42 protein-coding genes (2 of these 42 only partly in view) are annotated in these 57,671 nt (G+C 58.4%); 22 read left to right on the top strand and 20 right to left on the bottom strand.

What is annotated here, in order from left to right:
* On the top strand, positions 1-1,226 hold the 3' portion of the coding sequence (locus AC1VYI_RS13475; RefSeq protein WP_134866324.1) for an SDR family oxidoreductase. It extends 361 nt beyond the left edge of the window; only the last 1,226 of its 1,587 coding nucleotides appear in the window; its start codon lies beyond the left edge, outside the window; it ends in the stop codon at positions 1,224-1,226.
* 64 nt (positions 1,227-1,290) lie between these two features.
* A complete protein-coding gene (locus AC1VYI_RS13470) occupies positions 1,291-1,830 on the top strand; it encodes an ester cyclase (protein ID WP_063408877.1) in 540 nt (179 codons plus the stop codon).
* 39 nt (positions 1,831-1,869) lie between these two features.
* On the opposite strand, the gene AC1VYI_RS13465 is transcribed toward AC1VYI_RS13470, so the two are convergent.
* Positions 1,870-2,337 (bottom strand): nuclear transport factor 2 family protein, encoded by a 468-nt coding sequence (locus tag AC1VYI_RS13465; protein WP_134866322.1) that lies wholly within the window; start codon positions 2,335-2,337, stop codon positions 1,870-1,872.
* Between the two features lie 103 nt (positions 2,338-2,440).
* On the opposite strand from AC1VYI_RS13465, the gene AC1VYI_RS13460 reads away from it, so the two are divergent.
* The 3 genes from AC1VYI_RS13460 (at position 2,441) to AC1VYI_RS13450 (ending at position 5,062) form a co-directional block, all read left to right on the top strand.
* Positions 2,441-3,025, top strand: coding sequence for a TetR/AcrR family transcriptional regulator (locus AC1VYI_RS13460; protein ID WP_134866320.1), 585 nt, complete (start codon positions 2,441-2,443; stop codon positions 3,023-3,025).
* 82 nt (positions 3,026-3,107) lie between these two features.
* A complete protein-coding gene (locus tag AC1VYI_RS13455) occupies positions 3,108-4,115 on the top strand; it encodes an AraC family transcriptional regulator (protein ID WP_134866317.1) in 1,008 nt (335 codons plus the stop codon).
* A 116-nt stretch (positions 4,116-4,231) separates the two neighbouring features.
* Positions 4,232-5,062 (top strand): oxidoreductase, encoded by an 831-nt coding sequence (locus tag AC1VYI_RS13450; RefSeq protein WP_063439959.1) that lies wholly within the window; start codon positions 4,232-4,234, stop codon positions 5,060-5,062.
* 43 nt (positions 5,063-5,105) lie between these two features.
* On the opposite strand, the gene AC1VYI_RS13445 is transcribed toward AC1VYI_RS13450, so the two are convergent.
* Entirely contained in the window at positions 5,106-5,648 is a 543-nt protein-coding gene (locus AC1VYI_RS13445; RefSeq protein ID WP_134867378.1) for a histidine phosphatase family protein, read from the bottom strand.
* A 209-nt stretch (positions 5,649-5,857) separates the two neighbouring features.
* Here AC1VYI_RS13445 and AC1VYI_RS13440 point away from each other — a divergent pair, with 209 nt between their 5' ends.
* The gene (locus AC1VYI_RS13440) at positions 5,858-6,262 is read left to right on the top strand and encodes a VOC family protein (RefSeq protein ID WP_063408880.1); all 405 of its coding nucleotides are present in this window, start codon (positions 5,858-5,860) and stop codon (positions 6,260-6,262) included.
* Positions 6,263-6,280: 18 nt separating this feature from the next.
* Positions 6,281-6,793: a GNAT family N-acetyltransferase gene (locus tag AC1VYI_RS13435; RefSeq protein ID WP_045399086.1), complete on the top strand. Its 513-nt coding sequence runs from the start codon at positions 6,281-6,283 to the stop codon at positions 6,791-6,793.
* On the opposite strand, the gene AC1VYI_RS13430 is transcribed toward AC1VYI_RS13435, so the two are convergent.
* A complete protein-coding gene (locus AC1VYI_RS13430) occupies positions 6,774-7,562 on the bottom strand; it encodes a hypothetical protein (RefSeq protein WP_126328463.1) in 789 nt (262 codons plus the stop codon). The two genes, AC1VYI_RS13435 and AC1VYI_RS13430, sit on opposite strands and share 20 nt — an antisense overlap.
* A 1-nt stretch (position 7,563) precedes the next feature.
* On the bottom strand, positions 7,564-7,761 hold the full coding sequence (locus AC1VYI_RS13425; RefSeq protein ID WP_023311615.1) for a hypothetical protein: 198 nt from the start codon (positions 7,759-7,761) through the stop codon (positions 7,564-7,566).
* A gap of 256 nt (positions 7,762-8,017) precedes the next feature.
* Here AC1VYI_RS13425 and AC1VYI_RS13420 point away from each other — a divergent pair, with 256 nt between their 5' ends.
* Genes AC1VYI_RS13420 through AC1VYI_RS13385 form a run of 8 tightly spaced genes read left to right on the top strand, consistent with a single transcriptional unit; the run spans position 8,018 to position 13,892 of the window.
* Complete coding sequence (locus AC1VYI_RS13420; protein WP_063408882.1) at positions 8,018-8,452, top strand: nuclear transport factor 2 family protein; 435 nt, start codon at positions 8,018-8,020, stop codon at positions 8,450-8,452.
* Entirely contained in the window at positions 8,449-9,168 is a 720-nt protein-coding gene (locus AC1VYI_RS13415; protein ID WP_059445557.1) for an SDR family NAD(P)-dependent oxidoreductase, read from the top strand. Before AC1VYI_RS13420 ends, AC1VYI_RS13415 begins: the two co-directional genes overlap by 4 nt.
* Complete coding sequence (locus AC1VYI_RS13410) at positions 9,165-10,424, top strand: NAD(P)/FAD-dependent oxidoreductase (protein WP_059445556.1); 1,260 nt, start codon at positions 9,165-9,167, stop codon at positions 10,422-10,424. The genes AC1VYI_RS13415 and AC1VYI_RS13410 overlap by 4 nt, the downstream gene beginning before the upstream one ends.
* 1 nt (position 10,425) lies before the next feature.
* The gene (locus AC1VYI_RS13405) at positions 10,426-11,148 is read left to right on the top strand and encodes a DUF1365 domain-containing protein (protein ID WP_134866315.1); all 723 of its coding nucleotides are present in this window, start codon (positions 10,426-10,428) and stop codon (positions 11,146-11,148) included.
* Entirely contained in the window at positions 11,145-12,365 is a 1,221-nt protein-coding gene (locus tag AC1VYI_RS13400) for an SAM-dependent methyltransferase (RefSeq protein ID WP_134866313.1), read from the top strand. The genes AC1VYI_RS13405 and AC1VYI_RS13400 overlap by 4 nt, the downstream gene beginning before the upstream one ends.
* Positions 12,362-12,847 carry a DUF2878 domain-containing protein gene (locus AC1VYI_RS13395; protein ID WP_059445553.1) on the top strand — a complete coding sequence of 162 codons (486 nt, stop codon included), beginning with the start codon at positions 12,362-12,364 and terminating at the stop codon, positions 12,845-12,847. The genes AC1VYI_RS13400 and AC1VYI_RS13395 overlap by 4 nt, the downstream gene beginning before the upstream one ends.
* Positions 12,844-13,368 carry a hypothetical protein gene (locus AC1VYI_RS13390; RefSeq protein ID WP_134866311.1) on the top strand — a complete coding sequence of 175 codons (525 nt, stop codon included), beginning with the start codon at positions 12,844-12,846 and terminating at the stop codon, positions 13,366-13,368. Before AC1VYI_RS13395 ends, AC1VYI_RS13390 begins: the two co-directional genes overlap by 4 nt.
* A complete protein-coding gene (locus AC1VYI_RS13385) occupies positions 13,365-13,892 on the top strand; it encodes a DUF3833 domain-containing protein (RefSeq protein WP_063408889.1) in 528 nt (175 codons plus the stop codon). The genes AC1VYI_RS13390 and AC1VYI_RS13385 overlap by 4 nt, the downstream gene beginning before the upstream one ends.
* Positions 13,893-14,000: 108 nt before the next feature.
* Here AC1VYI_RS13385 and AC1VYI_RS13380 read toward each other — a convergent pair whose 3' ends face one another.
* Both AC1VYI_RS13380 and AC1VYI_RS13375 read right to left on the bottom strand, forming a co-directional pair.
* The gene (locus tag AC1VYI_RS13380; RefSeq protein WP_134866308.1) at positions 14,001-14,456 is read right to left on the bottom strand and encodes a DMT family transporter; all 456 of its coding nucleotides are present in this window, start codon (positions 14,454-14,456) and stop codon (positions 14,001-14,003) included.
* Positions 14,457-14,460: 4 nt separating this feature from the next.
* A complete protein-coding gene (locus AC1VYI_RS13375) occupies positions 14,461-14,895 on the bottom strand; it encodes a DMT family transporter (RefSeq protein ID WP_023311625.1) in 435 nt (144 codons plus the stop codon).
* 95 nt (positions 14,896-14,990) lie between these two features.
* Between AC1VYI_RS13375 and AC1VYI_RS13370 the strand changes: the two genes are divergently transcribed.
* Entirely contained in the window at positions 14,991-15,923 is a 933-nt protein-coding gene (locus AC1VYI_RS13370; RefSeq protein ID WP_134866306.1) for a LysR family transcriptional regulator, read from the top strand.
* Between the two features lie 4 nt (positions 15,924-15,927).
* Here AC1VYI_RS13370 and AC1VYI_RS13365 read toward each other — a convergent pair whose 3' ends face one another.
* The 4 genes from AC1VYI_RS13365 to AC1VYI_RS13350 form a co-directional block, all read right to left on the bottom strand.
* On the bottom strand, positions 15,928-16,956 hold the full coding sequence (locus AC1VYI_RS13365) for a methionine synthase (protein WP_023311627.1): 1,029 nt from the start codon (positions 16,954-16,956) through the stop codon (positions 15,928-15,930).
* A gap of 23 nt (positions 16,957-16,979) precedes the next feature.
* Complete coding sequence (locus tag AC1VYI_RS13360; protein ID WP_059445547.1) at positions 16,980-17,954, bottom strand: DUF1852 domain-containing protein; 975 nt, start codon at positions 17,952-17,954, stop codon at positions 16,980-16,982.
* 173 nt (positions 17,955-18,127) lie between these two features.
* Positions 18,128-18,619, bottom strand: a complete 492-nt coding sequence (locus AC1VYI_RS13355) for an Hcp family type VI secretion system effector (RefSeq protein WP_134866304.1) — start codon at positions 18,617-18,619, stop codon at positions 18,128-18,130.
* Between the two features lie 253 nt (positions 18,620-18,872).
* Entirely contained in the window at positions 18,873-19,394 is a 522-nt protein-coding gene (locus AC1VYI_RS13350) for a DUF2778 domain-containing protein (RefSeq protein ID WP_134866301.1), read from the bottom strand.
* A 268-nt stretch (positions 19,395-19,662) separates the two neighbouring features.
* On the opposite strand from AC1VYI_RS13350, the gene AC1VYI_RS13345 reads away from it, so the two are divergent.
* The gene (locus AC1VYI_RS13345) at positions 19,663-20,202 is read left to right on the top strand and encodes a DUF2058 domain-containing protein (RefSeq protein WP_023311631.1); all 540 of its coding nucleotides are present in this window, start codon (positions 19,663-19,665) and stop codon (positions 20,200-20,202) included.
* 7 nt (positions 20,203-20,209) lie between these two features.
* On the opposite strand, the gene AC1VYI_RS13340 is transcribed toward AC1VYI_RS13345, so the two are convergent.
* Together AC1VYI_RS13340 and azoR are read right to left on the bottom strand one after the other, a co-directional pair.
* A complete protein-coding gene (locus AC1VYI_RS13340) occupies positions 20,210-20,896 on the bottom strand; it encodes an RluA family pseudouridine synthase (RefSeq protein WP_023311632.1) in 687 nt (228 codons plus the stop codon).
* Positions 20,897-20,985: 89 nt separating this feature from the next.
* Positions 20,986-21,591, bottom strand: coding sequence for an FMN-dependent NADH-azoreductase (gene azoR / locus AC1VYI_RS13335; protein WP_008502313.1), 606 nt, complete (start codon positions 21,589-21,591; stop codon positions 20,986-20,988).
* Between the two features lie 205 nt (positions 21,592-21,796).
* Here azoR and hrpA point away from each other — a divergent pair, with 205 nt between their 5' ends.
* A complete protein-coding gene (hrpA, locus tag AC1VYI_RS13330) occupies positions 21,797-25,699 on the top strand; it encodes an ATP-dependent RNA helicase HrpA (RefSeq protein WP_226484502.1) in 3,903 nt (1,300 codons plus the stop codon).
* 241 nt (positions 25,700-25,940) lie between these two features.
* Here hrpA and AC1VYI_RS13325 read toward each other — a convergent pair whose 3' ends face one another.
* The 5 genes from AC1VYI_RS13325 to AC1VYI_RS13305 all read right to left on the bottom strand — a co-directional run bounded on the left by AC1VYI_RS13325 (position 25,941) and on the right by AC1VYI_RS13305 (position 32,287).
* Entirely contained in the window at positions 25,941-26,600 is a 660-nt protein-coding gene (locus tag AC1VYI_RS13325; protein ID WP_134866300.1) for an O-methyltransferase, read from the bottom strand.
* 75 nt (positions 26,601-26,675) lie between these two features.
* Positions 26,676-28,055 carry an efflux transporter outer membrane subunit gene (locus AC1VYI_RS13320; RefSeq protein ID WP_134866299.1) on the bottom strand — a complete coding sequence of 460 codons (1,380 nt, stop codon included), beginning with the start codon at positions 28,053-28,055 and terminating at the stop codon, positions 26,676-26,678.
* Positions 28,052-29,134, bottom strand: coding sequence for an HlyD family secretion protein (locus tag AC1VYI_RS13315; RefSeq protein WP_023311636.1), 1,083 nt, complete (start codon positions 29,132-29,134; stop codon positions 28,052-28,054). Before AC1VYI_RS13315 ends, AC1VYI_RS13320 begins: the two co-directional genes overlap by 4 nt.
* A gap of 22 nt (positions 29,135-29,156) precedes the next feature.
* Entirely contained in the window at positions 29,157-30,809 is a 1,653-nt protein-coding gene (locus AC1VYI_RS13310) for an MFS transporter (protein ID WP_039262556.1), read from the bottom strand.
* Positions 30,810-30,967: 158 nt separating this feature from the next.
* On the bottom strand, positions 30,968-32,287 hold the full coding sequence (locus AC1VYI_RS13305) for an MFS transporter (RefSeq protein ID WP_223604072.1): 1,320 nt from the start codon (positions 32,285-32,287) through the stop codon (positions 30,968-30,970).
* A 389-nt stretch (positions 32,288-32,676) separates the two neighbouring features.
* Here AC1VYI_RS13305 and AC1VYI_RS13300 point away from each other — a divergent pair, with 389 nt between their 5' ends.
* A complete protein-coding gene (locus tag AC1VYI_RS13300) occupies positions 32,677-33,477 on the top strand; it encodes a YdcF family protein (protein WP_134866298.1) in 801 nt (266 codons plus the stop codon).
* 409 nt (positions 33,478-33,886) lie between these two features.
* Here the strand turns inward: AC1VYI_RS13300 and gap are convergent, their stop codons facing one another.
* Entirely contained in the window at positions 33,887-34,888 is a 1,002-nt protein-coding gene (gene gap, locus AC1VYI_RS13295) for a type I glyceraldehyde-3-phosphate dehydrogenase (RefSeq protein WP_023311641.1), read from the bottom strand.
* Positions 34,889-35,077: 189 nt separating this feature from the next.
* Here gap and cybB point away from each other — a divergent pair, with 189 nt between their 5' ends.
* Positions 35,078-35,608, top strand: a complete 531-nt coding sequence (cybB, locus tag AC1VYI_RS13290; RefSeq protein ID WP_023311642.1) for a cytochrome b561 — start codon at positions 35,078-35,080, stop codon at positions 35,606-35,608.
* Between the two features lie 44 nt (positions 35,609-35,652).
* On the opposite strand, the gene AC1VYI_RS13285 is transcribed toward cybB, so the two are convergent.
* Positions 35,653-36,720: an oxidoreductase gene (locus AC1VYI_RS13285; RefSeq protein ID WP_134866297.1), complete on the bottom strand. Its 1,068-nt coding sequence runs from the start codon at positions 36,718-36,720 to the stop codon at positions 35,653-35,655.
* Between the two features lie 13 nt (positions 36,721-36,733).
* Positions 36,734-37,477, bottom strand: a complete 744-nt coding sequence (locus AC1VYI_RS13280) for a DeoR/GlpR family DNA-binding transcription regulator (RefSeq protein ID WP_134866295.1) — start codon at positions 37,475-37,477, stop codon at positions 36,734-36,736.
* A gap of 740 nt (positions 37,478-38,217) precedes the next feature.
* On the opposite strand from AC1VYI_RS13280, the gene AC1VYI_RS13275 reads away from it, so the two are divergent.
* Both AC1VYI_RS13275 and AC1VYI_RS13270 read left to right on the top strand, forming a co-directional pair.
* Positions 38,218-39,555 (top strand): TolC family outer membrane protein, encoded by a 1,338-nt coding sequence (locus AC1VYI_RS13275; protein WP_023311645.1) that lies wholly within the window; start codon positions 38,218-38,220, stop codon positions 39,553-39,555.
* A gap of 121 nt (positions 39,556-39,676) precedes the next feature.
* Positions 39,677-57,671 carry the 5' portion of an Ig-like domain-containing protein gene (locus tag AC1VYI_RS13270; protein WP_482881730.1) on the top strand. It continues 11 nt past the right edge of the window, so 17,995 of the gene's 18,006 nt are visible here — the first part of the coding sequence; the start codon lies at positions 39,677-39,679; its stop codon lies off the right edge, out of view.

The raw sequence follows: 57,671 nt of genomic DNA, 5'->3' as shown, positions 1-57,671 counted from the left end.
CCCCGTCAGCACTGGCGCCGGACGCGCAGGTGTGGGTGGTGAACGAAAAGGGCGAAGGCCAAATGGTTGACTGCCCGCAGCCGAGAACCCTCTCGCGCAAGGACATTCACAGCATCATCGCGGACTATCGTCAGGCGGCACTGAATGCCGTTCAGGCCGGGTTCGACGGCGTGGAGGTTCACGGCGGAAACGGCTATCTGATCGACCAGTTTCTGCGTCAAACCTCCAACAAACGCACGGACGAGTACGGCGGCACGCTGGCGAACCGGATCCGCTTTGCTCAGGAGGTACTAAGCGCCATTGCCGAGGCCATTGGCCGCGAGCGTACGGGCATTCGCCTTTCCCCGTTTATTACCCAGCGCGGGATGAACGATCCGCAGGTGACTGAAGCCATACTCGCTCTCGCGGCCTGGTGTGAACAAAAAGGGATTGCGTTCATCCACCTGGCGGAAGCCGACTGGGACGATGCGCCGCAGGTACCTGAGCAGTTCCGGCAATCGCTTCGCGAGACCTTTAGCGGAACCCTTATCGTCGCGGGGAACTATAACCTTGAAAAAGCGGAAAAGATCCTTGCTTCCGGCTATGCCGATTTGATTGCCTTCGGACGGCCGTTTATTGCCAACCCGGATTTACCCCACCGGCTGAGCGCCCACGCCGCGTCTGTTCATACCTTCGTGCTGGATATCAGCCGTGAGGCAGAGCTTGTCGCACTCGGTGAAACGCTGGGTGAGGTCAATAATATTGTCGTTACGGCGGGTTCACAGGCTCCGGGAGGGCTTCTTTCCGGGCTGGATCTCCGCGCGGCAAGGCTGGCCTTTGATACAAAATTCTGGGGAAGCATCAATGTCGCCCGCTATCTCGGCGGGAACATCGCCCCCCGCGGTACGCTGACGTTCACCAGCGGGTTCGTGGCGCGTCGCACCGTGGCGGGCGCCATTGTTAAAACGACGATGAATGCCGCCATTGAGGCCGCGACAAAAGTGCTGGCGAAAGAGCTTTCACCGCTGCGCGTCAACGTCGTGAGTCCGGGGCTGACCGACACGGAAGCGTACGCGGGCATGGATGCCGCCGCGCGGGAAAAAATGCTCGCTGGCGCGGCGGAAACCCTGCCGGCCAAAGCCTGGGGAAGGGCGGAGGACATCGCTCAAGGGTATCTTTTCGCCATTGATAATCCCTTTGTCACGGGGGCGGTCATTGATATTGAGGGCGGGGCGTTAATTAACTGACCCTCTCTGATTTGAACCGCAGGAAATCGACTGCGGGTAATGTAATACTCTATTGAGAGATATCATGAAATATACGACGTATTTTCATTCGGCTGTAGCGATGGTTATTTTTGCAGGTCTGTCGGGCAATGCGATTTCCTCGCAGGGGGAATGGCTGCAGCCGAAGCAGCTAATTGTGGACAACAGCCTGCCGCAGGCGAAATTAAAGGCGAATGAAGCCGTCGCCAGAGAATATGCTTCATTCTGGAACACGGGTAATGAAACCCTGGCGCGTAATGCCCTGGCGGCAGGCTTTATTGATAAAACGCCTCCGGAAGGGCGTAAGCAGGGGCCGGAAGGCGCTATTTTAGCTTCCCGTGCGTTTCGCGCAGCCGTGCCTGATTTAAGATGTGACGTTGAGCAGATGATTATTTCAGGCGATCGCGTGGTTTCGCATTTACATTTTCACGGCACCTTCACCGGAACCTTTGGCAAGCTGAAAGGACAGGGGCAGAAAATAGATTTCATCGCCACGGATATTTATGAAATTGGTGACGGTAAGATCGTAGCTAACTGGCATATTGAGGACAACCTGACGCTGATGAAACAGCTGGGCGCGCTGTAAGGTCATCACTCCGGGGCGGCCCGGAGTGATGCGAATATCCTATAAGCCAAGATCGCTCAGCGACGGATGATCGTCCGGGCGTCTGCCCAGCGGCCAGTGGAACAGCCGTTCAGAAGCTTTGATCGGCATATCGTTTACGCAGGCAAAGCGGCGCTTCATCAGTCCGTCCGGCTCAAACTCCCAGTTTTCATTGCCGTAAGAGCGGAACCAGTTGCCGGAATCATCATGCCATTCATAGGCATAGCGCACCGCGATCCGGTACTCAGTAAATGCCCAGAGCTCTTTAATCAGACGATAGTCCAGCTCTTTTTTCCATTTCCGCTCCAGAAACGCCTGGGCTTCTTCACGGTTGGTGGCGAACTCTGCGCGGTTACGCCATTGGGTATCCAGCGTATAGGCAAGCGCGACTTTCGCCGGGTCGCGGCTGTTCCAGCCATCTTCTGCCAGTCTGACTTTTTCGATGGCGCTTTCACGTGTGAAGGGCGGTAAAGGAGGACGTGTGTTCATTGCGATTACCTCAGCGTTATATTATGTAGACAGGTCTGTCTACTTGCGCTAATCTATGCCTGTAAAATAACGCTGTCAACATTCTTTTTGAGGCTACCCAAAAGTGAAAACAGAACCCGCAGGCAACGATACAAAAATCAGCGTCAGTGATAAAATATTACTCACGGCGCACGATCTGTTTTATTCCACGGGCTTCAGGGCGACGGGGGTGGATACGCTGATTAAAGCGTCTAAAGTGACCAAGGTGACTTTCTATCGCCATTTTCCGAGTAAGAGCTTGCTTATTCTCGCCTATTTGCGCTATCGGCATGAAATATGGATTAACTGGTTTGAATCCACGCTGCGTCGACATCTCGATGAAGACGAAATACCTGCTGATGCGATATCTGAAACGCTTTACGAATGGTTTATTTCGCCCGAGTTCCACGGCTGTGCGTTTATTAACGCCAGCGCAGAGGCGAAATCGGAAGATATTGAAAGCGAAATAAAAGAGATATGCCGCAGTCATAAGTCAGAAACAAAGAAAATTATTGCCTTGCTGACGAAGAGTGCAGATGAGCGCGTCGTCAATGAAATCATGCTGCTCATTGACGGCGCAATTATTCATGCACAGATGGGCATGGATACGGATGATGTCGTCACTTCGTTGAAGAGGGCATTAGCCGCAGCGTTATCAGTGGGCAAATAATGTTTACACCTGTGACGACTGACAAACGTCCACAACGCAACAACACTTAGCGTTGAATAACCTTCACACCGGGAATGAGCAAATGGCCTATAACCGTACTTTCGCCCTCGATATAAGCTGGAAAACGCTGCTGAAAGACGCGGGGCTTGAGCCAGAACGCATTCTCCGCAGGGCAGGATTACCTGACGATCTCTTTTTGCAAAAAACGCGCGGACTCGATACGGATGAATACATCCGCTTCTGGAACGCGCTGGAGGCCGAAACGAACGATCCCGCCTTTCCCGTACCACTTATTGAATCGATCTCTGCGGATATATTTGATCCGCCACTTTTTGCCGCACTCTGTAGTAGCAATATGATGCAGGCTGTCCAGCGTCTGGCCAGATATAAACAGCTTATTGCCCCCATGGTTCTGGAGACAACGGTCGACCAAAACGGCAACCTTACCGTTTCACCGCGCTGGCTTTTTGCGACGGATCTCCCGGTGTTTCTGCAGGTGGCAGAGTTGGGTTTCCTGCTCAAGCTTCTGCGGCTGGGAAGCCGCGAACGGGTTAACCCCTTACGGATCTGCGTTTCTGCGCTACCCTCAGCGGTTCAGAACAGCCACTTTTCTTGTTTCTTTGGTACTGACGTGCAATACGGAGAACAGCCCGCCATCAGCTTTTCCGCAGCTGATGCGCTTCGGCCCTTTTTAACGGTAAATGAGGGGATGTGGCAGGTATTTGAACCGGAACTGCAGCGTCGTCTCGGTCAGTTAAATGACACGGCCTCGACCGCCGAGCGCGTGCGTTCGGTACTCCTGGAACTTATTCCCGGTAACGAAGCGACAATTGAAAAAGCGGCGGAGCGCCTGGGAATGAGCAAACGCACGCTCCAGCGCAGGCTTGAGCAGGAAGGGGATAATTTTCGTAACCTCGTCAACGCCTGTCGTGAACACCTGGCCCGTCATTATCTTCTCAATACGCGCCTGTCCGGGTATGAGATCGCATTTTTGCTGGGGTTCGAAGATCCTAACTCATTCTATCGCGCATTTATGGCCTGGACGGGCCAGACCCCTGAAGCGGCCAGGATGGCCATGCGTCTTGAGTAAACACAGGCGTATTTATCGCTCTGATGGCGCAATTTGCGAGTCATGTGGCGCGATGCGCTAGTTAACGTTGGGCCGAAGGAGGGCAAACTAACGACAGTCTACTCACCGAGGTATTTATGTTTACTCAGGACAAGAAAACCGCGCTGGTCACCGGTGCATCGTCAGGTATGGGCAAAGTCATCGCCCGTCGTCTTATTCAGGATGGCTATCAGGTTTATGCCGCTGCCCGTAGCGTTGAGAAAATGAACGATCTCGCCCAGCTTGGCGCGCGCCCTCTGCGGATGGATATCTCACGTGATGAAGACATTTTGGCTGCAGTGGATACCATCGTGTCGCAGACGGGTGGGGTTGACGTACTGGTCAACAATGCGGGTTTTGGGCTTTATGGACCGATAGAAGAGATCGGTATTGATGAAGCTCGCTATCAGTTTGAGGTTAACGTGTTTGGCGCAGCCCGCCTTACGCAGCTGCTGCTCCCGGCCATGCGCGCCAGACGCAGTGGCTACATTATCAACATCACTTCGATAGGAGGGAAGATTTACACCCCTCTGGGAGCCTGGTACCACGCAACGAAACATGCGCTCGAAGGATGGTCTGACTGTCTGCGTCTTGAAGTGGCTGAATTTGGCATTAAGGTTGTGATTGTTGAACCGGGTTTAATCGAGACTGGCTTTGGTGATGTGGTCAGCGGCAATTTTGTAAAACGTTCAGCAAGTGGCCCTTACGGTCATCTGGTAGCGAACGTGGCTAACTCGGTCAAAAATGCTTATGGAAATGGCAGAGGCAGCGACCCGAAGGTGATTGCGGACGTGGTTGCCCGCGCCGTTAAAAGCCCGCATCCGCGTACGCGCTATGCAGCCGGCAAGTATGCCAGGATGCTCATCGGCATGCGCGTCTGGTTGGGTGACCGTCTGTTCGATCGCATTATTCTTAGCCAGACCCGATGACCCGAGCGCCGAGGATTAAAAACCCTCGGCTCCGCATGTGCCGCTACACAACGCTGTAAACACCCGCTCCCCAGTACCCCTTACCCGTACGAGTCTGTTCTTTCCAGCCTGATGCGATCAGTTCCTTTGCAATAAACCGGTTGATGAGCCCATGCCCCATGAGCAAGACGGGGCCATCGGAGCCCTTAGCCGCCGTCACGAGGATCTCAGCCGCCTTAGCGGCACGTTTTTTTACGACGCTTACGCACTCTGCTTCGCCAGACAGGCCGCAGAGCCAAAGAACGCGAAACAGCGCCGCCCAGTAAAAAGGTGATAACCGTAACCCTGGGATACGAAATACCGGCAGTTCCGCTTCCCGAAAAACCTCATCAATTAAGCCCGGTTCACACCCCAGCGTTCTCAACGATGAGAGGGCTCGCGGGAGAGGGCTGCTGAGAAACGTGAGCGCGCGGTACGCGAGGATTTGAGCCATTTCAAAAGGTCTATCGCTGCCCGTTGAAGAGCGGTTATAGCTCTCGATCCACTCCGCCATTTCCCTGCACGACACTTTTGGCTCACCTCTGTGCTGAGGTTCTCCATGCCGCATCAAAATAATTTCCATATGTTTTTTATCACCCATCATCCCTTCATCAGAGGCAGAGTAGCGCGATCGGATGAGGTTTTTCACCCACCCGTTTTGGTGTGTCTGAACCTGGGGCGGACTTAACAGACTTATCAGTCTGTGAAATATTTTCATGCGCGCGTATTCTGTGGGAATGCGCTGAGCATAACCATTTAGGCTAAAGGAAACGAAAAATGAGAACACAGAAGCGATGCCTTGGCTGCGTGGCTATTGTGGTTGATGACTACGATCGTGCCATTGAATACTACACGGATAAGCTGGGTTTTACCCTTGTAGAAGATACGCCTCAACCGGGTAAACGCTGGGTGGTCGTCTCACCCAACCCGGAAAGCGACTGCAATATTTTGCTGGCTCGCGCCTCTAACGAGAGGCAGGAAAGCTTTATCGGCAATCAATGCGGCGGCAGAGTTTTCCTCTTCCTTCAGACGGACGATTTTTGGCGCGATTACCGTGCCATGAAAGACAAAGGCGTTCATTTCTGCGAAGAACCTCGTGAGGAAGAGTACGGTACGGTGGTGGTGTTTGAAGATATTTATGGCAACCGCTGGGACCTCTTTCAACATGCCCAACGCGGGTGATTACCAGGGAGACTTTCCATGACTCTTCGAATTCGCCAGGCCTCCGGGGCCGATTCAACGCTTTTAAGCGAGCTGGGATACCGAATCTATCCCGCCCATTTTCAGCATCTGTGGGTGTCAGACGCAGAGATGAAGGATTTTCTCGACGGCGAATACGCGCTTTCCGTACTTGAACAGAGTCTGAAAGAGAACGCTGTTTCCTGGTATGTTGCCGAGACCGATCGGCCAGTGGGATTCATGAAAGTGACCTGGGAAGCCCTGCTCCCGGAAACGGACAAGAAGGGGGTTCTCCTCAACAAGCTCTACCTCGATCCCGCCGAGACCGGCAAGAACTATGGCCAGGTGATGTTCAACAGCATCACCGACATGGCCCGGAGCAGGGGGAAAGACTATCTCTGGCTGGAAGTGCTTGAGCAGAATGCGGGAGCGTACCGGTTCTACCAGAAGCAGGGCATGCTCTGCGTTAATAACGTCCTTTTCGAAACCGCTTCACAGCAGAGCATTCTCAGAATTATGGGGATGTCTCTTTAGGGCGAGAGCTTTCGTCGCGTTGTGCCAGCGATAGCGCGCTGGCGCTGGCGGGATCGAACAGCGAGAGGCTCTCAATCTGATTGAGTAAAATCACCTTCCGGAATGACATGGCGCTGCGGGGTTCGGAGTCGAGCGTGATGTCATGCTCCGCATACCACCTGCTGTAGTTATTCTCGATGCGAAAGTTCATCGTCTTCGCGTCTCTGTACCCGCTTAACATCGGGATCAGCACGATATTGGCCGTTTTTTCATATTCCAGCGTCGCGGTGTGGATCATGCCGACGTAAATCCTCCTCGACCGCAGCGTGACCTGCGCCAGTTCGCCTTGCTCCATACACTGATACAGCAGCTGTTCAATACCGCTCGACTGCGCCAGACGTTTGTAGAGCTTTTTCCGGCTTTCGCCGTCCAGCCTGGCGCTGCCTGCCCAGTTAGAGCGGTAGAGGCAAAACAGGATGGCAAACGCCAGCATCACGACCACCGGCGCCTGAATGCCTAAAAAGCTCCAGTTCATAAAGTCGATTTGCCAGTCGGTATATTTCGGAGAGGCAAAGTGAAAAGCGTTGTTGGCCGCAGAAAGGGCGAGCAGGAGCAACCAGAGCAGACCGGTGGCAATCACGCCCTGCAGAACAAAAATACAGCCGTACAGCGCCACAAGAAAATAGACGTCCCAGCCAAAGGAGCGCTTGATTTTAAAGCGGGTCGACAGGTCGCGGCTGGTGTACCAGTACCCGCATACCATCAGCACCATAAATATCGCCGTTCCCATATCAGGCCCTCTTCAGCATGTTGACGTGACGCAGAAAATCCTGCCGCACCTCGTTGCTTTTGTAGTTCACCGAGGCGTTCCCGTCCTGGTCGATAATGATGCGATCGCCATCTTCGACGGCTTCAATGATTTCCTGCTGGCTCATCACCTGCAGTAAGGATTCCGGGCTGGAGAAAAGGGAGAGAAAGAAACGTTTCATGCGGGCATCCTTATGAATAAAAAGGATAAGCCTGGAAGAAGACCGGCGAGTTTGCCTTAAGGATATCCTGAAAGTTAAAGCCGGGTGGCGGTTACGCCTTACCCGGTCTACAGAATTCACTCTTTTGTATGTTTTTAAATCATTGATATATATCTAAAATAAAAAATAAATCACCACAAACTTGGACAAATAACATTAATTGTGTAAGTTTTAATTATGCGATTACGCCACGTTGTTTACAGCCAGGATGTGACCCATGAGCACTTTGCCCTCTGTCGTGAGTCGGTTTGTTGAGTACTACGCCGCACTGGATAGCCAGCCGCCGTCCGCGCTGGTGGGGCTTTACCATTCGAATGCCACGCTTATCGATCCGTTTGGCGAGCATGACGGGATTTTCGCGCTTCAGCGCTATTTCACCCATCTGCTGGCCAACGTCGAGCATTGCCGTTTTACCATCGATACGCCGCTGTGCAGCGGGAACCGGTTTGCTGTGACCTGGGTAATGCACTGGTCGCATCCGCGCATTGCCGGGGGAGAGCCGCTCGAACTGCCGGGATGCTCGGTGGTGGACACGGAAAACGATCTCATCACGCGTCAGCGGGACTATTACGATGCGGGAGAGATGATCTACGAACATCTTCCTCTGCTTGGCTGGGCGGTACGCGGTGTGAAGCGGAGGGTCAAATCATGAAGACGGTGCTGATTACCGGTGCAAGCTCGGGAATTGGCGCCGGGCTGGCGAAATCCTTTGCCGCTGACGGCTACCATGTGATTGCCTGTGGTCGCGATCCGGCGCGCCTCGACGCGCTGCGCCAGATCTGCCCCAATCTCACCGTTCGCCTGTTCGATATGACCGACAGGGACGCCTGCCGCCAGGCGCTGACCGGCTGCTATGCCGATCTGATTATTCTCTGCGCCGGCACCTGCGAATATCTCGATGGGGGCGTGGTGGATGCGGCGCTGGTGGAGCGGGTTATGGCGACAAATTTCCTCGGCCCGGTGAACTGTCTTGACGCGCTGCAGCCCCAGCTGACTGCTGGCAACCGCGTGGTGCTGGTGAGTTCCATGGCCCACTGGCTGCCTTTTCCACGGGCAGAGGCATACGGCGCGTCCAAAGCGGCCCTGAGCTGGTTCGCCGAGAGTCTGCGCCTGGACTGGGAGCCCAAAGGTATTGCCGTCACGGTGGTTTCTCCCGGCTTTGTTGATACGCCGCTGACGCGCAAAAACGATTTTGCCATGCCGGGCAGGGTGAGCGTTGACGAGGCGGTCAAGGCGATCCGTACCGGACTGGCGGCAGAGAAAATGCATATCGCGTTCCCCGCCGGGTTCGGCTTTATTTTGCGTGCGCTCTCCGGGTTACCGGCATTTCTTCAGCGCGCGCTGCTGCGCAGGATGGTGCGTTCATGAACATCGCAATTATCGGCAGCGGCATCGCCGGGCTAACCTGCGCCTGGCGCCTGGCCGGGCACCATCAGGTGACCCTGTTTGAAGCGGGCGCCACGCCCGGCGGCCATACCGCAACGGTTGACGTCTCAACGCCACAGGGTACATACGCGATTGATACCGGGTTTATCGTCTACAACGATCGCACCTATCCGCGCTTTATGGGTCTGCTCAGCGAGCTGGGCATCAGCGGGCAAAAAACGCAGATGAGCTTTTCGGTGCACAACCCGGCGACGGGGCTGGAGTACAACGGTCACACCCTGACGTCGCTGTTTGCCCAGCGCCGAAACCTGGTGAATCCGGCATTCTGGCGGCTGCTGGGCGAGATCGTACGCTTTAACCGCCTGGCAAAACAGGCGCTGGACGGGGAGGTGGATCCGAACGCCACGCTGCAAACGTTTCTGGAACAGCACGGCTTCACGCCGTTTTTTGCGCGCCACTATATTCTGCCGATGGGGGCCGCCATCTGGTCCTCGTCGCTGCAGGAGATGAAACGTTTCCCGCTGCCGCTTTTCTTACGTTTCTTCCAGAACCACGGGCTGCTGGATATCACCCATCGCCCGCAGTGGTACGTGGTGCCGGGCGGTTCGCGGGAGTATATCCGCGCCATGCTCGACAAGCTGGGCGACCGTCTGAATCTGCATCTCAATTCACCGGTGCAGCGGGTGAGCCGCCACGAGCACGGGGTTACGCTTCAGCTTGAAAACGGCAGCCATACCTTCGATCGGGTGATTTTTGCCTGCCACTCCGCCAGCGCTCTGGCGATGCTTGATGACCCGACGCCCGCAGAGCGCGAGGTGCTGGGCGATATCGGCTGGCAGCGCAACGAGGTCGTTTTACACAGCGATCCGCGCTGGCTGCCGGTGCGGCAGCGCGCGTGGGCCAGCTGGAACTACCGCCTGAGCGCGGAGGAACAGGCCAGCGCCTGCGTCACCTACAACATGAACATCCTGCAGGGGCTGCCTGCGGGCAGTCCGCTGTTCTGCGTTACCCTCAACCCGGACGCGCCTGTAGATGAACGCTTCGTTGTGCAACGCTTTGTCTATGAACATCCGCTGTTTAACCCGCAAAGCTGGCGGGCGCAGGCGCGGCGCGGCGAGATCAACGGTCACAACCGGAGCTGGTACTGCGGGGCTTACTGGTACAATGGTTTTCATGAAGATGGCGTGCGCAGCGCGCTGGACGTGGTCAACGCGATAGCGGCCGGAGAGGGGAACTGAGATGAACAGCTGCCTCTACCACGGCGTGTTACGCCACCGCCGCCTTCAGCCGAAAACCCACGAATTCAGTTACAGCGTCTTTATGGCCTGGCTGGATCTCGATGAACTGCCGCAGCTCTCGTCCGTCGGCGTGCGGCGCAATCGCTTTGCCGCCGCTTCGTTTCACGATGCGGACTACCCGCTCGGTACGCCGCTCAAAGAAAACGTGCTGAGCAGGCTGGAGAGCCTGATCGGGGAACGTCCGGACGGGCGGATCATGCTCCTGACGCAGCTGCGCTATTTCGGCTTTCATTTCAATCCGGTCAACTTTTACTACTGCTACGACGGGAAGGAGACGCTGCGCTGGGTGCTGGCGGAGGTTCGCAACACGCCGTGGAATGAACGTCATTACTATGCCGTTAACGGACAGGATGCGCAGCCGACGGAAAAAGCGTTTCACGTATCCCCCTTTAACCCGATGGACATGATCTACCACTGGCGCTTTAACGACCCGGACAACACGCTACATATGCACATTGAAAATCATCAGGAAGCGAAGGTCTTTGACGCCACGCTGGCCCTGCGCCGGGAGCCTTTGACGCGCCCGGCGCTGCGTTCGCTTTTGGTTCGCGTCCCGCTTATGACCCTGAAAACTGTTTTTGCCATTTACTGGCAGGCGCTGCGCCTGTGGCTCAAGCGCGTGCCGCTGTATAACCATCCCGTCAGCAGGAGTGAACGCTCATGACCGATCCCGTCTTTGCGTTAGAACCCGATATCCCGCGCAACGTCCGCGTCGCGCGCTGGCTGCTGTTTCGTCTGCTAAGCGGCATTCGCGGCGGCTCGCTCACCCTGCGTGAAGGGGCGCAGACCTTCCATTTTGGTGAGTCATCCTCCGCGCTGCATGCGGATGTGCAAATTCTTTCTCCCGGCGTCTACTGGCGCGTGTTAACGGGCGGGAGCCTTGCTGCGGCAGAGGCCTGGATGGATGGCGAATGGGAAACCGCGAACCTGACGCCGCTTCTGGAGCTGCTCGCGCTCAACGGCGAGGTGCTTGGTCGTCTGGAAAACGGCTTCCGTCTGCTCGGCAGGCCGCTGGAGCGGATACGTCACTGGACGCGGCGTAACTCCCGCGCGCAGGCGCGCGAAAATATTGCCGCCCATTACGATCTGGGCAATACCTTTTATGCCCATTTTCTGGATCAAGAGCTGCTCTATTCCAGCGCGCTGTTTACGGCTGACGAGCAGGATCTCACGGCGGCTCAGCGGGCCAAAATGGCGCGCCTGTGTGACCAGCTGGCGCTAAACCCGGGTGACCACCTGCTGGAAATTGGCACCGGCTGGGGCGCGATGGCGGAATACGCGGCCCGTCATTACGGCTGTCGGGTGACCACCACCACGCTGTCGCAGGAGCAATATAGCTGGGCGACCGAGCGGATCGCCCGCGCCGGGTTGCAGGATCGCGTTGAGGTACTGCTCTGCGACTATCGCGACCTCACCGGACAGTACGACAAGCTGGTCTCAATAGAGATGATTGAAGCCGTCGGGCAACGCTATCTGCCCACGTTCTTCCGGACCTGTCAGGCGCGGCTGCGCCCCGGAGGGCGGATGGCGATTCAGGCCATTACCATTCAGGACCAGCGCTATCGCGACTACAGCAAAAGCGTCGATTTTATCCAGCGCTACATTTTTCCCGGCGGCTTCCTGCCGAGCATTACCGCGATGAACGAGCTGATGACGCGCCACACCGATTTCGTGGTGCGCAATCTCTTCGACATGGGGCCGGACTACGCCCGCACGCTGGCCCACTGGCGGCAGCGCTTTGTCCACGCCTGGCAGGAGATTGAAAAGCTCGGCTTCGATGAACGTTTCCGCCGCATGTGGCTGTACTATTTTGGCTACTGCGAAGCCGGGTTTAACGCCCGCACCATCAGCGTGGTGCAGCTGACCGCCGAGCGCGTATGAGACGTCATATTCAGGTCTTCCTGCTGGCCGTCGCGTTCGATCTCTACTGGGCGCTGGTGGTGCTCTTTCGCGAACAGGGCCTGATTATCTGGATCGCTCTGGCGATCCTGGCGTGCCTGCTGTTGCCGCCTGTATACCGTTTTTACGCCATTGGTCTGGCGGCGGCGGGCAGCCTGCTGGATACGCTCTGGGCGCTGACGGGGCTGATTGCCTTCACGAGCAACTCCCTGATGCCGCTCTGGATGGTGGCACTGTGGCTGATGTTCGCCACCGTCTGGACGCAGCTGACGCGCACCACCACGCTACCCGGCTGGCTGCTGACCCTGCTGGCCGCCGTGGGCGGGCCGGTGGCGTACCTGATTGGCGAGCGGCTGGGAGCCATCACATTTCTGGAGCCGACCTTTATCGTCGTGAGCTGGATGGCGCCGGGCTGGCTGGTGTTGATGCTGTTTTTCCACCTGCTGATGGGGAGACAAAAATGAGATCTATGGTTTTGCTGCTTTGGCTGACGCTGGTTGTTCCGGTTGCCCAGGCCGCCGACTGGCTTGCCTGGCGTAAGGTGGGCGACGCCACGCTCACCTGGGGTCCGTTCACGGTCTATACCTCTCAGCTGCGCACCCCGGACGGGCGTTACGGTCGGGATAATCAGGATCAGGCGCTGATTATTACCTATGCGCGGGACATCGATCGCGATGATCTGGTTGAGGCGACCCGCGACCAGTGGCAGGCGCAGGGGATTCTGCAGCGGGAACCCCGAAGCGAAGCCTGGCTGCGGATGCTCCAGTCCCTTTGGCCGGATGTCCGCCCGGGCTCACAGCTGGCGTTTGTCCTCAACGATAAGCAGGGACAGTTCTGGTATCGCGCGTCAGCGGCGCAAACATCTTTTATTCCACTCGGACCACCCCAGTCAGAAGCGTTCAGCACCCGTTTTCTGGCCATCTGGCTCGATCCCCGCACGCAATATCCTGAGCTGCGTCAGCAGTTAATCGGAGGCCAAAAATGAAACGTATCCTGATGATGGCGCTGGCATTCACGATGCTGCTGGCGGGCTGTAGCACTGAAGTGGCCGAGTATCGCCAGCAGGAGCCGCGGCTTGATATCTTCCACTACTTCCAGGGCAAAACCGAAGCGTGGGGGATGGTGCAGGATCGCAGCGGCAAGCAGATCCGCCGCTTTCACGTTGAGATTGCCGGGGACGTTATCGGCGATACGCTGACGCTCAACGAGCACTTCGTTTACGACGACGGCGAGAAGCAGCAGCGGGTCTGGCATATTCGCCGCGTGGGGAACGATCGCTACGAGGGTACGGCAGGGGATATTGAAGGGGTTGCCACGGGACAGTCCGCAGGCAACGCCTTTAACTGGCATTACAGCATGAACGTGAAGGCCAACGGCAGCACCTGGCTACTGAACTTCGACGACTGGATGTACCTGCAGGATGAGACGCATCTGTTTAATAAAACCGAGATGAAGAAGCTGGGCGTCACCGTCGCCACGGTGACGCTGTTCTTTACCCGTAAAGAGTGATGATGTTAGCAGTGAACTATCCCCTCGCCCCTATGGGGAGAGGGTTAGGGTGAGGGGAACATAGGGCGGCTGTGGTCATTCCGTACACTTTATGTTCCTCAATATTTTTTAGCTTCCGGCGCGGGATTTGCTTCCCGAATATATAAAGGCCAGAGCAATCCCCAGGCAAACAACCGCCCCCAGACGGCTCATCGAAAAGGGAATGGCCGCATTGCCCAGCCAGCCAAAGTTATCAATCAACATACTCATGGCGAGCTGGCCGAATATCACCGCCACCGTGGCGACGGCGGTACCGATGCGCTGCACCGCCAGGACCATGATCACAATGTAAGGCACGCCGAACATCGCCCCGAGGAGCTGCCATTTCGGCACGTCCAGCAGCGTGACCGCCTGCTTAGGCTCAAAGAAGAAAATGAGCAGGGCGGTCACCAGCGCGCCGACGGAAAATGTCAGAAACGCGCTTTTGAAAACGCCCACGCTGCTGCCGAGCTGCCCGTTAATCGCGGCCTGAATGCTCAGCGTTGCGCCGCCGCAGACGGCCAGAAGAATCATTATCAGCGTCATATCATCACCCCTGTGCGACCAGAACCAGTGCCGCAATAATAAAAACCAGCGCCACGATACGTTTTGCGTTTATCTTCCTGTGCGGCGTACCCAGCAGGCCAAAGTGGTCAATGATCAGGCTTTTAAAAACCTGACCAGCCAGAATGCCAATCATCGTCAGAGCGATGCCGATGGTCGGCGTGGCGATCGTCAGAATGACCACGTAAACAGGGCCAAGCACGCCGCCGAGCAGCTGCCAGCCGGGCTGGGCGAAAAACGACGGGCTGTTACGCGGGCTGAAAAACAGCATCAGCAGAAACGTCAGCGCGGCGCCGACGCCAAAAATGCTGAACGTCGCCCATAAATCGCCCACTTCTCCCCCTAATGGCCCCAGCAGCCCCGCCTCGACGGAGAGGCCCATCCCGCCGGCAATCACCAGTAAAATCAAAATAAACTGCATTACGCATCCTCCGTTTTCAGGCGAAGAAGATTACGTCGGTAGACCCGTGAGAAAAATGCCATAATGCAGGAAACACCTTTGCAGGAAATGCATTAATGTCAGATGCCGGAAGCATGAACCTTCGCTCACTGCTGCTGTTTATTGCCGTCTATGAAACGCAGAACTTTTCCGTCGTCGCGCGACGAGAAGGAATTTCTGCCTCGCAGGTGTCGCGCATTGTTCATCAGCTTGAGGACGCGCTCGGCCAGCAGCTGTTCTATCGCAATACCCGGGCGGTGATCCCCACGGAAAGCGGGCATCTGTTTATCCGCTATGCCCGGGCGATGGTCGATAACTTCGAAGAGGCGCGTCGGGAGCTGGACGAACGTTCGACCGAACCCTCCGGCACGGTTCGCATAAATGGGCCGGTATTTTTTGGACAGAGACACGTTGCGCCCGGCATGGCTGGTCTGGCCGAGCGTTATCCACGGTTAACCATAGAGCTAACGCTGACCGATGACTTTATCGACCCGCACCGGGACGCCGCCGATCTCATTTTCCGCATCGGCACGCTGACGGATTCGACGTTCCACGCCCGTGTTTTTGGGCAGCAGCGCTACCACCTCGCCGCGTCGCCCGCGTATCTGCGTCAACACGGCATTCCGGCCGACCCGACCGAACTGAGCCAGCACAAATGTCTGGTCTATCGCGGTTCGTCCGGGCCTAACCGCTGGCTCGTGCGTCGCAAAGGGGAGAATTGGGTGCATTATCCCGTCGCGCCGCTGATGACGTCCAATAATGCGGAGTCGCTGCTCATTGCCGCGCTGGGTGGGATGGGGATCGTCCTGTTTCCGGACTGGCTGATTGGCGACAGGCTGAAGCGGGGGGAGCTGGTCGCCCTTATGCCGGAAATGGCGTGCGCCATCAACACGGAGCAACTTAATATTGCGGCGATCTATCCTAACGCACGTCATCCGCCCCTGAACGTCAGGGCGGTGATAGATTATTACGTGGCGTTTTTCGGCACGCCGCTCTACTGGCAAACGTAAGGGATTACGCGCCGAGCTCCTTGCGGATAATCTCTGCGCCGGCGCTGAGTGCTTTCAGCTTGCCGTTAGCCACCTGGCGTGAAAGCGGGGCCATGCCGCAGTTGGTTGACGGGTAAAGCTTGTCGGCATCGACGAACTGCAGCGCTTTACGCAGCGTATCGGCGACTTCCTCCGGTGTTTCAACGGCGTTGGTTGCCACATCAATCGCGCCGACCATCACCTTTTTACCGCGGATCAGCTCCAGCAGATCCATCGGCACGCGGGAGTTGTGGCACTCCAGTGAGATGATGTCGATATTCGAGGTCTGCAGCTTAGGGAAGGCCTCTTCGTACTGGCGCCACTCTGAGCCGAGCGTTTTTTTCCAGTCGGTATTGGCTTTGATGCCGTAGCCGTAGCAGATATGTACCGCGGTTTCGCACTTCAGCCCTTCAATGGCGCGCTCCAGCGCGGCGATACCCCAGTCGTTCACCTCGTCAAAAAAGACGTTAAATGCCGGTTCATCAAACTGGATAATATCCACGCCTGCGGCCTCTAACTCACGCGCTTCCTGATTGAGGATTTTGGCGAATTCCCAGGCCAGCTTTTCGCGGCTTTTATAGTGGGCGTCGTAAAGGGTGTCGATCATGGTCATCGGCCCGGGCAGGGCCCATTTGATCGGCTTGTCCGTGAGCTGACGCAGGTATTTCGCATCGTCCACGAATACCGGTTTCTGACGCGCAACGGCAGAAACCACGGTCGGCACGCTGGCGTCGTAGCGGTTACGAATGCGCACCGTCTGGCGATTTTCAAAATCCACGCCGCTCAGGTGTTCAATAAAGGTGGTGACGAAGTGCTGGCGGGTCTGTTCTCCGTCGCTGACGATATCGATACCCGCGCGGATCTGCTCATCCAGGGACAGGCGCAGCGCGTCCTGTTTACCCGCCAGGAGTTCCTGATCCTGTAATTTCCAGGGTGACCACAGCGTTTCAGGTTGTGCAAGCCAGGTCGGCTTAGGCAGGCTGCCAGCCGTTGAAGTCGGGAGCAATGTTTTCATAATAAAAGACCTTTTTTGATGAATTAAAGCGTGTAGTTATCAGACCACTGCTCAAGAATGTGTTGGTAAGGCTTAATGAAGTATTCTTCGGTAAAGCGACCCTGTTCAATCGCCAGTCGGCTACGCTCTTCCCGGTCATAAACAATTTTGGTTAAGGAGTGATCCTGCTGGTTCAGATCCGGTCGGTAGCACAGTCCCGCCGCCGAGTTTGCGTTATAAATTTCCGGGCGATAGATTTTCTGGAACGTCTCCATCGTGCTGATGGTGGCAATCAGCTCCAGATCGGTGTAGTCACTCAGCAAATCCCCGGTAAAGAAGAACGCGAACGGCGCCACGCTGTTTTCCGGCATGAAATAGCGAACCTTCAGGCCCATCTTCGCGAAGTACTGTTCCGTCAGCGACTCGCCATCCGGCTGATACTCCACGCCCAGCACGGGGTGCTGATTACCGGTGCGGCGATACGTATCTTTGCTGGAGACGCTCAGGCAGATCACCGGACCCTTGCTGAAGTTCTCTTTGTATTCCGGCGAATTCACAAAGTGGCGGAAAATATTGCCGTGCAGTTCGCCAAACTTTTCCGGAATGCTGAAGTGCTGCTGGTTCTTGTTGTGTTCCAGCAGGCGCACGCTGAAATCATAATCCCGCACGTAAGAAGAGAAGTTATTTCCGACGATGCCAGGGATACGCTGGTTGTTTTTCTTGTCGACAATGGTGGTTTGCAGAATCTCAATGGCCGGGAACGGTTTTTCCGCGCCAATGTTCAAATCGACAGAGATAATTTCCAGCTCAACCGCGTAACGATCGGCGTTTGGGTTATCCCAGCGCGCCAGGGCGTTAAAGCGGTTGTTGATCATCACCAGCGTATTGCGCAGGTTTTCCTGACGCTTTTCCCCGCGCGCCAGGTTGGCAAAGTTGGTGGTCGTACGCGTATTTTCTGACGGGTTGTAATTCTCATCGAAGCAACTGCGCTTAAGGGTATATGTGAAAGCTTTGCTCATTGTGGTTATGCATCCTAAGTTCATGTTGCTAAGAAGTTACCAATGCATAATTTATGCCTGAGCCCGCGGCGCAGGGGAAGTGACTTAATTTCAATGCAACATGAGCGAAGTTCATGAACAGTGTTGCGCACATGCCAGGATAGGAAGAGTAAGGGGCATCGCGCCCCTTAGCGTTATGCTGTAGGACGTTCGTTCCAGGCGTCACTGTGCATGATGTTGCCGTCGACAATGCGCCAGGTGATTTTTTCGTACTGCAGACTTACGCTTTCAACATGGTTCATTTTATTGTTGGCAGCGATCTTCACGTTCGGCACGCTGCAGTTAACACCCGTAACCTTTACGTTCTCCATCAAGACGGTGTAATAACAGACTTCCTGTCCGGCATCATTGATATGATAGAACTTTATTTCAGCGCTTTTAAGCGCCTGACCGGTAGATGCTGCTTTATAGAGATAGGGCGTGGAGATATCAACTTCCTTTTCAATCCGCATGGATGAGTGTTGACGCGTGCCGGTGATCTTGCCGTTAGCGCTGTCTACCGGTAGGTTTAGGCCATGACTCAGCCCTATGATCTCAATGCTACCTTCACGGTCCTGAACATCAACGGAACCTTTAATATCTGCTCCACCATCGTCTTTTAGCCACATGTAGGGAGGAATTGGCATTCTTTATTTCCTTATTTTCTTGAGTAGCAGTGTTGTTAAGCGATAAATAACCGTGGCGAGGGTCAGTACAATTAAAATATCGATATTGGTATATGTGTCATATATTGTTTCAGCATTCACGTCGCCATAAATAAAATCACATATAGATGAGGCCACGTCATGATCAAGATAGCGTTCAGCGGGTCCCAATATGCGGCCTACTATAATGCTGATGCATAGAAACCAGACCGTTTTGAATAGCCTGATGCCCCATTTACGGACAAGTGTTGATGTAGCCACTTTCAATCACCTCAACCCAGCCGCGTGCCATCAGTGAACGCATACAGGGAACCTGAATAAGTTCCGTACTCATCAGAGCATTGCGGATCAATGCGTAATCAGAATCATGGGCAATCGTGATACATCCCTCAGATAGCGTACCCGGATGCAGCCGAAACAAACCCCGATAGACGTTATCAATCCAGGTGCCATCATCGATACCCCAGTCATCCTTGTATAAAGCAAACCACTCATCGCGGCCAAATTCTGCCCCGGATCTAACCTTGTTCCACCGATCCTGAACCTTCGCTTTTAACCCTGAAAAGAAACCTCCAGTCCCTCTGTCAACAATCCAGTATTTCCCAGGGGGAATTGGACCTGAGCCTTTAACAGCACCACATAATCCATTGTTTCTGTAAATTCCCTGCCCGGAATGGGCCATAAACACGCCACCGCCGTGCAGGTTAAAAGGCGCATAGTCAGCATCGTTAAGCAGCATTGTTCCTTTTAAGGCCATATTTTTTCCTTACTCTTTTAATAAGAGAAAAGCAGCCTACGCCTGAAGCGGGTACAGATATTCAACTCACATCATATTTATGAGTTGCTGATTTTTTTTAAGAAAATGACCTGACATTTTTTAATCAGTCTTGCGGCCGTAACGTTAGTAAACGCTGAATAAAGAATAAACAAAGCTCAGGCGACAAAGCGCCATGCCTACTTCTCTGGCACAGGCTCCGCAATTCCCGCTATAATCCCCAAAATTTCCAATCGGTTTAGAAACAATCATGACAAAACTCACCTTACAAGAGCAGATGCTGAAAGCGGGCCTGGTCAGCAGCAAAAAAGCGGCGAAAGTGCAGCGCACGGCAAAGAAATCACGCGTTCAGGCGCGCGAGGCTCGGGAAGCGGTAGAAGAGAACAAGAAAGCGCAGATCGAGCGCGACAAGCTGCTGAGCGAGCAGCAGAAGCAGGCCGTGCTGGCGAAAGAGTTTAAGGCGCAGGTGAAGCAACTGATTGAGATGAACCGCATCACCGTGGCGAAAGGCAACATCACCTTTAACTTCACCGACGGCAATCTGATCAAAAAAATCGACGTCGACAAGCAAACTCAGGCTCAGCTGATCAACGGCCGTCTGGCGATTGCCCGTCTGGTCATCAACGCCAGCGGCGACTGTGAATACGCGATTATTCCGGCGGTGGTGGCCGATAAAATTGCCCAGCGCGATGCCGACAGCATCGTGTTAAACAGCGCGCTCAGCCAGGAAGAGCAGGACGAAGACGATCCGTACGCGGACTTCAAAATCCCTGACGATTTGATGTGGTAAACCGCATTCAGAACGGGGCGGCGTGACGGGCGTTAACCGGCTCTCCGCTCACGGGATGAATAAAATTCAACTCGCTTGCATGCAGCATCAGCCGGGGCGTTTCCTCAGCCCCCAGCGCTTCAAGACCGCCATACAGGTCGCAGCCCAGAATCGGGTGCCCCAGCTGCTGGCAGTGAATACGCAGCTGATGGGTTCGCCCGGTCTCCGGCGTCAGTATCACCCGCGTTAACGGCAGTCCCGTACCCTGATAAAAACGTTCCACGACCCGATAGCGGGAGCGGGCGGGTTTTCCGTTGATGGCGCAAATCGACATCAGCGGAAACAGCGCCGGGTCTTTGGCAATCGGCGCGTCTATTATTCCCTCGTCGTTTTCCACATGGCCGCAAAGCAGGGCGCTGTAGACCTTCTCCACGCTGCGCTGGCTGAACTGCTGGCACAGCGCCGCGTTGATGGCCTTATTGCGCGCAACCACCATTAGCCCGGACGTGCCGAAATCCAGACGGTGTACCAGCGTGCAGCCGGGGAACGTCTGGACCAGACGATAATGGACGGAATCAAGGTTTTGCGGATTTTTGCCCGAGAGGCTGAGCAGACCGGAAGGCTTATCGATCAGCAGCAGATGTTCATCCTGCCAGAGGATCTGAATGTCGTCGTGACACGGTGGGGCAATAAAAGAATCAATAATCGCAGACATCAGGCCGCCCGGCTGGAGAGTGGGAACGGATGATAACGAAATGCGGGGAAAAGAAAAACCCTCCCACCAGGCGGTGAGAGGGTGAAGTCTTAGGCTGCTACCAGGCTGTCGATAGCGGCTTTCGCATCGGTCTGCGCTTTGGTCGCCACTTCCGGACCGTAAGCGATACCTTCAGCGAACACGAAGTTCACGTCAGTGATGCCGATGAAGCCCAGGAACAGGCTCAGGTACGGCGCAACCAGGTCGGTTGGGGTGTCTTTATGGATACCGCCACGGCTGGTCAGTACGATCGCACGCTTGCCTTTCACCAGACCTTCAGGGCCGTTCTCGGTGTAACGGAAGGTTACGCCAGCGCGCGCCACCAGGTCGAAGTAGTTCTTCAGCTGGGTAGGGATGTTGAAGTTGTACATTGGGGCGTTGATGACGATAACGTCGTGCGCCTGCAGCTCAGCAATCAGCTCGTCGGACAGGGCCAGGGCTTCCTGCTGACGTGGAGACAGCGGTGCATCGCTTGGGCGCAGCGCGCCAACCAGCTCGCCGTCCAGCACAGGAATTGGGTTTGCAGCCAGGTCACGCACGGTGATTTCGTCAGCGGAATGCTGTTCACGCCACTGTTCAACGAAGTAATCAGACAGCTGACCAGACTGAGAGTACCCTGCCAGAATACTGGATTTCAAAACTAATACTTTGCTCATGGGTGATTCCTGTTTTTGCATTTGATTGAAGGGGGTTGCCCCGTTGCTTGTTGACACTCTATTCACAATCCTGCCATAGAGATAGCGCAATATATCGAAGCCTATGTTCGAATTTTTTGAATAAGGCGCGAAAGGCGTCATTGTGGTACTCTATAGCAATCATTAAAAAGAGAGTTTATCAGGGCGTGTAGTGCCCTTTAACGCTATGACAGAACAACAAAAATTGACCTTCCCGATGCTCCTGCAACAGCTCGATTCTCTGATGCTGCGCGACAAACAGCGCTTCGCCCGCCGTCTGCACGGCGTGAAGAAGGTTAAAAATCCTGATGCACAACAGGCCATTTACCAGGAGATGGCGAAAGAGATTGAACAGGCAGCAGGGAAAGTTGTGCTGCGCGAAGCCGCACGTCCGGCAATTACCTACCCGGAAAACCTGCCCGTTAGCCAGAAAAAACAGGACATCCTTGAGGCCGTCCGCGACCACCAGGTGGTGATTGTGGCGGGGGAAACCGGCTCGGGGAAAACCACCCAGCTGCCGAAGATCTGTATGGAGCTGGGACGCGGGCTAAAAGGGCTGATAGGCCACACCCAGCCGCGTCGACTGGCGGCGCGCACCGTGGCGAACCGTATTGCCGAAGAGCTGCAGACGGAGCCGGGCGGCTGCATCGGTTACAAGGTGCGATTCAGCGACCACGTTAGCGATAACACCATGGTCAAGCTGATGACCGACGGTATTCTGCTGGCGGAAATCCAGCAGGATCGCCTGCTGATGCAGTACGACACCATCATCATTGACGAAGCGCACGAGCGCAGCCTGAACATCGACTTCCTGCTCGGCTACCTGAAAGAGCTGCTGCCGCGTCGCCCGGATCTGAAAATCATCATCACCTCCGCGACCATCGACCCTGAGCGCTTCTCAAAGCATTTCTACAATGCGCCGATTATCGAGGTGTCAGGACGCACGTATCCGGTGGAAGTGCGCTATCGCCCGATTGTGGAAGAGGCGGATGATACCGAGCGCGATCAGCTCCAGGCTATCTTCGACGCCGTTGACGAGCTGGGCAACGAAAGCGCGGGCGACATTCTGATCTTCATGAGCGGCGAACGCGAAATCCGCGACACCGCCGATGCGCTCAGCAAGCGCGACCTGCGCCACACGGAGATCCTGCCGCTTTACGCGCGCCTTTCGAACAGCGAGCAGAACCGCGTATTCCAGCCGCACGGCGGGCGACGCATCGTTCTGGCGACCAACGTGGCGGAAACCTCGCTGACCGTTCCGGGAATTAAATACGTGATCGACCCGGGCACGGCGCGCATCAGCCGCTACAGCTACCGCACGAAGGTCCAGCGGCTGCCGATTGAGCCGGTCTCCCAGGCTTCCGCTAACCAGCGTAAGGGCCGCTGCGGCCGCGTGTCGGAAGGGATCTGTATTCGTCTCTATTCCGAAGATGATTTCCTGTCGCGCCCGGAGTTTACCGACCCGGAAATTCTGCGCACCAACCTGGCGTCCGTTATCCTGCAGATGACCGCGCTGGGGCTGGGCGACATCGCCGCGTTCCCGTTTGTCGAAGCGCCGGACAAACGCAACATTCAGGACGGCGTGCGTCTGCTGGAAGAGCTCGGCGCCATTACCACCGACGAGCAGGCGACGGTCTACAAGCTGACGCCGCTGGGCCGCCAGCTCAGCCAGCTGCCGGTGGATCCGCGTCTGGCCCGTATGGTGCTGGAAGCGCAAAAGCACGGCTGCGTGCGCGAGGCGATGATCATTACCTCGGCGCTCTCCATTCAGGACCCGCGCGAGCGTCCGATGGACAAACAGCAGGCGTCTGACGAAAAGCATCGTCGCTTCCACGACAAAGAGTCCGACTTCCTCGCCTTCGTAAACCTGTGGAACTATCTCGGCGAGCAGCAGAAAGCGCTCTCCTCGAACCAGTTCCGCCGTCAGTGCCGCGTGGATTTCCTCAACTACCTGCGCGTGCGCGAGTGGCAGGATATCTACACCCAGCTGCGCCAGGTGGTGAAAGAGCTGGGCATTCCGGTCAACAGCGAGCCGGCGGAGTACCGCGAGATTCATATCGCGCTGCTGACCGGCCTGCTGTCCCACATTGGGATGAAGGACGCCGAAAAGCAGGAGTATACCGGCGCGCGTAACGCCCGTTTCTCCATCTTCCCCGGTTCCGGCCTGTTCAAAAAGCCGCCGAAATGGACCATGGTCGCGGAGCTGGTGGAAACCAGCCGCCTGTGGGGGCGCATTGCCGCGCGTATCGATCCGGAATGGGTGGAGCCGGTGGCTCAGCACCTGCTGAAACGCTCGTACAGCGAACCGCACTGGGAGCGCGCGCAGGGCGCGGTGATGGCGACCGAGAAGGTGACCGTTTACGGCCTGCCGGTGGTTGCCGCGCGGAAGGTCAACTACAGCCAGATTGACCCGGCGCTCAGCCGCGAGCTGTTTATCCGCCACGCGCTGGTGGAGGGAGACTGGCAGACGCGCCACGCCTTCTTCCGCGAAAACCTGAAGCTGCGCGCGGAAGTGGAGGAGCTTGAGCACAAGTCCCGCCGCCGCGACATTCTGGTGGACGATGAGGCGCTGTTTGAGTTTTACGACCAGCGCATCAGCCACGATGTCATCTCCGCCCGCCACTTCGACAGCTGGTGGAAGAAGGCCAGCAAAGAGACGCCGGACCTGCTCAACTTCGAAAAGAGCATGCTGATTAAAGAAGGGGCGGAGTCGGTCAGCAAGCTCGACTACCCGAACTTCTGGCATCAGGGCAACCTCAAGCTGCGCCTGACGTATCAGTTTGAACCGGGTGCCGACGCGGATGGTGTGACCGTTCATATTCCGCTGCCGCTGCTAAACCAGGTCGATGAGGGCGGGTTTGAATGGCAAATCCCCGGCCTGCGCCGCGAGCTGGTGATTGCGCTGATTAAATCCCTGCCGAAACCGGTGCGCCGTAACTTTGTGCCTGCGCCAAACTATGCGGAAGCCTTTTTAGGCCGCGTCACGCCGCTGGAGCTGCCGCTGCTGGACGCGCTCGAGCGTGAGTTCCGACGCATGACCGGCACCACCATCGACCGCGAAGACTGGAACTGGGATCAGGTGCCCGATCACCTGAAAATCAGCTTCCGCGTGGTGGATGATAAAAACAAAAAGCTGCTGGAAGGGCGTTCGCTGAGCGAGCTGAAAGAGGCGCTGAAAGGCAAAGTTCAGGAAACGCTGTCTGCGGTGGCGGACGACGGTATCGAGCAGAGCGGGCTGCATATCTGGAGCTTTGGTCAGCTTCCGGAAAGCTACGAACAGAAGCGCGGTAACTATAAGGTCAAAGCCTGGCCTGCGCTGGTGGACGAGCGCGACAGCGTGGCGATCAAACTGTTTGATAATCCGCAGGAACAGCAGCAGATGATGTGGCGCGGGTTGCGTCGCCTGCTGCTGCTCAACATCCCGTCGCCGATCAAGTATCTGCACGAGAAGCTGCCGAACAAGGCCAAGCTCGGGCTGTACTTTAACCCGTACGGCAAGGTGCTGGATCTGATTGACGACTGCATCTCCTGCGGCGTGGACAAGCTAATCCACGAGGCGGGCGGTCCGGTCTGGACGGAAGAGGGCTTTGCTCAGCTCCATGAAAAGGTGCGCGCGGAGCTGAACGACACCGTGGTGGAGATTGCCAAACAGGTCGAGCAGATCCTTACCGCCGTGTTCAATATTAACAAGCGCCTGAAGGGGCGCGTGGATATGACCATGGCGCTGGGGCTCTCGGACGTGAAGGCGCAGATGGCGGGGCTGGTCTATCGCGGCTTCGTGACCGGCAACGGCTTTAAGCGTCTGGGCGATACGCTGCGCTATCTTCAGGCGATTGAAAAACGTCTGGAAAAAATGGCTATCGACCCGCACCGCGATCGCGCGCAGATGCTGAAAGTGGAGAGCGTTCAGCAGGCGTGGCAGCAGTGGCTAAACAAGCTGCCGCCGGCGCGCCGCGAAGATGAAGACGTTCAGGCGATCCGGTGGATGATAGAGGAGCTGCGCGTCAGCTTCTTTGCCCAGCAGCTCGGTACGCCTTATCCGATTTCGGATAAGCGTATTCTGCAGGCGATGGAGCAGATTTCCGGTTAAAACCCTTGCCCGGTTTTCTCCCTCTTTCTGTGGATTGAGGAATCCCCAGTAATGATTAAACAGAAGCTATAACGTTGTTTCAGAAAGATTGAAGACTTACAGCGACGCCCTGGTCCGGCTGTAAATCGCTGAGGCGTTTCCTGCAGGCCGAGAGGGGGGGCGTCCGTGCTGGCATTATTTTGTGGGGATTCCTCAGCCCTGTGGGAGAGGGTTGGGGTGAGGGCACCAGGTCGCACAATTTTCATCCGTTCACGATTGCCAGCGTAACCCCATCCCATCCCTTAACCCCCACCGTTTGCAGCGCGGTGGCGGTTAGGCGCGGGTTATCCCCAATAATTTCGATAAAACGCCGCACGCCCAGCACGCGCGCGTCGTCGCTTTGCCCGTTAATCACTTCGCCATCGCGCACTACGTTATCGCCAATGATTATCGTGCCGGGACGTGAATAGTGCAGCGCCCACTCCAGATAGCCGGGATTGTTTGGCTTATCGGCATCGATAAAGATCAGGTCGAACGCCGGAACGTCACCGAAATTCTCCAGCGAGCTCAGCGCCGGGCCTTCAATTAGTTCAATGCGATCGCTTAGCCCCGCGAGGTGAATATTCTGGCGGGCCACATCGGCATGCGTCGGGTCAGCCTCGAGCGTAACCAGCTTTCCGTCCGGTGGCAGGGCGCGCGCCATCCAGATTGAGCTATAGGCGCCCAGCGTCCCGATCTCAAGAATGCGTCTTGCCTGGGTCATACGCACGAACAGCGCCAGCAGTTGCCCCTGATTGGCCGCAACATCGTGTTCGGGTAGCCCGGCGCGTTTGTTGTTTTCCAGCACCTGACTCAGCACGTCATCGTCAGGGATCAGCGAAGAAATCATGTAATTATCTACTGCAGACCATTGTTGTTGCATAGATTGACTCCTTGGATTTTTCTCCCTCTCCCTGTGGGAGAGGGTCGGGGTGAGGGCATCAGCGCGCAAGGCGGTTCACACGCTCTTCCAGCCGCCGCCCAGCGCCCTGTACAGATCGATCTGCGCCAGCAGCAGGTTATTTTTCACCTGCACCACGCTGGTCTGCACCGAGTACAGCGTGCGCTGCGCGTCCAGCACGTCCAGATAGGAGGAGTAGCCGTTGCGATTGCGGTTCTGCGCAATGCGCAGCGTCTCCTGCGCTACATTCTGCTGGGCAAGCAGCTCGGTCAGCTGTTCCTGATAGCGCGTAATAGCATCAAGGCTGTTGTTCACTTCGGCAAACGCGTTACGCACGGTTTTTTCATAGGCGTACAGCGCCTGGTTACGCTGGGACTGGGAAATATCCACCTGCGCATTCAGCGCCTGGCGGTTCAGCAGCGGGGCAAGAATACTGCCCCCGACGCTCCAGAGCTGAAGCGGGTTGTCCAGCAGGCCGGACAGGGTGCGATCCTGGACTGATCCGGTCGCGGTCAGGTTGATCGACGGCAGCAGGCTCGCGCGCGACGCGGCAAGCGAGGCGTCCGCCGCAACCAGCTGGCGTTCGGCCTGAACGATATCCGGCCGACGGTTCAGGAGCGTAGAAGGCAGCTGTGACGGCAGCGTCAGCGGCGTTAGCGTCTCAAAGCTCTCGCTGCGCGCTACCGCGCCGGGATTGCTTCCCAGCAGCAGGCTCAAGGCGTTCTCCTGCTGTGCAATCTGATGCTGCAGCACGGGAACCTGCGCTCGCGTTGAGCGGAGTTCGGAATCCGACTGCATCAGCTCCAGACGCGAGCTGTAGCCCGTCTCAAACTGACGTTTCGCGAGGTTAAATGCCTCTTCGCGCGATTTCAGCGTGGATTCGGTCACGCGCAGCTGTTCGTCAAGCGAGAGCAGGGTGACATACCCGGACGCAACGGAAGACGCGACGGTCAAATCCGCGGCGGCAGCGGCGGCCTTTTGCGCCTCCAGCGAGGCTTCGGCGGCATTGGCCGTGCTGCGGTTGACGCCCCAGATATCCACGTCATAGCTTGCCGTCAGGCTACCTCTGTACAGCGTGCCGTAGACCGGCAGCCCGGTCGCGGCGGATTGCGAACGGGCGCGCGTCCCCGTTACGCTCGCGTCAAGCGACGGAAACAGGCTGCCGTCGGCCGCAAAGACCCGCGCCTGATACTCGTTAATTCGCTCGCGGGCGATCAGCACGTCGCTGTTGTTCTTTAGCGCCCGATCCACGTAGCGGTTGAGGTTGTTGTCATGGAAATTGCGCCACCAGAGCTGTTCCGCCGGGCTGGCAGGACCGGAATCGGCGCGCCACTGCGCAGGGATTTGCAGCGTCGACTGCGCCGGTTTTACGTCGACGGACTGGCATCCGGCCAGCGTCACCGCCAGCACCAGACCGGCTATCGGGCGAAGGGTCATTGTTTGCCCTCCCGCGTATCAATGGTCACCTGCACCGACATGCCTGGACGCAGCAGGGCGGACTCCTCAGGCTTGCCGAGCACCTCGATGCGCACCGGAATACGCTGGGCGATTTTGACAAAGTTGCCGGTGGCGTTGTCCGGCGTGATGGCGCTGAATTCAACTCCGGTTGCCGGCGAGATGCTCTCCACGCGGCCCTGATACGCTTTGTTGTTCAGGGCATCGACGGTGAATTTTACCGGCTGGCCGACGCGCAGCTCCGCCAGCTGCGTCTCTTTGATATTGGCGATCACCCAGTGCTGCGGAGGCACAAGGGTGGTGAGATGGGTCCCGGCGGTCACGTACGCCCCGAGACGCACGGCAATCTGGCCGAGCTGGCCGTCGCGCGGGGCGATGATGCGGGTGTTTTGCAGGTCAATTTGCGCCAGCTCCAGCGCCGCTTTCGCATTGTCGACATCCGCCTCCAGCGCGCCGCGGTTCACAATTACCGTCTGCAGATCCTGACGCGACATCTCAAGCGCGGCTTTGGCCTGCTCGATGTCGGCGCTGCCCTGGGCCGCGCTGGCCAGCGCCGCGTCGCGTTCGCGAATGGAAAGCGAGCCGTCAGCCGTCAGCTCTTTCACCCGTTTTAAATCCGCCTGGGTTTTCAGGCTCTGGGCACGGGCATTTTTCAGCGCGGCGTCGTTTTTGGCGATCGTCGCTTCGGCGCTTTTACGCTGCTGCAGGTTGTTATTGAGCGCGGCAATTTTCATCGCCAGCTGTGCCTCGGCCTGATGCACGCGCTGACGATAGATACGGTCATCAATCTGCAGCAGCAGGTCGCCTTTTTTAACCTGCACAAAGTCCTGAACCTTCACCTCGGTGATATAGCCATTCACCTGGGGACTGATGAACGTCGTCTGACCGCGCACGTAGGCGTTGTCGGTAAACTGCGCGTGGCGGGTGAACGGCGGCAGCTGCCACGCATAAAGGATCACCAGCACGCCGACAATACCGATGGCAGCGGCGGTGAAAACGGAAACAATGCGCACATTTTTGCGGGTGTTGGCCTGCTCTTTGGCGGCATCCTGCTGACTCATAAACTCTCCAGAACTCTTTCAATTATTTGTTGCCGGTGGCGTTTTTAAGCGCCATACGGGCAGTGATGCGCAGGCGCAGCAAGCGCCATAAAATCCAGACCAGCGTGGCGGCAGCGATGCCCGCCGTCAGCAGATAAGTATCGTTGTAAGCCAGGATATTCGCCTCAAGCGTCGTCACCGTTTGCAGCTGCGTTATCGCCTGCGTTCCCAGCAGCGAACTGTCGCCAATCAGGCTCCGGTACATCTGGGTGTAAAGCTGGATACGCTCGTTGACCAGCGGATTGAGCGTGGTGAGCTGGTCCGCCAGCAGGCTGGAGTGGTACTTCTCGCGCCAGGTCTGGAAGGTGCCGAGGATCGCGGAGCCCAGCAGGCCGCCGAGGTTCTGGCTCATGCCGAACATCACCGAGAAGCTGACCAGGTTGCGCGGGTCGGCGATCACCCCGCCAATGGCGGCCAGCATGGCGGGTGCCAGGAAGAAGGCGCTGCCGAAGCCCAGCAGAAACTGGCTTAGCATCAGCTGATCCGGCCGGGTCAGGTTGTTGGACTGGCTGTCCAGCAGCGAGGCAACAATCATCAGCGCCAGGGAGGTGATAATCGGCCACGCCAGTTTGGTCGGCTTAATCGTGAGGCAGCTGGTGACAATCCCGCAGACGATCCCTGCGAAAATGGACCACGCCAGGTGGGTCATCTGCTCGTTCTGCAACCCCACGTACTGCAGCCAGCCGATGACCCCGGTGTTTTGCTCTGCCAGCACGATACGGATCAGCAGCATGATGAGCCCCAGACGGACGATGCTGCCGCTCGACAGCCAGCGGGTGTTCAGCAGCGGGTTGGCGCGGTTATGTTCAAAGACGATGGCAGCCACAATTAGCACCAGCGATAGCGCCAGCGACCAGCCGATCCACGGCGCCTCGAACCACCAGTCAAGGCGGCCCAACGAGAGCACGGCGCAGAGCAGGGCCATTCCGGGGGCCATTAAAAAGAAGGTGATGAAGTCTTTCTTCTCAAAGACCTTGCGCCTGTCGCCCGGCGGCAGTTTTAAGGCTATTACGCAGGCCAGGGAGATCAGCGCCAGCCCCAGCTCGAAGAAATAGAGCCCGCGCCACTCGTCCAGCTGCAGCAGTTCGGTGGAAAACAGGCGGGCCAGAGGAATGGCGAGCGACGACCCGGTAATCCCGATGGTGAGCGCCTTCAGGCGGTGCTTCGCAGGCCAGGCCTGGATCTGATAGTAAATCCCCAGCGAGCTGAGCGCGGCGGCCACCATGCCGTGCGCGGCGCGAACCATCAGCGCCGAGCTGAGGTCGTTCACAAACAGATGGAAGAAGGTGACCAGCACGTACAGCACCAGAAACCCTTCCGTAAAGGCGCGCAGACCGTACTGCTGGCGGAACTTGACCAGCAGCAGGTTGATAGAGATGTTGGTCATGACGTAGACCGCAGGCAGCCAGGCGATTTCGGTCGACCAGGCCCCGAAGGTCCCCTGCAGGTTTTGCAGGTTGGCGGTCACCACCGCATTTCCCAGCGCTCCCGTCAGGCACACTAGCAGGCCAACGACGCCGTAGGCAATCCGTTTTGGCGTACTGTGCTCGGGTGTGGAAGGCGAACCCAGCAGGGCGGGTTTCTCATGTGGCTGCCACTCGCGAGGAGCATAAGGGTCGCGTTCGGGCAGGCGCATAACGTCGTTTACCTTAGAAATAATTGAATAATTAGCGGGCTAGCGATTCTACGTCTGCCGCAAATGATAATTCAAGTGAATATGATTTACGCATGTTAATCAAATGTAGAAGGGAAGTTTAAGGAAAAAGAGCGGCCCGAGAGTCGGGCCGACAACGATCAGAGATGTTCGGGCTGTGCCTGCAGAAGGGTCGTTCGCTTGACGCGGCTGGCGCAGAAAATCGCGATTAATGAAATGACCACCGTGACGGCAAGATACCAGGCCACCGGAACCCAGTCGCCGTCATATTTTGCCAGCAGTCCGGTGGCAATCAGCGGCGCGGTACCGCCTGCCAGCGCGGCACCCAGCTGATAACCGAGAGTAATGCCGGTGTAGCGTACGTTTGCACTAAAAATTTCAGAGCACAGCGTGCCGAGTACCGCCGTTACCGGTGCCCACAGCACGCCAAAGGCGATGACCGTCGCAAGCACAATGCCCCAGGTTGTTCCGGTATTGAGCAGCATAAACCACGGCACGATAAACAAACCCAGGATGAAGACGCTCGCGGCATACATGCGTTGACGGCCAATTTTATCCGAGAGCAGCCCCATTAACGGGATCATCACCGTGGCCACCAGGGCTCCCAGCGTCACGGCTTCCAGCGCCTGAGATTTTTGATACGTCAGCGTCGTGGTGGCATAGCTCACGACAAACGTCGAGAAGATATAGAACGGCGCGGTTTCTACCACCTTCAGACCGGCGGCAATCAGCACTTCGCGCCAGTGATGTTTCAGGGTATCGCGCAGAGGCGCTTTCGCCACCTGGCCCGATTGTTTTACCTTCTTGAAATCAGGCGTCTCGTCGATGTCCTTACGGATCCACAGGCCGAGCAACACCAGAACCGAACTCAGCAGGAACGGAATGCGCCAGCCCCAGGAGAGGAAATCTTCCTCGCTGAACAGCGTCATCAGCGAGACGATAAAGGTCGCCATCAGCATGCCGATGGTCACGCCCGCCTGCGGAATGCTGCCGAAGAAGCCTTTACGTTTTTCGGGCGCGTATTCGTAGGCCAGCAGCAGCGCGCCGCCCCATTCACCGCCTATGCCCATCCCCTGAATGATACGCATCAGGATCAGCAGAGCGGGCGCCCACAGGCCAATCATTTCATACGTGGGCAGCAGGCCGATCATGACGGTTGCACCTCCCATCAAAGAGAGGGTCAGTACGAGCGTTTTTTTACGGCCGATACGGTCGCCGATATGGGCGAAAAGTACCCCGCCAATGGGGCGAATAAAAAAGGTTAATGAGAAAGAGAGATACGAGAGGATGAGCCCGATCACCGGGTCGACCATCGGGAAAAAGATCTTATTGAAGACCAGCGCGGCCGCCGTACCGTAGAGAAAATAGTCAAACCATTCAATGGCGCTCCCGGTAAGGCTGGCGATTAACACCTTCTTATTTTTTCGAAATACCGTCGTCGTACTTTCATGTTCTGTCATGACCTGAAACCCCGCCACGTTGATGATGTATGAGGTGTCACCTGGCGCGCTTCAGGTGCAACCTGCGATGATGAAAAAGGTTGTGAAATTGTTAAGCAACTTAGGGTTGAATGTTGTATTTGGCAAGCTAACGGGGGATGAAACTGGTCAGATCACGGTGAAATAAGCAGCGCTGGGTGCTTTTGCAGAGAGCATGTGCGACAGGATGTTTTGTATGATGGAAAACCAAAAGCATAATATGCAGGTGCAACCCGATTGTTTTTGGATGTTTCTGGTTATTTCAGAAAAATGACAATTTGGGCGATAAAACAACGTCTGATTTCAGAGCCCGCCTCTGCGTTATCGGTAAGAAGCCGCTACCCTGAAGAGACATAAATGAGGAGTTCACCATGGTTCAGCCCCATTTTCCCATCCTGCCGGATGCCACCCTGGCGGCCATCAATACTGTCGGTGAATGGCTGGCGCAGGACGACCTGAGCGACAGCCGCCTGCACCCGGACGTCGATGCGGTGATCCTGGCAGGGAACGCGGTGATCCCGACCATTGAGGCGGCCTGCCGTATTGCCGCGCAGAGAGAAATCCCGCTCCTGATTAGCGGCGGTATTGGTCATTCAACCGCGTTTTTATATTCAGCTATCGGCAGTCATCCGCGTTATCACACCTTACAAGTCGAAGGGCGGGCCGAAGCGAGCATTCTTGCCGACATTGCGCGGGAGTTCTGGCAGATCCCCGATGCGCGCCTGTGGATTGAAGATCGCTCCACCAACTGCGGTGAGAATGCGCGTTTTAGCTGGAATATGCTGAAACAGCATCAGCGCGCGATCGGGCGGGTGCTGGTGGTGCAGGACCCGACGATGCAGCGCCGAACGATGGCGACATTTGCCCGCGTTTGTCGGGATGAGCCCGTATCACCGCAGTGGATAAGCCATCCCGGGTTTACGCCAACGCTGCACAATGGCAAAGAGGGCCTTGAATTTAGCGCGGGCAATAGCGGACTGTGGCCCGTTGACCGCTACCTTTCACTGGTTCTGGGGGAGCTGCCGCGTTTGTATGATGACGTTAACGGCTATGGTCCGGCCGGGCGGGATTTTATCGCGCACGTTGAATTCCCTGAGGCGGTGATTGCCGCGTGGAAACAGCTGCAGCAGGATCCGGTCCTCGCGGATGCGTTGTCCAGGCGCTCGATTTAAGGGTGTAATCAGAAGCGATAACAACCGCTTCAGAATAACCTTTGGCTTACAGCAATGTCCTGGTCCGGCTGTATATCGCCGAAGCGTTTCCGTAAGGCCGGGGCGAGGCGCAGGGATGCGCCGAGAGGGCGTGGCCTGCAGGGATGCAGGCTCATGCCCGACCCGATAGCCTGAAGGAATAAGCTGAGGGTACCGCGAAGCGGCGATTTACCGCCGGGAGCCCGGGTTGCCAGGGTGGTGGCGATTGAGCCACCCTGGCACGTTCACCGGTTATGTCGTTAAAGAGTAGCAAGGAACATAAAGTGAACGGAATGACCACCACACCGGTATGTTCCCCTCACCCTAACCCTCTCCCACAGGGAGAGGGGATGCTTCACTGCTCATATTAGCCCTGAATAAAGGCATAGAATTACAGCGCCGCAAACTTATCCAGCGTCCGCACCAGCTGCGTCACGAAACCGTACTCGTTGTCATACCACGCTACCGCTTTCACCAGCTGTAGCTCTCCCGCTTCTGACACCTCCGTCTGCGTGGCGTCAAACACCGAACCGTAATGCGAGCCAATCACATCGGACGAGACAATCTCTTCGTCGGTATACCCGAACGATTTATTGCCCTGCGTCGCCTTTTTCAGCGCGGCGTTGATCTCCTCAACGGTGACTTTCTTGCCCAGAATCGCCACCAGTTCGGTGACCGAACCCGTTTTTACCGGCACGCGCTGCGCGTGGCCCTTGAGCTTACCGCTGAGCGCCGGGATCACCAGACCGATAGCCTTTGCGGCACCGGTGGTATGGGGAATGATATTCTCTGCCGCCGCCCGAGAGGCGCGAAGGTCTTTCCCGCGCGGGCCATCCACCAGCGCCTGCGTACCGGTATAGGCGTGAATGGTGGTCATGGTGCCCACTTTTATTTCAAACGCATCGTTCAGGGCTTTCGCCAGCGGGGCGAGGCAGTTGGTGGTGCAGGATGCGACGGAAATAATGGTGTCACTGGCGTCAATGGTGTCGTCATTCACGCTGTAGACGATGGTTTTCATGTCACCCGCAGGGGCTGAGATCAGCACTTTCTTCGCGCCGGCGTCCAGGTGCGCCCGTGATTTCTCTTCAGAGGTATAAAAACCGGTGCACTCCACGACGATATCCACGCCTGCGGCTTTCCACGGAATGTGCTTCGCCTCTTTTTCGGCGTACACCGCAATGGTTTTACCGTCCACAATCAGCGCATCCTCGGTGAAATCGACGCTCCACGGGAAGCCACCGTAGTTGGAATCATGCCTGAGCAGGTAGGCCAGCACTTTCGGTGAGGTGAGGTCGTTGATGGCGACCACGGTATTGCTGTCCTGGGTTTCAAGAAGGCGACGCAGTACAAGGCGCCCAATGCGTCCAAAGCCGTTAATGCCAATTTTACTCATGGTGTTCTCCTGTAAACGTGTCGATGCGACAGTTTGAACTCATCCAGGCTTAGACCATCACGGGCAGGGCGGCAATTGAAGATGCTTCATGCGGGAGGAAGTATTTGAAAAACCATACAGAAAAGTTAATGAATTTTTAAGGAAAGGAGATTATGTTGGCGCGGTAACTGTTTTTAATCGGGAAATCACATGCGCACTAAATATACAAGCCTGCAAATCGGCATCCACTGGCTGGTATTTCTGTTAATCATCGTCGCCTACTGCGCCATGGAGTTCAAAGGTTTCTTCCCGCGCACCGCGCGTCCAGCGATCAATATGATCCACGTCTCGTGCGGTATCAGTATCCTGGTACTGATGGTAACGCGCCTGCTGGTTCGCCTGAAATTCCGCGCGCCACCGATTCAGCCGAAGCCAAAAGCGATGGTGACGGGGATGTCCCATCTTGGCCACCTGGTGGTGTATCTGCTGTTTATTGCGCTGCCGCTGATTGGCATTGTGATGATGTATAACCGGGGCAGCGACTGGTTTGCTTTCGGCCTGGCGATGCCGCATGCGGCGGAGTCCAATTTCGACCTGGTTGATATGCTGAAAGAGTGGCACGAGACGCTGGCGAACCTGGGCTATTTTGTGATTGGCCTGCACGCGGCGGCGGCGCTGATGCATCACTATTTCTGGAAAGATAATACCCTCCTGCGCATGATGCCGAAAAAGCGTTCGTAGTCTTTAACGCTTGCCGGGTGGCGCAGCGCCACCCGGCTTATTTTTTAACCCAGCAGCGCACGCTCTTCAGCAGTTAACGCCAGCGGCTGCGTTGACCCCGTCTCCGAGGACTTCACCGCCGCTTCCAGCACGGCCATGACCGCCAGTGCTTCAACAGGGTGGACAGGATTGGTGATTTTCCCGAGCAGCGCATCACGTACGTTGACGTAATACTGGCGCTGATCGCCTTTCGGGGTAGGGATCGTCTGCGGCGCGCCGTCGGTCCCAAAGAACACCATGCTGTCGCCGTCTTCGCCCCAGGTTTCACTGCCGGGGATCACCCCTGCGAGCAGCTGCGCTTCCTGCTGGTCGATTCTGGCTTTCACCACGCTGCCCTTGTCCCCGTGGGCGGTAAAGCGTGCCGTACCGCCAGCAACCAGCATGCTGGCGTGCAGAATGACCTTATGCTCCGGGTAGTTTAAGACCACGTGCGCCCAGTCGTTAATTTCTGCGCCGTCGCGCAGCGTCGCGATATTCCCCTGAACCGACTCCGGCAGGCCAAAGAGCTGTAGCGTCTGGTCAATCAGGTGAGGGCCCAGATCAAACCACAGACCGCTCCCGGGGACGTTCTGCTCGCGCCAGCGCACGCGCACTTCCGGGCGGAAGCGGTCAATGTGCGATTCCAGGTGTTTAACCTTGCCGAGCGTACCTTGTTTAATAATCTGCTTAATGCCGAGGAAATCGCTGTCCCAGCGGCGGTTGTGGAAGACGGAGAGCAGCAGCTGCTTTTCATCCGCCAGCGCAATCAGGTCGCGGGCTTCCTGCATGTCGAGGGTAAAAGGCTTATCCACGACCACGTGTTTCCCCGAGTTCAGGGCCAGCGTCGCCAGCGGGGCGTGGGTGGCGTTGGGGGAGGCAATCACCACCAGATCGATATCAGGATGCTGAATGGCCTCTTCCGGTGTCGCTACTACCTGTACGTCCGGCAGATCGCGTTTAACTTTCTCTTCATCACGAGAAGAGACCACGGCCAGCTTAATCCCGTCCACAGACTGGATCAGCGGGGCATGGAAGGTTTTACCGACAAATCCATACCCGATCAGCGCAATGTTGATTGTTTGAACTTTACTCATGACCTTCTCCACGTTAATTCGCGCACACCGTAACCTGCAGTGCGCTATGGTCCCCAAGCTCAGGCCAGGGACGATCTAAAAAGAGTTGTTGGATGCGGGATAACCCGGAAACCAGATATGGCTCGCAGCGGTTAATTTTCAGGTGATCGGCGACAATCCAGTGCGCATGGCTTGCGTCGAGCATTGCGCGTTTAACCTCGGCATCCGCTTCTTTACCGGCGCTCAACCCGAGCTCGGCATGAATGGCGCATGCTCCAAGAATGGCGATATCTGCCCGATACCGGGACAGCAAAGACAGCGTGGCGCTGCCGGCAAACAGTCGCTGCTTGTGGTCCCATTTCCCGCCGAGCAGGATCAGCTCAATATCTTCCCGGTCGCTAAAATGCTGGGCGATATCCAGTGAGGGAGTAATAACGGTGAGTGGCCCCTGAAGAAAGGTGGCGACGGCCATCACCGTGCTTCCGGCATCCAGAAACAGGGTGGAGCCGGGTGGAACCTGCTGTGCGACCTGTTTACCCATGCGCTGTTTGGTCTCCGGCAGCAGCGTGTTGCGGCCCTGACGGTTCATGGCGGAGAGGTTGAGCGCGATGGCTCCGCCGTGGTTCTTCTGTGCAAGGCCCTGGTTTTCCAGATCGGTCAGATCCCGACGGATAGTATCCGCTGAAACCTGAAGTTTTTCGGCCAGTTCAGTGATGCTGGCCTGGCCTTGCTCGCTGAGGATATCCAGGACATAGCGTTGACGAGCGGTTTTGTGCATCGGGGTACATTCCTGCAAAATGTCGCAATAGTTTGCATAATACAGCATTTTGACGCAGAGAGAAGGGGATTGTGGCCATGACGATGTGCAGCGGTGTGATGATTCACATAGGTGATTATTAAAATTTTATTAAGCAGGTATAAGGAAGCCGTTTTTGAATGTTAATCACAATGTTATTGTTATGTTTTATTTAACGATTTGGTTTATACAACCAGCGTACTGCCACTGGGTAGGTTTAAATGCTGAGTAATTAAAATTATGCAGGCTTTTATTGCTTTAATTAGTTTTTTAAAGGCGCTTAATTTTAAATATATCCCATAAGCTACGTAAATTGACACTTCTTTGAAAATCTTTGTGTCTGACCCGCTCTGAAATTAACGCAAAAATGTGCATATTACGAATTAAGAATTTTCCTTAAATAACAGTGGTTTTATATGTTTCATTTGAAACTCCATTTTCAGAGTTTTGTCCAGAAACCCCATGTTTTTTCTTATCTGTAACACCGCGTTAACATTGTGGGTGTAGTGGGGTATATCGCATTTTGTTATGCTGCTAACCAGTTTAAGAAATAAGTAAATTCTTAATTGAAATAAGACGCAGGCAGATCTCATCTCCAATGGACATGGGTATGGGGAGTATTACCTAAAATTCGGAGAGGAAACCAAAGAAGATATTTGTCTAATTATCTGTACCTCTTTTTGGGTATTTGCATGAGTATCACTCAGAGTCAGGGAGATAAAATGACGATATTGAGAAATTCTATGTTACTTCGATATACCGCCGCGATGGCACTATTTTCGATAGCCATAAATACTGCCTGCGCCAATAGTGGGCAGGTGGGTATTGCCCCCGTTTCAACAACAACCTTAAAAGAAAGTATTCTTTTTGCTATCGATCGCGATCCGTCAATTAGCCAGCAGGCCGCACAATTAGGTATTGGCCAGGCACAAATAGATGAAGCGCGCAGCGGCTGGATGCCGCAAATATCGTTGAACGGGAGTACAGGGCACAGCCAGACCACCGATTCCAGCGGGTCGCTGAAGAATTCAGCCGCCTGGGGGCTGAGCCTGACGCAGTTGCTGTACGATTTTGGCAAGACCAATAACAGCATCAGCCAGTCCTCCGCCCAGCGCGATAGCTACCGCTACCAGCTGATGGGCACGCTTTCGGACGTGGCGGAAAAAACGGCGCTGAGCTACGTAGAGGTCAAGCGCTATTCCGATCTGCTGCAGGCGGCAATAGATAACGTGCAGGCGCTCAAAAACGTCGAACAGCTGGCAAAGCTGCGCGCAGACGCGGGCGTGAGTTCCACCTCCGATGAGCTTCAGACCCGCACGCGCATTGCCGGCATGCAGGCGACGGTCGCGCAGTATCACGCCGCCTTAAACAGCGCGCGCGCCAGGCTTGCGGTATTAACCGGGATGCAGGCAGAGGCCTATTCGCCGGTGCCCGCGAATCTTGCCGTGGAGCCGGACTCGCTCAACCGCATCGATTATTCCCTGATACCGGCAGTGATGGCCGCGCAAAACATGGAACGCTCGGCTCAGTATGGCGTGGAAACGGCGAAGTCCCAGCACTGGCCTACGCTAAGCCTGAAGGGGGGGCGCACCCGTTATGAATCGGACAACCGTTCCTACTGGGACGACCAGATACAGCTCAATATCGACGCGCCGCTGTATCAGGGTGGCGCGGTTTCTGCTCGCGTTCGGCAGGCGGAAGGCGCGCGGGCCATGGCCTCCTCTCAGGTCGATCAGGCGCGTTTCGATGTCCTGCAAAAAGCCTCCGTCGCGCAGGCTGACTGGACCGGCGCACGGGGACGAATGGAGGCGGGGAAGCAACAGCTTGAAAATGCTCTGCGGGCCCGCGATGTTTATAAAAATGAATACACCCTTAGCAAGCGGAGCATTAACGATCTGCTTAGCGTTGAGCAGGATGTCTGGCAGGCCACATCTGCGAAAATAATCGCTGAGTATGACGGCTGGAGTTCGGCAATTAATTATGCTTCCGCGGTTGATAATTTAATGCCGCTTATTGGAATAGAGAAAAACGCTGCCGCAAAATTACCCGACTTGAGTTAATAAAAGACGCGCAGTGTTGCGCAAAGTAAGACTGAAAATAATGGGTGTTTTTTCCCAGGGATAGCTACATCCGTCTGGTGGACATATCCACAGGAATCCGTACACCTGCAAGGAGAAGAATATGAGTAACATAAAAGTTGTTGATGTCATCATTCGCAAAACGGCGGAGAAAACTAAATTAACCGGCGAAGGAAATTTGTCGGTCTCTATTTCATCGCCGAGCGTGATTGAAATCCAGGGCTCTGCTCAGGATGTGGCGCGCTATGTCCGCCAGGGTAAAGACCTCCTCATTTATATGAAAGATGGCAGCGTTATTCGCTGCAATAACTATTTCGCAGAAGATCCAGAAACGCATAATCAGTCAGAGCTGGTGTTCAACGACCGTCAGGAACTGACGCATATTTCTTTTGCCGATGCCGGGGAAGCGTCAGGCGCTGCGGTGACTGAATTAACCGCGCAGGCCACACCGATTAGCAGCATTCAACCTTTCCTCGAGCAGGAAAGCGTTTTAAGCGACGCGCCGTGGGGCTGGATTGCGGGAGCGGCGTTAGGCGGCGGTGCCATCGGGGCTCTGCTGGCAAACGGCGGTGACGGCGAAACTAAAACAAAAGTCATTGATAATACGAAAGAAGTTGAAAGCGCCACGCCGACCTTCTTGCTGTCGGATAAAGCGGGTGACAAGCAGGGCGTGCTGAGCGCAAACGAGATCACGGACGACAGCACCCCAACCTTTAGCGGTACCGGCCAGCCGGGCGCGACCATCCAGATCAAAGACAGCAGCGGCAGCACCATTGCCAGCACCATGGTCGGTACAGACGGCACGTGGACGGTAATATTACCGACCCAGACGGACGGGGAGCACACCTGGTCGGTCGTGCAGATCGACGGCAGTAAAACCACCTCTGCGGGCAGTATCACCGTGACGGTCTCTACCGCCGATGCCGCCATTACGCTGGCCACCACGGCGGGCGATAACGTGCTGAACGCCAGCGAGCAATCTGCGGGCTTTACGCTTTCCGGTGCCAGCAAAAACCTGGCGCAGGGTACCGAACTCACCGTGACGCTGAACGGCAAAACCTACGCGGCTGAAGTCGGGGCAGACGGCGCGTGGAGTGTTAACGTGCCTGCGGCGGACGCGCAGGCGCTGGGCGACGGAACCTGGACGGTTAGCGTGAGCGGTAAAGACGCGGCGGGTAACACCGTCAGCGGAAGCCAGACGATTGGCGTGGATACCACCGCGCCAACCCTCTCTGTCGATACCCTCGCGCAGGACAACATCATTAATGCGGCTGAGCACAACCAGCCGCTGACCCTGACCGGTAAAACGAATGCGGAAGCCGGTCAGATCGTCACGGTCACCCTGAACGGTAAAAACTATAACGCCACGGTGGGCAGCGACGGCACCTGGTCCGTCACGCTTGATGTGAACGACGTGCAGGCGCTCAATGAGGGTAATCACACCCTGACGGTTAACGTGAGCGACAAAGCGGGCAACGGCTCGTCCGTGACGGCAGATTTCACGGTGGATACCGCCGCGCCGGTCGTCACCATCCATACCGTGGCGGGCGACGATATCCTCAATATCAGCGAGCAGGGCCAGGCGCACATTATTTCTGGCCAGGCGAGCGGTGCCGCCGCGGGCGATGTGGTCACCGTGACCCTTGGCGGCCAGACCTTCACCGGCGTGGTGCTGGCGGACGGCAGCTGGAGCGTGGGCGTTCCGGCGTCCGTGCTGGGCGCGCTGGGTGAAGGCAACCACACGCTTTCGGTTTCCGTCACTGACGCGGCAGGCAACACCGGCAGCGCCACGCACGGCATTACGCTGAGCGGACACCCGCCAGAATTTACGATTGACGCCATCAGCCAGGATAACGTCCTGAATGCCCAGGAGGCGATGCAGCCGCTGAGCCTGACCGGTACCAGCAATCTGCCGGACGGCACTGCCGTCACCGTGACGCTGAACAACGTCAGCTATCAGGCCACCGTCGAAAACGGTATCTGGGCGGTCCAGGTGCCGGTTTCCGACGTTCTGAATCTGGCGAACACGCTTTACACCGTCAGCGTCAGCGGGACCGACAGCGCGGGGAACAGCGGTTCTGCCGAAGCGAATCTGCTGGTTGATACCGTTCTTCCGCAGGTCATTATCAATACGTTTGCGGGCGACAACCTGGTCAATAACGCCGAAGCGGGCGTCGATCAAACCCTCAGCGGTCGCGTTACCGGCGCGGCGGCGGGCGATACCGTCTCCATCACCGCAGGCGGCAAGAGCTACACCGCAACGGTTGGCAGCGATCTGACCTGGAGCGTGAAAATCCCGTCAGCGGATCTTCAGGCGTTCGGCGACGGAGATTTAACCTTCACCGCGTCCGTCACCAACGCGCACGGCAATACCGGCACCGGCGAGCGGGATATCAATATCAACGCGGAGCTGCCGGGACTGCGCGTGAACACCATTTCCGGTGATGACGTGATCAACGCCATCGAACAGCAGCAGGATCTGAGCGTCACCGGCTCCAGCACCCATCTGGCCGCGGGCACGCAGATTATCGTCACTATCAACAGCGTGGAGTACGTCACCGCGGTTAACGCCAGCGGCAGCTGGCAGATCGGCGTTCCGGCGGCGGACCTGCAGGCCTGGACGGCGGGCGGCATGACGGTTAGCGTCAGTGCGGTAGATGCCTGGGGCAATCCCGTTGCGGCTGAACACCCGATTGAACTCGATCTGAACGCCGTGGCGGTCACCATTGATACCGTCTCCGGCGATGACCTGCTGAATGCGGCAGAAAAAGGCAGTGATTTAACCCTTTCCGGCCAGACGCAGGGCGTGGAGGCGGGGCAGACCGTGGTGGTGAAATTCGCCGACCAGACCTTCACCGCGCAGGTGCAGCAGGATGGCTCCTGGAGCCTGACCGTACCCGCCAGCGCCATGGAAAGCCTGATCGACGGGCGCGCGCAGGTGAGCGTCAGCGTCACTAACGTCAGCGGCAACAGCGCCGACGCCTCGCGCGTGGTCACGGTGGATACGCAGCCTCCGGCGATTACGCTCGATAACCTGACCGCCGACAACATCATCAACGCGGCTGAAGCGCAGCAGGATTTAGCCTTAAGCGGTACCAGCACTGCGGAAGCGGGCCAGACGGTCACCGTGACGCTGAACGGCAAAACGTATCAGACCACGGTTCAGGCGGACGGTACGTGGCAGCTGAGCGTGCCTGCGGCTGACGTGGGTGCCCTGACGGACGGCATCGTGACCGTGACGGCCACCGTGAGCGACGTGGCGGGCAACGCCAGCAGCGCGGACCGCGTGGGTCTGGTGGACGCAACCGTACCGCAGGTGACCATTAACGACTTTGTCACCGACACCAACACCGTTAACCAGCTCGCCCATTCACAGGCGCAGATCCTGAGCGGCTCCGTCACCGGTGCGGCGGCGGGCGATCTGGTCACCATCACCATTAACAGCGTCGACTACACCACCGTGGTGGATGCGGCCGGGAACTGGAGCCTTGGCCTGCCGGCGTCCGTCGTGCAGGGGCTGACTGACGGCACCTGGACAATCGACGTCTCCGTGACCGACAGGTCCGGTAATACCGGAAGCAGTTCGCTGGATGTGGTGGTGAATACCGTGACGCCTGTCATCGGTATCAACACGCTGGCGGCGGACGATGTGATCAACGCGACCGAGAAGGGCGAAGATCTGCTTCTCTCCGGCACCAGCAACCAGCCGGAAGGCACGACCATTACGGTGATCCTGAACGGCATTCACTACACCGCAACCGCTGACGCCAGCGGAAACTGGAGCGTGACCGTACCGGCCTCGGCCGTAAGCGCGCTGGGAGAAGCCCATTACACCGTGACGGCGAGCGTCACGGATAGCGTAGGCAACAGCGCCTCAACCTCGCACGATGTGCTGGTGGACAGCTCGCTGCCGGTGGTAACGATCGACACCCTGGCGGGCGACAATATCGTTAACGCAGCGGAAGTAGCGGCAGGGCAAACCCTGACCGGTAAGGTGACGAACGCGGCGGCAGGTGACACTGTCACTATTATCCTTGGCGGCCAGACGTACACGGCTACCGTGCAGGACGATCTGACCTGGAGCCTGCAGTTAAGCGAGAGCCAGTTAACCGCGCTCGGCAACGGCGACCTCACCGTATCCGCCAGCGTGACCAACGCGCACGGCAATACCGGCTCTTCTTCTCACGACTTCACCATCGACGCCCAGCTCCCGGGACTGCGTATTGATACCGTGGCGGGTGACGACGTGATCAACGTGATTGAACACGCTCAGAACCTGATTGTGTCCGGTACCAGCACCGATCTGGCGGCGGGCAGCACCGTGACCGTGACCATTAACGGTAAAGCGTATTCCGCAACGGTGCTGGCGGACGGCACCTGGCAGGCGGCGGTACCGGCGGCCGATGTCTCCCAGTGGGCGGACGGTTCGCTGGATATCAAGGCAGGCGCGCAGGATGCTTCCGGCAACCCGGTGACTATTGGCACCGTTGTGGACGTCGATCTCGCGCCTGTTGCCATCACCATCAGCAGCGTGACCGACGATAACGTGCTCAACGCGGCGGAAAAAGGCCAGGATCTTCTGCTTTCCGGCACCACATCCAACGTGGAAGCGGGCCAGACCGTGACTATTACCTTTGCGGGTAAAACCTATACCACGACGGTGGATGCCAGCGGCGACTGGACCTGGACCGTTCCGGCAGCCGATTTGAGCGGCCTGAAAGACGGTGATGCCAGCGTGCAGGTAACCGTCACCAACGTGAACGGCAACGCGGCGTCTTCGGCGCAGGAATTCAGCGTCGATACCACCGCGCCGACGGTGACCATCAACACCATCAGCCATGACAATATGCTGAACGCGGCAGAGGCGGCGCAGGATCTGACCCTGAGCGGCACCTCTACTGCCGAAGCGGGCCAGACGGTCACCGTGACCTTCAACGGCAATCAGTACACCGCGCAGGTGCAGGCGGACGGCAGCTGGACGCTCGACGTTCCGGCGGCGGATATGGCAGGCATCGCCGACGGCAGCGCGGCTGTCACGGCGACGGTGTCCGATAAGGCAGGCAACCCGGCCAGCGCGGGCTCTTCGGTGCTGGTCGACACCACCGTACCGCAGATTTCGTTCAACATCGTTGCGGGCGACGACGTCGTGAATATTGCCGAGCACGGCCAGGCGCTGATCGTCTCCGGCAAGGTCACGGGCGCGCAGGCGGGCGACGTGATTACCGTGACCCTGAACGGCAAAGACTATACCGCCATGCTGGACGCGTCCGGCAGCTGGAGCGTGGGCGTTCCGGCGGCGGACGTGGGCGCGCTGGTTAACGGCGAGCAGACGATCTCCGCGACCCTCACCGATAAAGCCGGTAACAGCACCAGCGCGACGCACGAGTTTGACGTCTCCCTGACCGCGCCGGTGATTGCCATCAATACCCTGGCGGCTGACGATGTGATCAACGCGACTGAGAAAGGCCAGGATCTGCTGGTGTCCGGCACCAGCAACCAGCCGGACGGAACCACCATTACGGTGACCCTGAACGGTATCAGTTATACGGCCACCACCGACGCCAGCGGCAGCTGGAGCATCACCGTTCCGGCGGCAAACGTCTCCGCGCTGGGCGAAGCGAGCTACGTGGTGACGGCGAGCGTAACCGACGCGGCGGGCAACAGCGCGAGCACCGGCCACAGCGTGCTGGTCGACAGCGCGCTGCCGCAGGTCACCATCAACCCTGTCGCCACGGACGATGTCATTAACGCAGCGGAAGTGGCTGCCGGGCAGACCCTGAGCGGGAAAGTGAGCTGCGCGGCGAGCGGTGACACTGTCACGATTTCAATCGGCGGCAATACCTGGACCGCGACGGTTCAGGACGATCTGAGCTGGTCGGTCAACGTGCCGTCCACGGTCTTAACCGCCATCGGGAACGGCGATCTGACCGTGTCAGCCAGCGTCACCAACGGCCACGGCAACACCGGAACGGGCGAGCGCGAAATCGTTATAGACGCTAACCTGCCTGGCCTGCGCGTCGATACCGTGGCGGGCGACGACGTGATCAACAGCATTGAGCACGCTCAGAACCTGATTATTACCGGCTCCAGCGAAGGCCTGGCAACGGGCGCGGCGTTAACGGTGACCGTCAACGGCAAAACCTACGCCGCAACCGTGCTGGCGGACGGCACCTGGACGGCGGCCATTCCGGCGGCAGACGTCAGCGCGCTGAATGCGGGCACGGTCACCGTGACCGTGGAAGGCCAGAGCGCGGCGGGTAATCCGGTTTCCATCAGCCACGACGTGAAGGTGGATCTGGCGGCAGTCGCCATCAGCATTGACCCGATTGCCTCGGACGACGTAATCAACGCGGCTGAGAAAGGCGCGGACCTGGTGCTGTCCGGCTCTACCTCCAACGTGGAAGAAAACCAGACCGTCACCATCACCTTCGGCGGCAAATCGTACACCGCGACGGTCGATGCCAGCGGCAACTGGACGGCGACCGTACCGTCCGCCGATTTGGGCAGCCTGAAGGACGGCGATGCCAGCGTGCAGGTGAGCGTCACCAACGTGAACGGCAACAGCGCGTCGGCAGGCCGCGAGTACAGCGTGGACGCCACCGCGCCGACGGTGTCTATTGAAATTGTAAGCGACAACAACATCATCAATGCGGCCGAAGCGCAGCAGGATCTGGTTATTGACGGCGTGACCAACGCCGAAGCGGGCCAGACCGTCACCGTGACGTTGAACGGCGTGGACTACACCACCACCGTGCTGGCAAACGGCAGCTGGAGCGTGACCGTGCCGACCGCGGATCTGAGCGGCATTACCGACGGCAACTACACCATCAGCGCCGCCGTGTCTGATAAGGCGGGCAACCCGGCCTCTGCGGATCGCGACGTGCTGGTCGATACCACCGTCCCGCAGCTGACCATCCACACCGTTTCCGACGACGACGTGATCAACAGCGCCGAGCATGCGCAGGCACTGATTGTCACGGGTTCCGTGACCGGTGCGGCGGCGGGCGACGTAGTCACCGTCACCCTCAACGGCAAATCGTACACCGCCACTCTGGATGCCTCAGGCAACTGGAGCGTGGGCGTGCCTGCGGCGGACGTTACCGCGCTGGCCGCCGGAGATTACACCATTACAGCGGCGCTGACCGATAAAGCGGGCAACAGCAACAGCGCCACGCACGGCGTAGAGGTGAATCTGACCGCGCCGGTGCTGACCATTGACACCGTTTCCGGTGACGATGTGATCAACAACGCCGAGAAAACCCAGGATCTGACGATCTCCGGTACGGCTTCCGGCCTGGCGGCAGGCGCGGTGGTGACCGTGATGCTGAACGGCAAAGCGTACAGCGCGCAGGTGGACGATAACGGAAAATGGACGACTACCGTTCCGGCGAACGAGGTCGGTCAGCTGGGCGAGGCGCTTTATACCGTCACCGCCTCAGCGACGGACAGCGTCGGCAATAATACCAGCACGTCGCACACCGTGAACGTGGAATCCGTTCTGCCGGGCGTGATCGTCAACACCATTGCGGGTGACGACGTCATTAACGCGGCGGAGCTGGCAGCCGGGCAGACCATCAGCGGTAAAGTGGTGAATGCCGAAGCGGGCAACACCGTGACCGTGACCATTGGCGGTAACAGCTACACCGCAACGGTGCAGAGCGATCTCACCTGGTCCGTGAACGTGCCGTCCGACGTGCTGACCGCGCTGGGCAACGGTGATTTGACCGTGTCAGCCAGCGTCACGAACGGCGTGGGCAATAGCGGAACGGGCGAGCGCGAAATCGTGATAGACGCTAATCTGCCGGGCCTGCGCGTGGATACCGTGGCGGGTGACGACGTGATCAACAGCATCGAACACGGGCAGAACCTGATTATCACCGGTACCAGCGACGGGCTGGCGGCGGGCGCGGCGCTGACCGTGACCGTCAACGGCAAAACCTATCCGGCGACCGTGCTGGCGGACGGCACCTGGAGCGCGGCGATCCCTGCGGCGGACGTCGGCGCACTGAGTGCAGGCACGGTTACCGTGACCGTTGCGGGCCAGAGCAGCGCCGGTAACCCGGTCTCCATCAGCCACGATGTGACGGTGGATCTGGCGAGCGTTGCCATCAGCATTGACGCCATCGCCACCGATGACGTGATTAACGCGGCCGAGAAGGGCGCGGATCTGGTGCTCTCGGGGGCGACCTCGAACGTTGAGGAAAACCAGACCGTCACCATCACCTTCGGCGGCAAGAGCTACACCGCGACCGTCGGCGCCGACGGCAAATGGACCGCCACGGTGCCAGCGGCCGATCTGGCGGGTCTGAAAGACGGCGACGCCAGCGTGCAGGTGAGCGTCACCAACGTTAACGGCAACAGCGCCTCGGCGGGCCGCGAGTACAGCGTGGATGCAACCGCGCCGTCCGTGACCATCAATACTCTGGCGACCGACGATATCCTGAACGCCGCAGAAGCGAAGAGCGATCTGACCGTATCCGGCACCACCACCGCCGAAGCGGGCCAGACGGTTACCGTATCGCTGAACGGCAAAGACTACACCACAACCGTCAGCGCAGACGGTAGCTGGACGCTGAACGTCCCGGCGGCCGATCTGGCTGGATTAACCGACGGCAGCGTCACCGTTACCGCATCGGTCAGCGACAAAGCGGGCAACCCGGCGTCGGTGGATCACAATCTGGCGGTAGATATCACCGCGCCCGCGGTGACCATCAATACCGTGGCGGGCGACGATGTTATTAACATCGCAGAACACGGCCAGGCGCAGATCATCAGCGGCACCGCCACCAGCGCGGCAGCGGGCGATAAGGTGACCGTCACCATCGGCGGCCAGACCTACACCACCGTGCTGGATGCCGCGGGGAACTGGAGCGTGGGCGTACCGGCGAATGTGATTTCGGGCCTCAGCGACGGCACCGTAACCGTCACTGCGTCCGTCACCGACGCGGCGGGCAACACCGGTACCGGCACGCATAACGTGACCGTTGATACCGGTCTGCCATCGGTGGCCTTCAACGCCATCAGCGATGACAACGTCCTGAACGCGGTAGAAAAAGGTCAGGATCTGAGCGTCAGCGGCACCAGCGCCAACCTGGCGGAAGGCACCGTGGTGACCGTGACCCTCAACGGTAAAAACTACGCGGCGACGACCGCGGCAGACGGCACCTGGAGCCTGACGGTTCCGGCAGCGGATCTGGCCGGTCTCGGCCAGGCCAACTATACCCTGAACGCGACCGCCACCAACGGCGTAGGCAACAGCGTGAGCAACACCGCGAACCTGCTGGTGGACACCGCGCTGCCAACCGTCACCATCAATACCGTGGCGGGCGATAACGTCATCAACGCGGCGGAAGTGGCGGCAGGCCAGACCCTGAGCGGCACCGTGGCGAACGCCGAAGCGGGCAATACCGTCACCGTCACCCTTGGCGGCAACAGCTACACCGCAACGGTGCAGAACGATCTGACCTGGTCCGTGAACGTGCCATCCGACGTGCTGACCGCGCTGGGCAACGGCAGCCTGAGCGTGACGGCGACCGTCACCAACGGCCACGGCAACACCGGCACCGGCGAGCGCGAGATCGCTATCGACGCTAACCTCCCGGGCCTGCGCGTCGACACCGTCGCGGGTGATGACGTGATCAACACCATCGAGCACGCGCAGAACCTGATCGTCACCGGTTCCAGCGACGGGCTGGCGGCAGGCACGGCGCTGACCGTCACCGTCAACGGTAAAGACTATGCGGCCACGGTGCTGGCGGACGGCACCTGGAGCGCGGCGATCCCGTCCACCGACGTGAGCGCGTGGCCGGAAGGCACCGTCAAAATCAGCGTGACCGGCGACAGCTCTGCGGGCAATCCGATCACCATCAGTCACGACGTGACGGTGGATCTGGCGACCGTTGCCATCAGCATCAACGCCATCGCCACCGACGACGTAATTAACGCGGCGGAGAAGGGCGCGGATCTGGTGCTGTCCGGTGCGACCACCAACGTGGAAGCCGGGCAGACCGTGACCATCAGCCTGAACGGCAAAATTTATAGCGCGACAGTAGACGACAGCGGCAACTGGACTTACACCGTGCCGTCTGCGGATCTGGTACACCTCAAGGACGGCGACGCCAGCGTGCAGGTGAGCGTCACCAACGTCAACGGCAACAGCGCCTCGGCGGGCCGCGAGTACAGCGTGGATGCGACCGCGCCGTCCGTGACCATCAACACCCTTGCGGCTGACGATATTCTGAATGCCGCAGAAGCGCAGTCCGATCTGACCGTATCCGGCACCACCACCGCCGAAGCGGGCCAGACCGTGACCGTGACGCTGAACGGCAAAGACTACACCACAACCGCAGGCGCGGACGGCAGCTGGACGCTGAGCGTTCCGGCGGCGGATCTGGCATCGCTCGGCGACGGCAGCGTCACCGTGACGGCAAGCGTCAGCGACAAGGCGGGCAACCCGGCGTCGGTTGATCACACTCTGACGGTGGACGTGACCGTTCCTGCGGTGACGATCAACACCGTGGCGGGCGATGACGTGATTAACATCGCTGAGCACGCTCAGGCGCATATCGTCAGCGGCACCGCCACCGGCGCGGCAGCGGGCGATAAGGTCACCGTGACCATCGGCGGCCAGACCTACACCACCGTGCTGGACGCGGCGGGGAACTGGAGCGTGGGCGTACCGGCCAGCGTGATTTCCGGCCTCAGCGACGGCACCGTAACCGTCACGGCGTCCGTCACCGACGCGGCGGGCAACACCGGCACCGGCACGCATAACGTGACCGTTGATACCGGCCTGCCGTCCGTGGCGTTCAACGCCATCAGCGGCGACAACGTGCTGAACGCGGTGGAAAAAGGTCAGGATCTGAGCGTCAGCGGCACCAGCGCCAACCTCGCGGAAGGCACCGTGGTGACCGTGATCCTGAACGGCAAAAACTACGCGGCCACGACGGCGGCAGACGGCACCTGGAGCCTGACCGTTCCGGCGGCGGACCTGGCGGGTCTGGGCGAAGCCAACTACACACTGAGCGCGACTGCGACCAGCGGCGTGGGCAACAGCGTCAGCAATACGGCGAACCTGCTGGTCGACACCGCGCTGCCGACCGTCACCATCAATACCGTGGCGGGCGATAACGTCATCAACGCGGCGGAAGTGGCCGCAGGCCAGACCATCAGCGGTAAGGTAGCGAACGCGGAAGCGGGCAACACGGTAACCGTGACTATCGGCGGCAACAGCTACACCGCAACGGTTCAGAGCGATCTCACCTGGTCCGTGAACGTGCCGGAATCCGTCCTGACGGCGCTGGGCAACGGTGATTTGACCGTGTCGGCGACCGTCACCAACGGCCACGGCAACACCGGCGCGGGCGAGCGCGAAATCGTGATAGACGCCAGCCTGCCGGGTCTGCGCATTGATACCGTGGCGGGCGACGATGTGATCAACAGCATTGAGCACGGGCAGAACCTGATCGTTACCGGCTCCAGCGACGGGCTGGCGGCAGGCACCACGCTCACCGTGACCGTCAACGGCAAAACCTATGCGGCCTCCGTGCTGGCAGACGGCACCTGGAGCGCGGCGATCCCGGCGGCGGACGTCGGGGCCCTGGCAGCAGGCACGGTCACCGTGACCGCTGCAGGCCAGAGCGCGGCGGGCAACCCGGTGAGCATCAGCCACGATGTCACCGTCGATCTGTCAGCAGTGGCTATCAGCATCGATGCGATTGCCACCGACGACGTGATTAACGCGGCGGAGAAAGGCGCGGAACTGGTGCTGTCCGGCAGCACCTCGAACGTGGAGGAAAACCAGACCGTTACCATCACCTTCGGCGGCAAGACGTACACCGCGAAAGTCGATGCCGACGGTAACTGGACGGCCACCGTGCCGTCTGCGGATCTCGCGGGCCTTAAAGACGGCGATGCCAGCGTGCAGGTGAGCGTCACCAACGCGCACGGCAACAGCGCCTCGGCGGGCCGGGAGTACAGCGTGGACGCCACCGCGCCAACCATGACCATCGATACGGTCGCAGGCGATAACGTGATTAACGCCAGCGAAGCGGCTGCGGGCGTGGCCATTTCCGGCACCACCACGGCGGAAGTCGGTCAGACGGTCACCGTGACGCTGGGCGGTAAGAGCTATACCGCGCAGGTGCAGCAGGGCGGTATCTGGAACGTGAACGTGCCGGGCACAGACCTGTCCGCACTGGCGGATAACGGCTACTCCGTGCAGGTCAGCGTGAGCGACGCCGCGGGTAACCCGGGCAGCGCGGGCAAAGCGATTACGCTTGATACCACGCCGCCGACCGTCAGCTTTAACGACGTCGCGGGCGATAACGTCATTAACAGCGTGGAGCACGGGCAGGCGCAGATCGTCAGCGGCACCGCAACCGGCGCGAGCGTCGGCGATAAGCTGGTCATCACCATCGGTTCGAACCAGTACACCACCACCGTTGACGCTAGCGGTAACTGGAGCGTGGGCGTGCCGGCCAGCGTGATTTCCGCGCTGAACGACGGCACCGTGACCCTCAGCGCGACGATTACCGACAGCGCGGGCAACAGCAGCACCCAGACCCACGATGTGGTAGTGAACACCGCCTCCGTGGCGCTGACCATCAACACCGTTAGCGGAGATGACGTCATTAACGCGGCTGAAGCCGGTTCGTCCCTGGTGATTAACGGCTCCAGCGCCCAGTTCGCCAGCGGTACGCAGGTCACCGTGACGCTGAACGGCAAGAGCTATACGGCCACCATCCAGAGCGACGGCAGCTGGACGACCACCGTTCCGGCCGCCGACGTGGGCGCGCTGGCCGATGGCGCGAGCTATCAGGTATCCGTGTCGGCGCAGGACAGCGCGGGCAACAGCGCGTCGGCGACGCACGGCATCAGCGTGGATACTACTGCGCCGGTCGTGAGCATTGCGACGCTGTCGGCTGACGATATGCTGAACGCGGCAGAAGCGCAGCAGCCGCTGACCGTGCGCGGCTCTTCCAGCGCGGAGGCGGGTCAGACCGTCACCTTGACGCTGGGCGGCAAATCCTACACTGCAACCGTGGCAAACGACGGCACCTGGACGCTCGACGTGCCGGCGGCAGACCTGGCCGCCCTGAGCCAGGGCGCGCTGACGGTGACCGCCTCGGTCAACGATAAAGCGGGTAATAACGGCCAGACCACGCACACCTTAACGGTAGACACCGTCGCGCCAACCGTGACCATCAGCACCGTGGCCGATGACGATATCGTCAACAACGCGGAGCAGCTGGCGGGTCAGACCATCAGCGGCACCACCACGGCGGAACAGGGCCAGACGGTGACCGTCTCCTTCAACGGGCACAGCTATCAGGCGACCGTCGGGGCGGACGGATCCTGGTCGGTCTTCGTGCCGGGCCGTGATTTCCTCGGCCTGAGCGACGGGGATTACACCATCACCGCTTCGGTGAGCGATAAGGCGGGTAACCCGGGCAGCGCGACGCACGACGTGACGCTGAACGGCGATGTCCCAACCATCACCATCAACACCTTTGCGCAGGACGATATCGTTAACGCCGCCGAGCACGGTACGCCGCTGGTCGTCAGCGGTACCACCGACGCCCCGGCGGGCCAGACGGTGACCATTACGCTGAACGGCAAAACCTACACGGCGACCGTCCAGAATGACGGCACCTGGAGCTATACGGTCGGCAGCGCAGACGTGACCGCGCTGGCGGACGGCGGTTCGTACGTGATTAACGCACAGGTCAGCAACACCATCGGCAACAGCGGCAGCGATAACCACACCGTCACCGTGGATCTCACCGCGCCGTCGATGGGCATCAGCATTGACTCGCTGCAAAACGACACCGGCCTGAGCGCGAGTGATTTCATCACCAACGATGCTCAGGTGGTGGTCAACGGCTCGCTGACCGCGCAGCTCGGCAATAACGAGAAGGCGCAGATCAGCCTCGACGGCGGCACCACCTGGATTGACCTGACCGTGACCGGCACCACCTGGCGCTACACCGATGGCCGTACCCTGACGGACGGTACGCATCAGTACCAGGTGCGCGTGATCGATAACGCGGGCAACGTGGGGGCGACGGACAGCCAGGACGTGGTGATTGACCTGACCATGCCTGTAGCAACGACGATTACGGTTGATTCCATCACCCAGGATACGGGTCTGTCCGGCAGCGACTTTATCACCAGCGACAACCAGATCAGCCTGAAAGGGACGCTCGGCGCGGCGCTGGGCAGCGGCGACCACGCGCAGATCAGCCTCGACGGCGGCGTTACCTGGATAGACGTCAGCGTCAGCGGCCTGAGCTGGACCTATGTCGATGGCCGCACGCTGGCCGACGGGGATTATAACTACCAGCTGCGCGTGATTGACGACGCGGGCAATATCAGCGCCACCGCCAGCCAGGTGGTGACCATTGATACGGTTGCGCCGGACGCCAGCAAAACCATCGCCATCGACAGCATCAGCGACGATACCGGCCTGAGCAGCAGCGACTTTGTCACTAACGATACGTCCCTGACGCTGCACGGCTCGCTCGGCGCGACGCTGGCCGACGGCGAATATGCCCAGATCAGCATCGACGGCGGCGTCACCTGGCAGAACGTCATCGTCACCGGCAACAGCTGGTACTACGTCGATAGCCGCACGCTGGGTAACCAGACCTATGATTACTACGTTCGCGTGGTGGATGCGGCGGGCAACGTGGGGGCCAGCGCCCATCAGCAGGTGATCGTCGATACGGTCGCCCCGGATGCGGCGATTACGGTGACCGTGGATAACATCACCGTGGATACCGGCTTCGACAATAACGACTTCCTGACCAGTTCGACCTCGTACACGCTGCACGGAACGCTCGGCGCAGAGCTCGGCGCGGGTGAATTCGTGCAGGTGAGCATGGACGGCGGCAGCACCTGGGTGTACGCCACCGTTAGCGGGACGCAGTGGAGCTACAGCGACACCCGTACCCTGACCGACGGTAGCCATAACTACCAGGTGCGGGTCGTTGACCAGGCGGGGAACGTCGGAGCCACCACCTCGCAGGCGGTGACGGTGGATACGCAGGCGCCGCAGTACGGCGTCACCATCGACAGCATCAGCGAAGATACCGGCCAGTCCGGGAGTGATTTCATCACCATGGACACCACGCTGACCATCAACGGTTCGCTGGGCAGCGCGCTGGCAAACGACGAGCGCGTGCAGATCAGCCTGGACGGCGGGAACACCTGGCTCGATACCACGGTCACCAACCAGCGCTGGAGCTACACCGATACCCGCGATCTGCCTGACGGGGACTATACCTACCAAGTGCGGATTATCGACCAGGCGGGCAACGTCGGCTCCACTGCATCTCAGGTGGTGACGGTAGACACCACGCCGCCATCGACGGTAGGCACGGTCGTGAGCTATACCGACGGCGAAGGCGAGCGTCAGGGCACCTTTGGCAGTGCGGTGGCAACGGACGATAACTCGCCGCTGATCAACGGTACGCTTAACCGCGCCCCGGACGACGGTGAAATTGTGCAGCTCTATCGTGACGGGGTCCTGCTCGGCCAGGTGACCATGAACGGCAGCGCAAGCTGGTCCTTCCAGGACAACGGCCTCAGCGACGGCAACCACACCTACATTGTGCGCGTCACCGACAGGGCCGGTAACTACACGGAATCGGACGGCTTTGTGCTGAACGTCGATACCAGCATCCCGACCACCACGGCGGCGATTACCGCGCAGACCACGTCGGACACCACGCCGATTGTCAGCGGTACCGTCTCCGCTGACCTGGTGAACGGTGAATACCTGGTGGTTACGGTGAACGGAAAAACCTACACCTCCCAGACCGGCGGCGCGGTGGTGGTCGATCCGGATCACAACACCTGGTATCTGCAGATCCCGGACGGCGATGCGCTGAGCGTGTCGAGCTACAGCGTGACGGCGCAGGTGAAGAGCAGCGCGGGTAACGGCAATACCACCGGTACGGCGACCGGCAGCCTGGTGATTGATACCACCTCGGTGAATACCGACTGGGCAACCACGGCGGGGAACAGCAACAACTCCACCATGACCCTCGGCATGAACAGCAGCGGTCTGTGGAATATCATTGCTAACGGCCAGTCTTACTCCAGCAGCGATAATTCGAGCTATGCCGGAAATACGCTGACCAACACCCGCGGCTACTACGTGGTGAGCCAGACCGCCGCCGACTTTGACCGTAACGGCACGCAGGACATCTTCGCGACCGAGAACACCTACGCCGGGTCAACGCAGGTGATGTGGACCTACGACGGCAGCACCTATAACGCCAGCCAGCTGGCGATGGGCACCACCATCTGGTACGGCGGCGTGATCGCCTACGATAAAACCGGGGATGGCTATCTGGATCTGGCGTACGGCGATGCCGGTATGGACTCACTGACCTACCTGGTGAACAACAACGGCGTTCTGTCGCCGGACGGCACCGGCGGGGAAGGCGGGTTCTACGGTCAGTTCGATTCCGGGCGAGAAATTTCCGGCGTCGACCTGAACAACGACGGCACGGTGGATATTGTCCAGCACACCAACCGCAGCGGCGCGTACTCGTTAACCGTGATCAACAATAACGGTAACGGCACGCTCTCTATCGGTCAGAACCTGACCAACGTGTTTGTGGTCAACGCCTCGGATACCACCACGGCGGCGTCCATGACGTGGGCGGACTTCAACGGCGATGGCTACATGGATCTGTACCTGGGCAGCAGCTACAACAACAACGGCGGGGTGATTTACTACAACGACGGTACCGGGAAGCTCTCTGCCACCAAGAGCGCGGTGGAAGCCTCTAACGCCACGGCAGGCTATCTGTCGGTGGCGGTGGACTGGAACGGCGACGGGCAGATGGACATCATCAAGCTCAGCACCTACGGCGGCTCGCAGACGGCGACCCTGTTCACCAACAACGGCTACGGTTCCACCTGGACCTCCAGCCAGCTGGCGTCCGGTATTGCCTACGCGACCGGCGTGGCGGCGGTGGACTACAACTGGGACGGCGCGCAGGATCTGCTGGTCTCTCAGCAGAACGGCAAGGTGGTGCTGGTGCAAAACAGCAAAACCATTGCTGACGGCACCGCGATGCACCTGCACATTGTCGACAGCGAGGGCATCAACGCCTACTACGGCAACACGGTCAATCTGTACAACGCCGCGGGCGTGCTGGTGGCCTCGCAGATCATCAACGCCCAGTCCGGTATCGGGTCGAACGATACCTCTGCGCTGGTGAGCTTCTACGGTCTGGATCCGAATGAAACCTATTCGGCCGAGATCCTGAAGATCACCAACGGCGTGTCGGATAACGTCACCTGGAGCGGTCTGGAGGCGGGCAACGGCAAAGAGGGCTACGTCCTGACGGCCGAAGCCGCCACCGGCGGCCACAGCGGGACCATCACCGGGACCGGGTATAACGACACCTTTATCGCAGAGGACGGCACCTATACCTACAACGGCTCCGGCGGCTGGAATACCCACTCCGACTACGACACCTGGAGCAACACCGGCGGGATGGACGTGGTGGATTACCGCAACGCGACCTCCGGCGTTAACGTTGATTTGCGCCTCTCAACCGCGCAGAACACCGGGTTCGGTACCACGCGACTGTTGAACATTGAAGGCATCAACGGCTCGGATTACGACGACGTTATTACCGGCAACAGCGGTGATAACCAGTTCGAAGGGCGCGGCGGAAACGACACCTTCAACATCGGCAGCGGTGGTCACGATACGTTGCTCTACAAGCTGATCAACGCCTCGGATGCGACGGGCGGTAACGGTCACGACGTGGTGAACGGCTTTACGGTCGGCACCTGGGAAGGGACCGCGGACACGGATCGTATTGACCTGCGCGATCTGCTCTCCGGCAGCGGCTATACCGGCACGGGCTCGGCGAGCTACGTGAACGGCGTCGCCACGCTGGACAGCAGCGCGGGCAATATCAGCGATTACATCCGCGTGGTGCAAAACGGCAGCAATACCGAGATCCAGGTTGACCTGGACGGTACCGGCGGTCAGTTCTCGCCAACCACCCTGGTGACGCTGAACGGCGTGCAGACGGATCTGGCAACGCTGCTGGCGAACCATCAGCTGT

The sequence above is a fragment of the Enterobacter sp. QK-SA4 genome (assembly GCF_056856775.1).
Note: the sequence above shows the minus strand (reverse complement) of the source record. Positions and strands in the feature narration are given on the sequence as shown.

Excerpts from the sequence above, each read along its gene's own strand:
- AC1VYI_RS13470 (WP_063408877.1), top strand. The coding sequence starts at position 1,291 with ATGAAATATACGACGTATTTTCATTCGGCTGTAGCGATGGTTATTTTT.
- AC1VYI_RS13465 (WP_134866322.1), bottom strand. The coding sequence starts at position 2,337 with ATGAACACACGTCCTCCTTTACCGCCCTTCACACGTGAAAGCGCCATC.
- AC1VYI_RS13455 (WP_134866317.1), top strand. The coding sequence starts at position 3,108 with ATGGCCTATAACCGTACTTTCGCCCTCGATATAAGCTGGAAAACGCTG.
- AC1VYI_RS13450 (WP_063439959.1), top strand. The coding sequence starts at position 4,232 with ATGTTTACTCAGGACAAGAAAACCGCGCTGGTCACCGGTGCATCGTCA.
- AC1VYI_RS13445 (WP_134867378.1), bottom strand. The coding sequence starts at position 5,648 with ATGCGGCATGGAGAACCTCAGCACAGAGGTGAGCCAAAAGTGTCGTGC.
- AC1VYI_RS13440 (WP_063408880.1), top strand. The coding sequence starts at position 5,858 with ATGAGAACACAGAAGCGATGCCTTGGCTGCGTGGCTATTGTGGTTGAT.
- AC1VYI_RS13435 (WP_045399086.1), top strand. The coding sequence starts at position 6,281 with ATGACTCTTCGAATTCGCCAGGCCTCCGGGGCCGATTCAACGCTTTTA.
- AC1VYI_RS13430 (WP_126328463.1), bottom strand. The coding sequence starts at position 7,562 with ATGGGAACGGCGATATTTATGGTGCTGATGGTATGCGGGTACTGGTAC.
- AC1VYI_RS13425 (WP_023311615.1), bottom strand. The coding sequence starts at position 7,761 with ATGAAACGTTTCTTTCTCTCCCTTTTCTCCAGCCCGGAATCCTTACTG.
- AC1VYI_RS13420 (WP_063408882.1), top strand. The coding sequence starts at position 8,018 with ATGAGCACTTTGCCCTCTGTCGTGAGTCGGTTTGTTGAGTACTACGCC.
- AC1VYI_RS13415 (WP_059445557.1), top strand. The coding sequence starts at position 8,449 with ATGAAGACGGTGCTGATTACCGGTGCAAGCTCGGGAATTGGCGCCGGG.
- AC1VYI_RS13410 (WP_059445556.1), top strand. The coding sequence starts at position 9,165 with ATGAACATCGCAATTATCGGCAGCGGCATCGCCGGGCTAACCTGCGCC.
- AC1VYI_RS13405 (WP_134866315.1), top strand. The coding sequence starts at position 10,426 with ATGAACAGCTGCCTCTACCACGGCGTGTTACGCCACCGCCGCCTTCAG.
- AC1VYI_RS13400 (WP_134866313.1), top strand. The coding sequence starts at position 11,145 with ATGACCGATCCCGTCTTTGCGTTAGAACCCGATATCCCGCGCAACGTC.
- AC1VYI_RS13395 (WP_059445553.1), top strand. The coding sequence starts at position 12,362 with ATGAGACGTCATATTCAGGTCTTCCTGCTGGCCGTCGCGTTCGATCTC.
- AC1VYI_RS13390 (WP_134866311.1), top strand. The coding sequence starts at position 12,844 with ATGAGATCTATGGTTTTGCTGCTTTGGCTGACGCTGGTTGTTCCGGTT.
- AC1VYI_RS13385 (WP_063408889.1), top strand. The coding sequence starts at position 13,365 with ATGAAACGTATCCTGATGATGGCGCTGGCATTCACGATGCTGCTGGCG.
- AC1VYI_RS13380 (WP_134866308.1), bottom strand. The coding sequence starts at position 14,456 with ATGACGCTGATAATGATTCTTCTGGCCGTCTGCGGCGGCGCAACGCTG.
- AC1VYI_RS13375 (WP_023311625.1), bottom strand. The coding sequence starts at position 14,895 with ATGCAGTTTATTTTGATTTTACTGGTGATTGCCGGCGGGATGGGCCTC.
- AC1VYI_RS13370 (WP_134866306.1), top strand. The coding sequence starts at position 14,991 with ATGTCAGATGCCGGAAGCATGAACCTTCGCTCACTGCTGCTGTTTATT.
- AC1VYI_RS13365 (WP_023311627.1), bottom strand. The coding sequence starts at position 16,956 with ATGAAAACATTGCTCCCGACTTCAACGGCTGGCAGCCTGCCTAAGCCG.
- AC1VYI_RS13360 (WP_059445547.1), bottom strand. The coding sequence starts at position 17,954 with ATGAGCAAAGCTTTCACATATACCCTTAAGCGCAGTTGCTTCGATGAG.
- AC1VYI_RS13355 (WP_134866304.1), bottom strand. The coding sequence starts at position 18,619 with ATGCCAATTCCTCCCTACATGTGGCTAAAAGACGATGGTGGAGCAGAT.
- AC1VYI_RS13350 (WP_134866301.1), bottom strand. The coding sequence starts at position 19,394 with ATGGCCTTAAAAGGAACAATGCTGCTTAACGATGCTGACTATGCGCCT.
- AC1VYI_RS13345 (WP_023311631.1), top strand. The coding sequence starts at position 19,663 with ATGACAAAACTCACCTTACAAGAGCAGATGCTGAAAGCGGGCCTGGTC.
- AC1VYI_RS13340 (WP_023311632.1), bottom strand. The coding sequence starts at position 20,896 with ATGTCTGCGATTATTGATTCTTTTATTGCCCCACCGTGTCACGACGAC.
- azoR (WP_008502313.1), bottom strand. The coding sequence starts at position 21,591 with ATGAGCAAAGTATTAGTTTTGAAATCCAGTATTCTGGCAGGGTACTCT.
- hrpA (WP_226484502.1), top strand. The coding sequence starts at position 21,797 with ATGACAGAACAACAAAAATTGACCTTCCCGATGCTCCTGCAACAGCTC.
- AC1VYI_RS13325 (WP_134866300.1), bottom strand. The coding sequence starts at position 26,600 with ATGCAACAACAATGGTCTGCAGTAGATAATTACATGATTTCTTCGCTG.
- AC1VYI_RS13320 (WP_134866299.1), bottom strand. The coding sequence starts at position 28,055 with ATGACCCTTCGCCCGATAGCCGGTCTGGTGCTGGCGGTGACGCTGGCC.
- AC1VYI_RS13315 (WP_023311636.1), bottom strand. The coding sequence starts at position 29,134 with ATGAGTCAGCAGGATGCCGCCAAAGAGCAGGCCAACACCCGCAAAAAT.
- AC1VYI_RS13310 (WP_039262556.1), bottom strand. The coding sequence starts at position 30,809 with ATGCGCCTGCCCGAACGCGACCCTTATGCTCCTCGCGAGTGGCAGCCA.
- AC1VYI_RS13305 (WP_223604072.1), bottom strand. The coding sequence starts at position 32,287 with ATGACAGAACATGAAAGTACGACGACGGTATTTCGAAAAAATAAGAAG.
- AC1VYI_RS13300 (WP_134866298.1), top strand. The coding sequence starts at position 32,677 with ATGGTTCAGCCCCATTTTCCCATCCTGCCGGATGCCACCCTGGCGGCC.
- gap (WP_023311641.1), bottom strand. The coding sequence starts at position 34,888 with ATGAGTAAAATTGGCATTAACGGCTTTGGACGCATTGGGCGCCTTGTA.
- cybB (WP_023311642.1), top strand. The coding sequence starts at position 35,078 with ATGCGCACTAAATATACAAGCCTGCAAATCGGCATCCACTGGCTGGTA.
- AC1VYI_RS13285 (WP_134866297.1), bottom strand. The coding sequence starts at position 36,720 with ATGAGTAAAGTTCAAACAATCAACATTGCGCTGATCGGGTATGGATTT.
- AC1VYI_RS13280 (WP_134866295.1), bottom strand. The coding sequence starts at position 37,477 with ATGCACAAAACCGCTCGTCAACGCTATGTCCTGGATATCCTCAGCGAG.
- AC1VYI_RS13275 (WP_023311645.1), top strand. The coding sequence starts at position 38,218 with ATGACGATATTGAGAAATTCTATGTTACTTCGATATACCGCCGCGATG.